Raw genomic sequence first — 57,671 nt, 5'->3', positions numbered from 1 at the left:
CTTTGCTCGTCTCCGCCGCGATCATCCGGCCCCTTTCTCGGCATTTATCAAACGGTCTTATTCAACTGTCATATCCGCCTCACCCGAACGATTCTTCAGTGTTAGAAAACGCGGAAACACGACCGATTGTGGGTTTGCTGATTCATTGTCGATCACTACATCGCCGATAAAAGGTACACGACCGCGAGGAAACGACGATCTTACCGACGATCTGCTTCGACATGAACTCCTTACCAGCCCAAAAGACCTCGCCGAAAACACCATGATCGTCGATCTACTCCGCAACGACCTCGGCCGCGTCTGCGAATATGGCAGCGTCAAGGTCGAAAAACTCTGTGATCTCGAGGAACACCCGACACTTTTTCACCTCGTCTCAACGATCAACGGCGATCTGAGATCGGGCACAACACCGTCGGACATTCTTCGGGCTTTATTCCCCTGCGGCTCGATCACCGGTGCTCCAAAGATTAGTACCATGCGGATCATCGACGAGGTGGAATCAGCGTCCCGCGGTCTCTCAATGGGGGCGATAGGTTACTATTTACCGGCCATCTTCGATGGATCTGACTCCGATCTCCAGTTTCCCGTTCCCTGTCTCGATCTCAGCGTCGCCATTCGCACAATGGTCGTCTGCGGACGGACTTCGACGTTCAACGTCGGCGGCGGTATCGTCATCGATAGCGATCCCGAGAGCGAATACGCCGAGACTCTTACCAAAGCCAAAGCCCTGCTCGACGCGCTCGGCGGCCGCCTAGACGCTCAACGTTAACTTCGTCCCATTTCGAACCCATATCTTGGATCCCAGAACTTGGAACTTGGAACCTGGAACAATTTCTCTCCAACGGTGTCTAAGTCTCCAAATTCAACAAAAGGAGAGTTCCTATGACCAAACCAAATATAAACGTCACGCCGCTGATCGATGTCCTTCTCGTCCTGCTGATCATCTTCATGGTCGTTTCGCCGCTCAAACCTAGCAGTTTTAGGGCCCGCGTTCCGGCTGAGTCGAAGAACGATCCGAATGTCGCCCTAAACATAAATACCTTGGTGGCCGTCGTCGAAAATGATGGCTCGCTTCGCCTTAACAATGAATCGAACCTCGGCACGACGACAGATACTGCAGTTCTAACAAAACGCCTCCAGAACGTCTTCGCCGCGCGTATCGAGAGCGGCCAGATCTCCGAAAGATTCGCTGACGATGCCGACCGGCCAATAGGCGACCGTATCGAACGCACCGTATTTATAAAAGCTCCGCGAACTGTGGGCTACGGTGAGGTCGCTCGCGTCGTCGACGCCGTCAAGTTAGCGGGTGCGTATCCGATCGGCCTGCAGATCGACGATCTGCCTTAATTGCCCGGCATTATGCCAAGATGATCTCGTGTTATAATCGAGTGGTCCGACGGCGGTTGAATTATATATCCGTCCGATCCTCACCCGACATCGCGTCTTGATGGCAAATTATTACGACGTATTAAAAGTTTCGCCCAAGGCATCGAGCGCCGAGATAAAGTCGGCATACCGCCGATTGGCGCAAACTTCATCCTGACCGCAATAACGGTAGCGAAGAAACTGCCTTAAAATTCGCCGCTATCGCCGAGGCTTACGAAGTGCTTGGCAATGCCAAGGAGCGCGTCAAATATGACCGGCGTATTTTGGAAATGCAATTCAGCGGAAGCGTTGATTCCGTCTTCACATCGACCAATCGACATGCAAAACGCTGGCGGCAGATGGTTTACGAAAAGCGTTACAACGACATCATCGACCGCATGATGGCCGAAGAGCGAATGGAGGCCATGGCATTTCAGCGGATCGTCTATCCTACCGTTTCGCTATTTGTCGCAGCCGTTCTGGCGACAGCTCTGAAACCAAAGATCTTCATATCGACCGGCAACATCGGAAAGATCATTATCGTCGTGCTGTTCATAGCCGGAATAATTCACCTTGCCGGACGGATCCGCGATGGATTTGTTCGTTACACCGAGGTCGAAGACGATATCCACGAATCGATCCTCGACGAAAATGAACGCAAAGCGAAGCCCTACTCGCGTGCCGCCGCAGTCGGAGTGCTTTTTGGCGGATTCCTACTTTGTCTCGGAGTCGGGATTTTGATCGGCTCACTGACGTCGTTTTCTTCGCAAATCCTGCCGTCGATGTTCTCAAAAGACTTCGAACCTGAATTCTTTCTCTATCCGCCGATCGTCACGTTCTTCGTCGATATAATGCACTCGCTCGCACTACGTTTTGAAAAATGACTGGAACTAAGCAGAGCAGAGGTAACATTATTATTATTCACTGGATAAGTTCATATTTATCAGGCGATCTTGTTTGAGCATTGAGCGGAGAGTTCCCCACCAGACTCGAACGCCGCCAACTCACTTGCAGGGTTTGACAAATACCAGCGCAATCTATAGAATTTGGAGTTTGTCTTAACTGACTATTAATAAAGATGGCTAATCATAAATCAGCATTAAAGCGCGTTCGTCAGAACGAGAAACGAAAAGAGATCAACCGCAGCAATCGCAGTAAGCTTCGCACCTCGATCAAGAAGGTCCGTGCAGCTGTCACCGCGAATGATAAGGCAGCCGGAGAAGTGCTTTTGTCAACGGTTTCATTGATCGACAAGGCAGTAAATAAAGGCATTATTCACCGGAATACTGCTGCACGCCACAAGTCGCGCTTGACCAAGCACGTCAACGCCATAGCGTAGAAGCCAGTTTTTAGGCCAAGGTTAATTTTGGAAGCAAGCCAGTGAGTTGGTTTGCTTCCTTTTTTTGTTACAATTCTGCGAAGTGGAAACGTCGCGGCAATTCAAATACTCCGACCTCATAATGGCAGCATTCGTTGCTGTCCTGCTCTGCGCCAATCTTATCGGGGTCCATAAGGTATCGTCGGTCAATCTTCCATTCTACGGCGAATATATCTATGGCACCGGTGTTCTTTTCTTCCCGCTGAGTTACCTTTTCGGCGACATCCTGACCGAGGTCTATGGTTACGCACGTTCACGAAAAGTGATCTGGGCCGGTTTCGGTGCCTTGATCTTTGCTTCACTGATGGCATGGGCAGTGACTTCCCTGCCGGCGGCAAAAACGATGTCGCCCGAATCGCAGGCGGCGGTCGATCTAATTTTCGGCCAAACCTGGCGGATCGTCGCAGCTTCTTTGTTGGCATTCTGGGCCGGCGAATTCATTAATTCGCTCGTCCTTGCCAAGATGAAGATCTTGACCGCCGGGAAATATCTGTGGACACGGACGATCGGGTCAACATTCGCCGGCGAGGCTGTCGACAGCATGATCTTCTACCCGATCGCCTTTCTCGGCACGTGGTCCACGGAACAGGTCATCAGCGTCATGATCGGAAATTATTTGATCAAGGTCCTGTGGGAGGTTTTGGCAACACCTTTTACATATAAGATCATCGCTTTTCTTAAAAGGACCGAACACGAAGACTATTTCGACCGCGACACGAACTTCAACCCGTTTATACTGAACTCGTGAGGATCTCGATGAAATTGAGCCTGCAAACCCCGATCATGGAGCTCGACAAACTTGGTGTCGGTAAACTCTCGTCGGCAGCGGCCAAGAAATTAGCGGTTGCCCTCGCCGGAGTTTCCTCAAAGACCGACGTAACGGAAGTAACGGTTGAAGACCTTCTCAACTATTTCCCAACGCGATACGAAGACCGCTCCAATTTTCTACAGATAGACCAACTCGAAGACGGAATGGACGCCGCTGTAGAGATATACGTGCGCAATGCCGATGGGAAACAGGTCGGCCGAAACCGTGACCCGCGAAAACCGCCGCTTTTCATCTTCGAAATAACAGGCGGCGATGCCGGACGGCAAATGAAACCGGTCAAAGTAAAGTGGTTCATCTCCGGCCGGAACGCCGAAGACATTGTCAACTGGTACCGCGACCGCTTTCCTCGCGGAACCCGCCTTGTCGCCTACGGCATGTGGGAAGAGGACGACCGAGGCATATTCTCGCTGAAAGTCACAAAACCTGACGAGATCGAGATCCTGCCTCCAAATGCCGACGATCCTGGGCTGTTCGCTTTGCGATCGCCAGTGTCAGAACCGGGAGCGATAGCGACTGCGTCAACTGTCGGGAATGATGACTTGACCGACGACGAAGAAAACACGTCCGACCCATCGCTCGCCACTATTCATACCGGAAAAGTCCCGATCTATCGCAAACTCGGCCCTTTTCAGACAAAACGCCTTCGTGAGATCGTGCACAGCGTCATGGCGGCCCTCGATTTAGGCTCGATACCGGACTTATTGCCCGCAGACCTGCTCGAACGCAACGAGCTGATCACACGCGGCCGGGCGATCGCCGAATTGCACTTTCCGCCCGAGGGAACTTCGATCGCCGATTACGAAATGTTTCGCAGCCCCGCGCAGCATCGGTTGATTTTCGACGAGTTCTTCTGGCTCTCGTTCTCAATGCAGTTGCTCCGCGGCGAACGGCAAAAAGAACCCAAAGGAACGGTCATCGAGATCAGCGACTCGACCAAAGAACGCCTCAAACAATTTCTACCATTCACGCTCACAAATGCCCAGAAAAAGGTCATCGGCGAGATCTTTTCAGATCTAAGGTCCGATGCTCCGATGAACCGTCTCATCCAGGGCGATGTCGGCAGCGGCAAGACTATCGTCGCCTTTCTCGCGATCTATGCCGCAATGGAAAATGGCTATCAGGCCGCCTTAATGGCACCGACCGAGATCCTCGCCGACCAGCACGCACGCAACGCCAAAAGGCTGTTCGAAGGCACCGGCTATCGTGTCGAACTCCTCATCGGCAGCACCAAAGCCCCCGAAAAACGAAAGATCCATGAGGCTCTCGCAAACGGCGAGATCGACCTCATCATCGGTACGCATGCGATCATTCAGGACGCCGTCAAATTCGCCAAACTCGGCCTCGCCGTCATCGACGAACAGCACCGCTTCGGCGTAATGCAGCGTGCTCAATTAAAAGCGGGAGGCCACAATCCCGACATTCTCGTCATGACCGCGACCCCGATTCCCAGAAGTTTAGCGATGACCGTTTACGGTGATCTCGACGTTTCGATAATCGACGAAATGCCGCCGGGCCGAACGCCCGTTAAAACCGTTGTCGTCGGCGAAGACAAACGCCAGGGCGTCTATCACGGCATCGAACGCGAGATAAAACTCGGCCGTCAGGTCTATGTCGTCTATCCGCTGATCGAGGAATCCGAAAAATCCGACCTCAAAGCCGCGACCGTCATGTACAACGACATTCGCACAAACCATTTCCCGCAATACACCGTCGGCCTGCTTCACGGCAAAATGAAACCGGCGGAAAAGGAAGAGATCATGAAAGAGTTTGTCGCCGGACGTCTTGACATCCTTGTCTCGACGACCGTCATTGAGGTCGGCGTGGATGTGCCTAACGCGTCGCTGATGGTCATCGAACACGCCGAGCGTTTCGGCCTGTCGCAATTGCATCAGCTTCGCGGTCGTGTCGGACGCGGTGCCGATCAGAGCTATTGCGTCCTGCTCGCCGATTATAAACAGACCGCCGTCGCCAAAGAACGACTCAGAATAATGGAACAGACCTCCGATGGATTTAAGATCGCCGAAAAGGACCTCGAACTTCGCGGTCAGGGCGAGATCCTCGGCACACGCCAATCGGGCATTCAGAATTTTAAACTAGGCAATATAGTTCGCGACCTCGACATCTTGATCAACGCACGCAGCGAAGCTGAAGATTATCTCACCAACCGCCGCCTCTCGCCCGAAACATCGGCGATGGTAAAGATCGCACGTTCCGACAAAAATGTGAGGTTCGGCAGCATTGGCTGATCCAATTCGAAATCACTTTTGCCCGCGTCTCTCTGATTTCCTACACTGTAGCTTATGCGAGTCATCTCCGGCCTATATCGCGGCCGCGTGCTCAAGAGCCCGCCGGACAACCGAACACGGCCGACCTCTGACCGCCTGCGCGAAACGTTATTCAACGTCCTCGCACCGCGGATAGATGAAGAAACCCGTTTCCTCGACCTATGTGCGGGAACTGGTGCTATCGGCATTGAGGCATTGTCTCGTGGTGCGGCATTTGTGACCTTTGTCGACAGATCAAAAAAGTCGTGCGCACTGATCGAAGAGAACCTCGACAGGCTCGAAATTCCCGAATCAAATACGGAGATCGTCGGTCACGACACCGAGAATTTCACGGGTCGTGAGCACAAACTAGGCTGGGACATCGCCTATTATGATCCTCCATACGATGCCGATTATTCGCTTGTTTTTCACGAATTCGGCTACAACAAAACGCTGCTGAACGTCGGCGGGATCCTCGTTGTCGAGCATCACTCGAAAACGCATGTACCTGACGAGATAGGCTCTCTTCGGCGATGGCGCGTTTTGAAACAAGGCGAATCTAGCCTGAGCTTTTACGAACGCTCGTAACCTATGAAGATACTCGTCTGGCTCATTCTGGCCCTTATCTGGGGCACAACATGGATCTTTATCAAGATCGGCCTCGACGATCTGCCGCCAATTGCGTTCGCGGCAGCACGGTTTTTACTCGGCGTTGTAATACTCTTTTTTGTAATAAGGATCCAGAAGATCCCGCTGCCAAATTCTGCGAAAGAGTGGCGTCTGATCGCACTGACGGGTGTGCTGCAATTTTCGGTGAATTACAGCATGGTCTTTTGGAGCGAGCAATATATTACGTCGGGCCTTGCTGCGGTCTTGCAGGCAATGATCACGGTATTTGGGCTTATCCTGGCATGGTTTTTCCTCCCTAACGAGCGGATCACTAAACTTAAGATCATTGCCGTAACACTCGGAATTATTGGCGTCGGTGTAATATTTTACGACCAACTGCAAGTGCAGAGCCTGATGGCATTTCTCGGATGCGTCGGTGTCGTTATTGGCTCGTATGCCGCCGCTCAGGCGTCGATACTCGTAAAATCCAAAGGCGGAGCGATACACCCGGCGGCTCTTGTATTTTGCCAAATGCTCTGCGGTCTGCCGGCGATAATTATTTACAGCCTGATCGCCGAAGGTAATCCGCTTACGTTCAATTGGACTTGGAAAGCCGTCGGCTGCATTCTTTACCTGACGATCGCAGGCACGATCGCTGCGTTTTGGCTGTATTACTGGCTGCTCGGTAGGATAGAATCTACCAAAGCGATGATGATATCGCTCGTCACGCCGCTGCTCGCCGTCGTCATCGGTTGGCTCGTATTAGGCGAAAAACTCCCGCCCCAAACCGGCATTGGCGGCCTCCTAATAATCGCCAGCATCGGCCTGATCGTTTTCAGACGAAAACCATCCGCAAGTGTAGCCACGAATGACACGAATGTCACAAATGAATTGAAATAATTCATTCTTTATTTGTGCCATTCGTGTCATTCGTGGCTAAAATCTCTTATGCACTTCAAATTCACAACAGCAGGGGAATCCCACGGCAAGGCCCTAGTCGCCATTGTCGAAGGCGTACCATCCGGTTTGCCGATCGATATCGCTGCGATCGATCACGAACTCTGGCGTCGCCAACAAGGCTACGGCCGAGGCGGACGGATGAAGATCGAGACCGACACCGTCGAGATATTGTCCGGCGTCCGCCACGGAAAAACGTTGGGTTCGCCGATCGCACTGATGATCAAAAACGACGACTTCGTCCATTGGGAGAGAGGTAATGTCTGTCGAGCAGTTGAACGAGCCGCCCAAAAATCCGCGCGAAATGAAACGCCCACGCCCGGGTCACGCCGATCTTCCCGGTGGCCAAAAGTATCAAACCCGTGACCTCCGCGACATCCTCGAACGTGCCTCCGCCAGAGAAACTGCGGCCAGGGTCGCCTGCGGAGCCATCGCCAAACAGATCCTCGCCGCGTTCGGCATCGAGATCAAAAGCCACGTCATCAAACTCGGACACGTACAGATCGTCCCGCTCCACCAGAGTTGGGAAGCGATCTCGACCATTCCGGTCGATTCCCCATTGAGCTGTGCCGACGACGATATTCAGCGGGAAATGATCAAGCTGATAGATCAGGCCAAGACTGACGGTGACACCCTCGGCGGTATTTTTGAGGTCGTAGCCAAGGAACTGCCGGTCGGCCTCGGCTCGCACATCTCATGGGAAAACAAGCTCGACGGACGCATCGCCCGGGCCATAATGTCGATTCACGCCATCAAAGCCGTTGAGATCGGCGAAGGCGTTGCAAACGCGGGAAGACGAGGCTCTGAGGTGCACGACGAGATCTTCGTGTCCGAACCGGGAGAGATAGCGACTGGGTTTACTCGAAAAACAAACCGAGCCGGCGGCCTCGAGGGCGGCATAACCAATGGCGAAGAGCTGCGCGTTCGCGCCTACATGAAACCGATCTCAACCTTGCGCAACCCGCTCCACAGCGTCGATATCGATACAAAAGAACAGAGCGATGCCGCATTTGAACGATCGGATATCACTGCTGTTCCGGCGGCGTCCGTTATCGGCGAAGCTATGATGGCGATCGTTCTTGCAAACGAGTTCCGCGAAAAATTCGGCGGTGATTCGTTTTCCGAAATGAAACGTAATTACGACAGCTACACGAGGTCGGTCGAAGAATATTAACAAAAGATCTCGTGCTCTCGGGAACTTTCCCATGATTTTGGCATCAAACATTCCAAACCGCAGAATTCCGCACAACTGAGGACATTATGAACAAATTCGCCGGCATTTCTCTTATCGTATTGGCTTTGGCAATTTCCGCTTTCTCGCAGAAACTTGGAAAACCCACTCTTACTCCCAGCCCATTGACGCCTTCTCAGCAAAAGACGCTTCAGGAAGGCGTCAAGCTTCACGACGAAAAGAAATACGAAGAGGCAGTAGCAAAGTACAAGTCGATCCTCGTCGAGAATCCGGAATGCGTCGCCGCAATGTACGAACTTGCCTTGACGCTCGAACATAAGGGCGAAAAGCTCGCGTCGATGGAACTGGCAAATAAAGGGACCAAGTACCTTTCAGATGAATTGCCTCTTTTTTATGTTCTGATCGCCAATAATCTCGACGATCTCGGCAAACCGGATGATGCCGTAAAGATCTATCTGGACGGGATCAAACTGCTCGAAGGAAACAAGGATCTTGGCTCGTACCGTGCGAGTCTCGAATTTAATCTAGGCGTGACCTACATTCGTCAGAAAAAATTTGCCGAAGCCCGTAAGATCCTCAAAGACGCTGTCGAAGACAACTATGCATACCCAAGCCCGCATTTTCTACTCTCCTACGTCTATCACGGTACCAAGTACAAGATCCCGGCCTTTCTAGCCGCCGCACGGTTCGTTTCGCTCGAATATTCGACCCAGCGGACCGGCACGGCTGTGGGTATCATTACTGATGTCCTTAAACCGGCCGCAAAAGATCCGAAGACGGGCAATATCAACATCTTCATGGATCTGAACGCTCCAAAAGACGAGGGCGATTTCGGTATGTTTGACCTTCTGCTCGGCACTTTGACGACCGTCCGTGGTGATGATGACAAGGGCAAATCCGACAATCAGATGTTTATCGAGGCGATCGGTTCGATCATCGCTATTCTCAGTGAAGACAAGAAAATGCGTTCGACCTTTATCGGCAAAAATTACCTTCCATTTATGACCGAGCTGAAAAAGAACGGTCACCTTGATGCCCTCGGCAACATGATCTTGTATATCCGCGATACTAAAAATGCCGATGCCGCCAGATGGGTCGCCGACAATGATGCCAAACTCTCGGCATTTCTAAACTGGGCCAAAGCTTATCAACTGCCCGCTAAATAACGTCACTACCGCATACGGCCGAATAGCTCGGATATGATCACAAATATTTTGCCCACGAAAACCACGAAACTGTCGAAAAATAAAGTCTTTTCCCAACTTCTTTATTTCGTCCTTTTCGTGTCTTTCGTGGGCATACTCTTTTCCGCTTGTTCAAAGTCCTACACCAAACCCGCATCGAACATGACCGCTGCCCGGGACGCCAAGAAGGAACGTGCCGAATTAAGGGCAAACATCAAGAAGATCGAGCCGTTCTTTAAACCTATGGGCAAGCCCGGAACGTCGGACTGGCTGGCTTCGCACAATGAGCCCGGGCAGACGTTCGAGGAATATCTTGACGCCGATCCGACAAAGCCGACCAAGGAACGCCAAAAGATATATGTGCTGCCGCTCGGGACGTTTAACGCAAAGCAGCAGAAACTGGTCGAGGTCGCGGCCGGATATCTTGAGGTATTTTACGACCTTGGCGTTGTTCAGTTGCCGTCAAGACCCTTGAATGCCCCGATCGCAAGCATCCGCGTCAACAAAGCCACAAAGGTTCGCCAGATCAAGACCGGTTATATTCTTAACGATATTCTAAAACCCGCCATCCCGACAGACGCAGCCGCTCTGATAGCATTTACAACTGAAGACCTGTTTCCCGACGAGTCCCTGAACTACGTCTTCGGCCAGGCAAGCCTTGAAAACCGCGTCGGCGTCTGGTCGCTGTCGCGGCTTGATGATAATACCGATGAAATGGGTTTGATGCGGCGTACGTTGAAGATCGCAGCCCATGAGACCGGCCATATGTTTTCAATGCGCCATTGTACAAAGTGGGAATGCCTCATGAGCGGTACAAACCACCTCGCGGAAACCGACCGACGCCCCGGCGATGCCTGTCCCGAATGTACGGCGAAGATATGCTGGCTGACCGATGCCGATCAGAAGGAGCGATACGATAAGCTTGCTAACTACTGCCGAAAGTTCGGCCTGACCAAAGAAGCAGATGATTTCTCCCGTAAATCCGCCGCTTTAGCCCCAAACACGCTGCGAAAGTAAGAACTCTGGCGACACACTCTATTTCCCGATGTCTCGGCGATACTGCATTCCGTTAAACGATATTCTCGATGCACTTTCGTATGCGGCCGCAAGGGCATCAGTAAGGTCGCTGCCCGTCGCCGTCACACCAAGAACACGGCCGCCCGCAGTGAAATATTCACCGTCAGTGAGCGCTGACGTGCCGGCATGAAATATCTCAATTCCAGGGACACTCTTAGCTTCGTCGACCCCCTTGATCAAATCCCCGGTCTTCGGCTTTGCCGGATAACCCTGAGACGCAAGTACTACACAAGCGGAACTTCCCTCTCGCCAATTGATCGTCAGATCGCTTAGCTTTCCTTCCAACATCGCTTCACAAATATCAACGAGGTCGGTCTCAAGCCGAACAAGGATCGATTGAGTTTCCGGATCGCCGAAGCGAACATTGTATTCGAGGAGCTTCGGGCCGTTTGCGGTCATCATTACTCCTAGGAACAAAATGCCGCGAAACCGAAATCCTTCGCTCTGACAACCGTTAAGTGTGGGGCGAACGATAGTGCCCACTATCTCTTCCAATTGAGCGTCAGAAAGCAGTGACGCGTCCGTAAACGTCCCCATTCCGCCCGTATTGGGCCCCGTGTCGCCTTCACCGATGCGTTTATGGTCCCGAACAGCCGGCATCAATGCAAAATCGTCGCCATCTGCGAACATCAGAAGCGAGACCTCTTTGCCGAACAGACACTCTTCGAGCACGATCTTTTCAGCAGCATCAGCACCGACCAGATCGGCCATCTCACTGATAGCCGAAACTGCTTCAGCCCGGTTCGCCGCAACTACAACTCCTTTGCCGGCCGCAAGCCCATCCGCCTTGACCACGACCGGTGAATACTCGCCGCCGAATGTACCGCTTTCTAGCGAAGCGATCGCCGACGCCGGAGAATGTGCCGTGACGTACTTTGCGGTCGGAACGCTGTGGCGGGCCATGAAGTCCTTGGCGAAAGATTTGCTGGCCTCGAGTTGTGACGCAGCTTTACAAGGGCCAACGATCTTCAGTCCTCTTGACTCAAATTCGTCAACGACGCCTAGTGCCAGTGGAGTCTCTCCGCCGACGAACGTCAGGTCGATCGACTTCCGTGACGCAAAATCCGCAAGCCGTTCGATCTCGTCATGTTTTATTGGGACGCATTGGGCAATTTCAGTAATGCCGGCATTGCCGTTCGCACAGAATAGTTCGGTCAAACGCTGGCTTTTTTTGAACGCGTAACAGATCGCATGTTCGCGGCCACCCGACCCAATGACAACAACTTTCATATAGGCTATTTTACGATTTCGTCAGTGATAGCGCACGGGCTTGACAGCAATTTGCGTTAGATGTAATGTCAGGACATTCGCATGCCATTTGACCCAAGCAATAATGTGGTCATTTCCGGTCTTGATGGCAATTGACTGCCAATCTGCGATCCTGTCGGATGCGATGCCAAGGGGAACTATTGATTATGCCGGTCCCTGACGAAACTGCTGCCCAACAACTCCCGTCGGCTATCAAGGCGTTAGAAGACGTCGAAATACTTTGCGTAGATTGTCGACAGACATTTGTCTGGTCGGCTGGCGAGCAATGTTTCTTTCGCGACAAGTGCCTGGAAAATCCGCCAAAACGCTGCAAGGAGTGCAAGAAAGCTAAGAACAAGCGGCTTGCTGCGATCGAATTAGCCGCCTTGATCGGAAAACGCCAGCATATCGAGGTTCAGGCACAGTGTGCAAAATGCGAGTGCATTACCACCGTTCCCTTTTATCCTTCACAGGGGCGTCCTGTTTACTGCCGGGCATGCTATCTCGAAGCAAATCTTCCACGATCGAACGGGACAACCGGAAGAGTCTAACCTCCAACATGCACACTCGGCCTGAGTTCCGGATCCGGCTCTGCCTGTCGAAGTATCTCTCGTGTTACCGGTGCCGTATCTCCCTCGCCGAATAAAATGTACCGGGCGAGGTACATGATGGGGTTTCCTTCGGACCAGCCAAAATATACATGAGGGATCTTGCCTTTGTTATCTCTTAAATAGAGCAACAACGCCGCGATAGCATTTGGAACAGCCGGAGCCTGTGTACGCAAGATCTTATAGCCATCTACGTCAATTCCGCGAATGAAAAGTCTGCCCTTAAATTCAGACGCGTCGCCCGTCTCGATCTCGTAAAACAAAACCGGATCCGAAGATGGAATGTGATTGTCCACACGCTTTTCGTGCTCTTTGAAACGGTATTCAGTGACATCACCTGTTTCACGACGATTCGTCACGATCCTAAACTCGCCTTCTTCATCGATCTCATCCAGGAAAGCCAGGGCCGTCTCATCAAATTCGATCCGGTCGATACGGATCTCGGTAGAACGCATCGCACGCGAAATGAAAGAGGTTGCGATGATCGCAAAAATGAAAAAGGATGCTATCTTTATGCCACTTGGCTGTTCGATTATCCCTACGATGACCGTGTATACAAAAACCAGCGTGATCATCGCGAACGCCATCCAGACTTTGTTGGACCGCCGCCACTCATTGATCGCGACCGCAACCGCGGCGGACGTCATCAGAACCAGAACTCCCGTCGCATAGGCTCCGCCCTGCGCCGTGACATCCGCCTCAAAAAGCACTGTCACGACTCCGCAAATGAATGTAAAAACAAGAACCAGCGGACGAGTCGCTCTTGCCCAGTCAGGAGCCATTCCGTATCGCGGCAAATAGCGCGGAACTATGTTCAGCAAGCCGGCCATGGCGGACGCACCGGCAAACCAAAGGATCAGAATCGTCGAGATATCGTAAGCTGTTCCAAAGACCTCACCCATCATTGTGTGGGCCAAATAAGATATCGCTCTCCCTGACGCCTCACCGCCCGGCTGAAATTTCTCCGCCGGAATTAGCATAGAGGTGATGATGCTGCTGCCTATGAGCAGGAAACTCATGATAATGGCCGCACCGCTCAACAATTTCTTGCCGTTTCTTATGCGCCCATCCAGGACTTTTCGTTCGTCGTCCGTCAGGTCTTCGTCCGTATATTCTGTTCGCTGGACCTCAGCATGTGAACCATCTGAACCTGTGACATCACTCTTCACAAGCGGCATCACAACAACGCCGGTCTCAAACCCGGAAAGTCCAAGTGCCAATTTTGGAAAGAACCAAAGTGAGCCGATAATAAGCCAGAAAACGCTGCCTTCAACGTTTTTGTCCGACCAAACCAGTTGCTGCCAATTAGTGAAAACTTCCGGCCTTAACCAAAAAATATCATAGAGTCCCAAGGATATAACGATTACGTTGAGAACCAGGTAGGCTGCCACGATCCCGACTGCGATGCCGATCGCTTCATTGAAGCCTTTAAGGAACACGGCCCCGAGGAGAATGATCAATACCAATGTGACAATGATCTCGTGGTTTAAGAACTTGAGATGCTCGTGGACGAATGGGTTCTCGACGATATGGGCCGTTGCATCCGCCGCCGACAGTGTAATGGTTATAATAAAACTGGTGGCAACGAACCCAAGCAAGATGAGGACAAACATCTTGCCCTTCCACCTTGAAAGCAGCTTTTCGAGCATTGAGATCGAGCCGTCTCCATGGGGGCTTTCTTCGGCGACCCGTTTGTACATCGGCAGAGCACCGAAGAGGGTCAGCAGCACAAGCACAAACGTTGCGAACGGCGAAAGGACTCCGGCGGCGAGAAACGCGATACCAGGCTGATAGCCTAGTGTCGAAAAATAATCGACACCGGTGAGGCACATTACCTTCCACCAAGAATGCTGATGATGGCGGCCCTCGGGCTCATGCGGGCCTTCGATCTCAGGAACCCCGCGATAAAGCCACTTCTTTAACCAGCCTTTTTCACCTGATCTCATATCGCAAAAACTAAAAACACCGTGAAGCAATCGTCACCTACGGTGTCTGTGGGGCATCTATTCAAACTTCTTCGTCCCGCACAAATACGAAACTGCTGCTCATCATCCTTAAAGTCTGTTCAGAACATTCTACGCCGACGAGAGGTCGAGTCGATCAAATATTCGATCAGTAAAAAATATTTGAGGGCGACGTCTCCCACACCGTCGCCCTCGGAGCTGCGGTTCCTCACAGACCGCAGCAAATGTTCACCGGGGTGGTGAACAAGCTAAATTATGCACAAAGAATTCGCGATTGCAACCCGCAAAATCGCGATGAACCATCGATATTCAAATTAATCTTTGGAGAGATACTTGTATGAAGTACCGCTTATCTTACCGTGATCGCCCCGATCCGGATGTCAGAACTTCCATCGGCGGCGACCGCCAAAATATTGTACTGTCCGGGCGGAGTATCATCTGCCACGTTCATTTCAAAAACGACCCCGGTCACATCTGACTCGAACAGAATATTTTGGATCGAATCAGAATTCACGGTCACAAATGGGGAATCGCTTTCAATTCGAATTCGTTCAGCCGTTACGTTCGTGCCTCCGGCATAAATAAGCTGCTCGCTGCCGCGATCCACAATGATCGGCGAATCAGACAATATGCCGTTCATTCCCATCAACTCCAGCGAAAAATCAATTTGCCGGCGTGCATAATTGGCCGACAGTCTTGCTGTCGAGCCCTTTTTCACTTCGACGAGATCTAGGAGTTGGACTGAAGATTTGGTCTTACGTCCGGAAACCGCAGCATAGACCGCATATTCGCCGACACCTAAACCGTCGATCCTAAAACTGCGGTTACGTTCCGACGTGGTTGAAGCAACAACCCTGCCGGAAGCGGCATCTTTGACCCAGACATTGAACACGGTTCCGCTGCGGCCAATCCCTGTTATCGTGCCCGCGATACTACCACAGCAATCTTCGCCACTTTCAACGGGACCATAAAGTGACCGCAGGGCCGCAATATCGGTGTCGACGGGGCCAGCCAGAGCATTTCCGCCCCCGAATAAACCATTCTTGATAGCCGAACCATACATCACCGCACCAACCACCTTGGAGTGTCTAAGTCCCAGCAGGTGCCCAATTTCATGACGAAGTGTAGATTCGAGGTCAACAGTTCCGAAGGAACCGTCGGTAGAAAATAGTTGGAACGGATTCAGCACAATATCCGCTTCGGTAATGAAACCGCGTTTTGAATAGAATATCCTCGATCTCGCCGAAGCCGAAAACGGATCTTTTCCAAAGAAATTAATATTTTCAGGGTTCGCCGCGATAGTGATGAGATTGACGCCGTCGCCCGCAATGCCGGCAGGGCTCACATCCTGGCGAGACGAATCGACAGTCACTAGTTCGATCGGCAAAACATTTTGCCAGGCATTAATACTCCGTCGAATCGCTCCTTCAACGTCGCTGCCGGATTTTATACTAGGTGAGGATTCGAGCAGTGATCTGGAGATCGCAATTTCGATCCTTTTTTCTTTCCAACGCATCCTTGAATTTTCCTCTTTCGCGAACAGCATTGTACTCGTCGAGCCGACTGCTATTCCGGAAGCTGCCAGCAAAACGCACAATGCTGAGATCGATCGAAGAAAATTACTCATTTGCAGTTTATGAAAATGATCTATGTGCTCTCATCAGAACCATCAAGACTTACCTTCTCAAGGTCAGCAAACCCGACCGTCAATAACAAGATCACCAGCGAGAGAGTCACCAGAACGTAAAGTATCGATATCTGCTCAATTCGAATGAGCACCGCAACAATGACGGCGACAAGCAGCGTCCAAAAGAACGCGATCGTCCGTCGACTAAATTTTTTACCAGTATTTGCCATAACGGGTTATTATATGGTTCGAATTCCCACAGTGACAAACATAGTTCGCAACTTTAAAAGATCGTCGGTCCAAAGACCATTCAAATTTAGTCCACGATCCTAATCGGGATCGATGTGTTGGCAGGGTACTGATTTGAGATCATCGGCGGGATCGATCTCTTCGCCGCCCCTTTGATCGGAACTTCAATAATATCAAATGCTTTGAGCGGCGGGTCTTCGACCTCGCCGGCCGCGACCTTTACAAGGTCAATTTCGAGACGTTTGGACTCATTTTGCTCACGCCGATATATCGTAGCCGTTCGACCGTCCGCGTTCTTTGCCAACCCTCCCGCTGATGCGATCGCACGAGAAAGAGTCAGCGATGTACGCGATGAGACTTGCCGTGGGTTAGTGACTCCCCCAATGACGTATATCTCGTCGGCACGCCGCACTGTGATAAGATCACCGCTCCGGATCACCGGATTCGCTGCCGAACTCCCTGAGATCATGTCTTTGATTGTGATGTTCAATACTGTTAGTGAGTTGCTCTCGGCACTTGTGCTCTTAGTACCAGAAACTGTGCAATCCAAATTGGCCGGCCGAAACACCTGGATCTCACCGCTTGCATCATCACGAATGCCGCCGGCGATTATCAACAATTCGAGCAATTTCGCCGGCCGATTCAATTGAAATTTTTGAGACATTTTGACCGCACCGTCAAGAAGTACTAGAGGCCTTCCGGCTCGATCAATTACCTTAACGACTACTATCGGATCCCTGAGGTATTTGGCATACGCATTCTTAACATCGGCGGAGATCGCCTCTTCGGTTCGGCATAGCCCCCGTATCGGATCGCCAAAACTATTGAGCCCGTCCAAAAAGCCCTCCGGTGTTAATCGGCCGCCCAATCGAATTCGGAACTTCCAACAACGTCGACATCGACGAGGTCGCCATAATGGACCAATTCAAATTCTTGGGACCTTACATTAGCGGCGAGACCGGTCAAACACATCAGCGCAAACAGAACAATTGGCGAATTACGAGAGGCGATCGACGAAGCGAAACAGGTTGTAAAGGTTGGTCGGATCTTAGGGAATTTGAGGAAGGTCACCAGGTCGTCGTAAAACATAACGCAAAAGCGGCCGCCTTATTTGCTTGTTGGCGCCTTTTTCTTCCTATCAGGACGCGAGTCTACGGTTCCGGGAACGGCGAACCCCCAGAATTCCCAATTACACGAATCGCACAGAAGGCAATATCGGAAAACGAGTTTAGAGAGGAATGGCGTTGGGCGGTACCCACGCCTGATGCGGCTGCTATGACATTTTGGACATTTCTGCGAGATCATTAATGCAATATTACAACAAAATGAATTTTTTTGATCAGATCGATTCACTTTCGATCTGTCGGAGACGCTCTATCTCGAAGGTAATACGCTGCGCGGCAGCATCCCGTTTCGCACTTTTGATATTATCGCGTCCTAGATAGAACAGTGCATCCCGATAAAGATTCAATGCTGTTTTGTGGTCGCCATCAAATTCGGATCTTTCGGCCTTTTCAACAAAATGCGTCACTCTGATCGACGCGAGCATTTCGGTCAAAACCTCTCTAGATTCGATCAATGAAAGTTCGTCCGGATAGTACTCCAAAGCTGAATCGATCACGGCCAGAGCATTCTGGAGCACGGACGCCTTCTCAGACGAGTCAACAAGACCTGCGACCTCATGGGTCAGATTCCGTGTTTCGATCTGGGCCCAGGCAAGCAAATGAAACCGATGATACCGCGAGACCGACGATCGGCCCTTTCTTAACGCCCTTATTCTAGGCGAGCCCGAGCCGACTCGCCTTAATTCACGTTCGTTTACCAACAAATACTGGTGGCACAACTCGAAAACTTCCCGATGTGCGTCAGCAAATTTATTCAGCACCTTCGCCGCATCGGACTTGAGCCTTATATCGGCGACTATCTTTTCGTTCTTCTCGATCGTTAACTTTTCCGGCCGGCCTTCGTCCGAACCGATACGGCTCACGGCACTGGAAAGATGACGGTCGAATTGGCGCTCTAACGCCAGGTATCTGTTACGTGCCCGCCGAAGCACCAATTCCCGTAGGATCACGGCACCGATCATCAATATTCCAAAACCGATACCTGCCGTGATCCACGGCGTTTCGTCGCCGCCATCATGCAAAATGCCCCAGGCAAGTAAAAACAGGGAAAGCCCGATCACGACCGTTATTGAATAGTAGTTCGACGCCGGCAGCCAAAAAGGCCGACGCTTTGATACAAATCCCGGCCGGTTTCGAGGATTTGAATATTGATTTCCTATTGGTCCAGTCAAATCTTTCTCTGCCGTATATTCTGCGAAGCCGCGGAGCGTTATTGACCTATAGTGAGATCTTCACTAATGATTGTCAATACGTTCATCTTAACAGAAACAGGACACCAACCGACAGATTTGCTATCATTCTGCCATGGCACGTCGGCGAAAAACGGAAAAGAACGCCCGTCCGGTTTTCGATTCAATTCGCAAGCCGACCGCTCCGCCTACGAAAAAGATATCGCCGGAAAAACCCGAAGATAAACAACATCCGGCGATGAGAAAAGCTAAACACAAACCGAAGGACGAACTCGAATAGATCAATGGGAATCTTAGATCGTAAAAATGGAAAAGCTGTAAACAATGATGTTTGGGCTCGTCCGGAAATGAATGTGACCTTTCGTGCTGAGATCATGCCGGGCAGATCACGTGAGGAGCGAACATTCCGCATCGCCGAGGTCATGCCTAATGGCCGCGTTATCCTTCATAATTTTCTCGGTGAACACCGTCAGGGTGCGTTCGAAAAGATCAACTTCCTGCGTTCCAAACAGTCCGACGATCAAAACTCATAGATCTTGCCAACTTCCACGATCTTCAAATTCGCAATGGCTAATTCACCTAGCTGTTCTACGACCTTTTCCCGATACATGGCCTTAATATTACCTGCATAGACCTCACAACGGTTTTTCTTGAACTTATTCAACTCTTCCGCCAATCTATTCGGCGTGAGATGGTGCGACGCCAACGCTAATTTGTCCTTTTCATTTGGGAAAGCACATTCGACAAATATTGCTCTGAGGTCCTCGCATTTTGAAAAGGCCTCCCAGATATCTTCCGTTTCCGCCGTGTCACCGGTTATGCCGATCGAGTTGCTGCCGTCAGAAATAATGAATCCGGCGCTTGGATTGTTGTGATTTACCAGGATAGCGGTGATCTCGAGGCCGCCGGCCGCGAACTTCTCGCCCGGTTCAAAATAACGGTATTCCATCACAGTTCCATGATCGTTTTTCAACTCGGAAAATCTTGGATAGATGTCCCAATTGAACACATATTTTTCAAGCGAATCCGCCATTTTCCTGGTCACATGAACGCGAAGCGGCTCAGTCAGCCCGGCAAACAGGTCATCGATGAAGATCGGCAGTCCGGCAAGGTGATCCAAATGCGTATGTGAAATAATGACATCCCTTACCTGTTCTCTTTGCTTTGGAGAGCACGAAAATGCCAAACTTCCGGCGTCGATCGCGACCGTATCATTGACGACGAAACAGGTCAGCCGCTGATGCTGTGACACCTTTCCGGTTTCATCAAAACTGCTTGGAAGTAACTGGATTCTCATTCAACAGATAGTCTCTCGTGCACATGTCTGGCCTCGGCCGCCGTCGATCGCGTAGGTTGCTCCGGTGATCCATCCGGCCTTGTCCGAAGCAAGAAAATAGATCAGCTCCGCCACCTCAGCCGGTGATCCGGGCCGGCCGATCGGGTGCGTTTCTTTGGCGCGTTCAAGAAACGCTTCGTAACTTTCCGCGTCCATTCCGCCGCGAGAATGCAGATTGGTAACGACGACGCCCGGATTCACCGCATTCACTCGAATTCCTTTCGATGCGAGCTCCAACGCCGAACATCGCGTCAACTGATCGACCGCTGCCTTTGAAACGGCATAAGACAGTACATTGGGAAACGACCTGGTCCCTGCCACGCTGGAAACGTTTACGATATTCCCCTTCGTCTCGATCATGTGCGGTATGCACCTCTGCATCAAGTAAAAAACGGATCTCAAATTGATGTTCATCATCTTGTCCCAATCATCGAGTGTTGTGTCCTCGATATTTCCGTTCTTGATGATGCCGGCCGAATTGACGAGCACGTCGATCTGACCGTAAGCCTGCACGGTTTCAGAAACCATACGGTCGATCTGCGAATATTCTGTCACATCGGAAAGGTGGATCTTGATCGAACCTCGTTTTGATTCGAAGCTTTCGCGCAGAGCTATCAACTCCTTTTCATTCCGGCCGATAGCCACAACAGTCGCTCCTTTCTGAGCAAACAGTGCCGCCGTGGCCTTTCCTATTCCGCTGCTGGCGCCGGTTACAATTACGATCTTTCCTGACATAGATTTTTTTAGGTTGTCGACGTTTAGCATATCAGCGACCGACCGGAACTTTCAAATCAGCACCTTCGCGGACCCGTTCCATCAATGAATTAAACAGCTCCTGTCGCACGCAAAGATCATCGCGTCTAAATTTGAAAACTTTCTCATCATATAGGCAGGCGGAGAATTCTAAAAAAGATAACCTGATTCATGGCCGTATCAAAGGAAACACCCCGACGACGCCTCACGCAAAAAAGAAGAGGACGTTAAAAACGCCCTCTGCAAATTTGTCGGAACATGTTTCCCCGGAAAGTTGGGTTTGTATCGTTTACCTGACAGCCAAGTGAATACGGCTGTTGTGATGTTTGATTACAATTCGTTGGTCTTCGGCTGTCTCGGAAGAAATTTATCGATAGCGGCTTTTGTCTCTTCGCTTTTGCGTTGTTTGAATTCAGTGACCCAATCGGTTACGGTAGACACCATTTCGCGTGCAGCGAGACGAGCAGTGTTTCCCTTTACTTTTTTGCCTAAAACGGGCCTGATCTCTTCTTTCTTAACTACTTTTATCTTTATCTTGCTTTCCATTAAAATGCTCCTGCTTGTTCATTGGGTCATCATGACCGATTTCGGCTTTCGTACTAATACGCACTGCAATCCTTGTGCCAGTACATAGACGCTCAAACTTTGTACGTTTTGCGACGACACCAACTTCGGGCGTTCAGTTTTGCATAATGCAAAAACCCGGACTCATTATTTGCGAATTGCCAACAGTGAGATTACGACGGACAAGTTTGAGTTGTTCCCAAAATTTTCAGCTATCGGCTTAATTATCGGGCTTTCGTGTTAATTCGAAGTTACGGTTGTGTCGGTAACCGGCCGTGGAACGCATCTTGCCGTGAAAATGTCTTATGACGTCTTTTGACCTTGCGATAATCTATCTTGCATGCGGTGCACCTCTGAGTATGCACTATTTTTTTGCCGCAAGCGGCAAACCTAAACTCTATTTCGCCATGCGGATCGTTTTGGTTGCACTTTTTTGGCCGATAGCGGCTTTTTCGTTGATAATGTCGCTACGAAGGCCGATCGCCGGCGCCAATAGATCGGGCGGCGGCGAGATCGAACGCAAACTCGATTCATTGAGGGTCGAGATCGAACACTCCGCCTTTACCGATGACACAGCTGCCTCCGTGTTTGAGTTTCGCGAACTTTTTGCAAGATATACAGGCCTCATACAGGCATCGACCGCTAAAGCTGAGCATGCTTCAGCGAATGAGTTGTTTTTGCTCTCGGGACATAAGAACGCCGAACTTGCAACTCGTTGCCTCGACCGTAAGGCGTCGAATCAGCTCAAGGTTCACGCAAATGCGTCTCGCGAAGATTTTGTCGAATCGATAGCTGCAATGACCATTGCTGCGGACGGCGTCCTCGTTCGATCGGCGTCAGCCGTTGCCGAATTGGTCGGAGACAGCCGAACGGCAGAAATGCTCCTAAAATTAGCGTTGGTTCACGATCAAACTGACCTCAGATCGATTCCGGCTGACACGCTGGATTCGGCAGAACGTCTTCATACCGCGATCGGTTGATTCCCTCTCATCGGTCAACCTGTAAGAACCTCGTTCACTTTGTAATCACGGGCAGTAGATTTAATATCTAGCCAATGCTCGTGTTTCTGCACATGTTCGCGTTGTTTCTGCTCGTCACGCTCGGGTTCTATGTGTTCGTGTCGAACCCGCGCAGCCGTGCCCACCAAACATTTGCGGCTTTTATCGCATTTCTGGCGATCTGGACGACCAAAGATCTCATATTCTGGAATTTCTACCCGCGAGATGTCGCCGCCGGCTGGTGGGCGGCCTCCAGTTTTATTACGGCATTGATGATGCAATATGCACTTGTCGTTTTTGCTTGGGTCTTTCCGGAGAATGCACGGACTCCGCGAAAGAAGGCGGCAATTTTATTTGCTCCGGGGGCTGTGCTGATACCCGCAGCGATGCTTGGTCTGCTGTGGCAGCGCAGCGGTTTTGACGGCGAACGATTTGTGATCGAGTTGACGCCGCTGGCGTATGCATTCGTCGCATACGTCTATTTCGTATTTGGATACGGCGCCGTTGTGTTGTTTCAGAAGTACCGCAAATACAGCGGCACGCAGGAAGGCCAGCAGGTCGGAGCATTGATCTCGGGCCTTGCGATCACTGGCTTGCTTAAGACCCTTGCCAATATCGCATTCCCTTTCTTCGGCTATTACGAACTGTTGCCGTTGAGCTCGATCTTTGTCCTGCCGGGCGTATTGATCTACGCATACGCCATTTTCAATTTTAAGCTCTTCTCTCTTGAGACCGCCCTTAAACAGTTTCGCCTGTTTCCGATCACTTATAAGGTGGCACTAAGTATCGCGTCGGTGGCGATCGCTAGTTTTGTGTTGTTTCAGATCCCGATCGTGTGGTGGGCGTTTCATAATGGGATGGATGCCGAGGGCTGGCGGCGGTATCTCGTGTTTAGCGTGATCTCGGCCTTGGTGCCGAATCTTCTGCTTGTCTTGCTCGTGCTACGGACGATCTCGCGGCCGCTGCAGCGGATCACATTGGCCGCAGTGGAGGTGACAAAAGGAGCTTACGGAACCGAGGTCGACCTGCGAAAAAGCAACGATGAGATCGGCCTGTTGGCGGATTCGTTCAATGAGATGAGTAGAAAAATGCGGGCCGACATCGATGAACTTGGCCGCCTCAACGAGCAACTCGTTCGCACCGAAAAGCTCGCGGCGATGGGCACACTTGCAGCCGGCGTTGCTCACGAGGTGAACAACCCGCTCGCCTCTATATCTTCACTTGTCCAGATCATGCGTGCCGCTGAGGGGCATTCTGACGAAACTCGCGAACGTTTGAACTTGATCTCCGCACAGATCGAACGCATCGGCCAGGTAACACGGGATATGACCAATTTTGCCCGATCCAGGCCGGCGGCCCGCGGTGAGATCGAAATTAATACCGTCATCGATACGGCTCTCCGGCTCGCGAGCTTTGACAAGGCGTTCGCGACACTCGATATCGAACGCCGAACCGCCGAAGACCTGCCCGCGATCCATGCTGATGAGGATCAATTGCAGCAGGTGTTTCTCAATCTATTTCTAAATGCCCGCGACGCGATGCCAGACGGAGGCACTCTCACGATAAATGTGACCGGAACGGAGACAGAGGTGACCGTCGAGGTTGCCGATGATGGGACCGGCATCGACAGCGACGACGTAAATCAGGTCTTTGATCCCTTTTTCACGACCAAACCGACCGGCAAAGGAACAGGCCTCGGCCTGGCGGTCTGTTATGGGATCGTTACAGCTCACGGCGGCCGTATTGAGCATCGGAATAACATCCCGACCGGCTCGATATTTACCGTTTCCCTTCCCGTTGCGGACAAAAACCGGCCAAATCATTCCACTCCCGTTGACACCGGGCTGAATAAGTAGCAACTTATCAATACAAACCGCTCTAATTTCAACACAATTGAGGATATTTGAATGAAGAAACTACTTCTCGCGACAATTGCCGCAAGTGTGTTTGCCGTCGCGGCAAATGCTCAGGACCGGCCTATCGCCTACGTCAACGCCAGGATCATCCCGATCGTCGGTCCGGTGATCGAAAACGGAACGATAGTCGTCCAAAATGGCAAGATCCTTGCCATCGGTGACAGTAAAAAGATACCGGTCACGATGATCACGGATATGATCGACGCAAAAGGCAAGACGATCATGCCGGGCCTTGTCGATTCTCACAGCCATATCGGCGAGGGCAGCGGTGCGGACGGCAGTGCTCCCATTCAGCCTGATGTCAGGCTGCTGGACGGGATCAATGTACGCTCCTCGAGCCTCCAAAGGGCCCAGAGCGGCGGATTGACGACCGTCAATGTAATGCCGGGCTCCGGTCATCTCGACAGCGGACAGACCTTGTATATCAAGCTCCGGGATAATGCCGTCAAGGTTGACGATATTCTGATCTTTGACGCCGACGGCAAGATGATGGGCGGCATTAAGTTTGCCAACGGCACCAATCCGATCCGTCCCGGCGGCGGGAATTTTCCCGGCACACGCGCTAAAAGTGCGGCTCTCGTCCGTGAGCAATTTATCAAGGCTCAGGAATATCGCGACAAGGTCAGAAAGGCTGCGGGCGATGCGACGAAGATGCCGCCGCGAGACCTAGCCATGGAGGCTCTCGTCGAGGCTCTCGACGGGAAACGCATGGTCCATTTCCACACTCACCGTCACGACGATATTATGACCGCTCTGCGTTTGTCGAAGGAATTTGGCTTCCGCATCGTACTCCAGCACGTCAGCGAGGCCTGGAAAGTCGCAGACGAGATCGCAAAGGCAAAGGCTCCGGCGTCGATCATCTTTATCGATTCGCCCGGCGGAAAGCTCGAAACAATGGATCTCATGGCCGAGAACGGTGCCGCCCTCGAAAAGGCAGGTGCCCTTACCGGTTTTCACACCGATGACGGCATTACTGATTCGCGTTGGTTCCTCCGCAGTGCCGGAATGGCCGTTCGGGCTGGCATGTCGCGTGAAAAGGCACTATATGCTCTAACGATGGCGAACGCGATAATGCTCGATCTCGACAAACGCATCGGCTCGCTCGAGGTCGGGAAGGATGCTGATTTCATCGTACTCAGCGGCGATCCGGTGAGCGTTTATACACACGTCCTCGAGACATGGGTCGAGGGCAAAAAGGTCTTTGACCGCTCACACCCAAAAGATCGCCTCCTTCAGGTCGGCGGCTACGGAGCCTCAAACGACCGCACCGTCCACATCGACTGCTTCGACGGAGACATCGGAGGTGACAACTAAATGCAGAATATAGAATTTCGAATAATGAATATAAAACGTCTATTCACCATATCGGCCTTTGCCTTCAGTCTTCTAGTCACTTGTCACTTTTCACTCGTCACTGCTTACGCACAGATCGCGATCCAGGGCGAGACGGTCTGGACGATGTCTGGTGAGCCGATAACAAACGGCATCGTGCTCGTCAATAACGGCAAGATCGAGGCAGTCGGTACTGCTGCGGCGGTCAAGATCCCCGCAGGCTACCAAATTATCTCCGCCAAGGTCGTCACGCCGGGCCTGATCGACGCCCATACTGTAATTGGCCTTAACGGTGCCGCAAATCAGCCTCACGATCAGATGGCTCTGGATGGCAGCGGCCCGGTTCAGCCCGAATTGCGTGCCACGGACGCCTACAATGCCGACGAAAGATTGATCCAATGGGTTCGCGAATTCGGCGTAACCACCATTCACACCGGCCATCAGCCGAGTGCGTTGATCTCGGGGCAGACGATGGTCGCCAAAACCTGGGGAAAAACGGTGGATGATGCCGCTATAGTTCCGACGGCGATGATAATGGTGACTATCGGTACCAATGCCAACGCCGGTGCGGGTCGTTCGCCCGGTAATCGCTCAAAACAGGTCGCGATGCTCCGAGCGGAACTTATCAAGGCTCAGGAGAACGCCAAAAAGCCCGACGCCCCCAAGGATCTCAAATCCGTCGCGATGGCCGCGGTCATCAAACGCGAAACCCCGCTGCTGATCAACGCCAACAAGGCTCAAGACATCATCACCGCTCTCCGAATAGCAAAGGAGTTTAACATCCGCATCGTGCTCGACGGTGCCGCTGATGCTCCGCTGGTCATGAACGACATCAAGGCAGCGGGTGTCGCGGTGATCATTCACCCAACGATGGCACGAGCCGGCGGCGATATGGAGAATTTGTCGTTCGAGACTGCCGGAAAGCTCAAGGCTGCCGGCATTCCCGTCGCTCTGCAGAGCGGTTATGAGGGCTATGTGCCGAAAACCCGCGTCGTCCTTTTCGAAGCGGGCATGGCCGCGCAAAATGGCCTGTCCAGAGCCGACGCACTCGCACTGATCACCATCGATGCTGCGAAGATCCTCGGCCTCGACGGCCGCATCGGCTCGCTCGCCGTCGGCAAAGACGCAGACATTGCACTCTATGACGGCGACCCGCTTGAATGGACAACACATTGTGTTGGAACGATCATCAACGGCGTCCTTGTCAACAAAGTTACCCGCTGATTCGATCGATCAAGGGCCGCAGGAGATCTCGCGGCCCTTTTTGATCACCTAATCCGCGAATCACTTTATCTGTATGCTGAACTTTTTAGCATACTCACTTTCGCTTTTAACACACGAACAAACTCTATGATCGCAGCCATTTTTCTGCCCGTCCTGTTGCTTTTTCAGGTAAATCCTCCGGCTCAGCCCGTGACGCAGAAACCGCCCGAAACGCCTGCCGTCAGGCCCGCCGGCGACACGCGTGATGAACCGCCCGTCGTGACAAAACGCAGCGTCCGCGTTGGTGCGAAAACGCTCAGCTATACCGTGACCACCGGCTATATGCCTCTCAAAAACACCGCTACGGGCGAAACCGAGGCTCGCATTTTTTACATGGCGTACACGCTCGACAACGCCCCTGCGAACAGGCCGCTGATGTTTTCGTTCAATGGCGGTCCCGGTTCTGCCAGCGTCTGGCTCCATCTCGGCACGCTCGGCCCGCGTCGCGTCAAAATGCTCGATGACGGCATGCTGCCCCCGCCGCCGTATGAGATGGAAGACAATCAGCATACTTGGCTGACCGAGACCGACATGGTCTTCATCGATCCGGTTGGCACCGGCTATTCGCGTGCCGCCAAGGCCGAGTTTGCAAGCCGATATTTTGGCGTCAACGGCGACATCGATTCGGTCGGCGAGTTCATTCGCCTCTATCTCGGCCGCAATGAACGCTGGCTCTCGCCGCTTTTTCTGGTCGGCGAAAGCTACGGGACGACGCGTGCGGCCGGCCTATCGAATTATCTTTTTGACAAAGGCATCGCACTAAACGGAATTCTGCTCGTATCTGCCGTTCTTAACTTTCAGACCATCAGATTTGCTGATAATAATGACCTTCCGCTCGTCCTTATCCTTCCGTCCTACACCGCGACCGCCTGGTATCACAAGCGTTTGTCCCCAGCGATGCAGTCGAAGTCTATTGAGCAAATTACTGCCGAGGCGAGGAGTTTCGCTGCCGGTGAATTCATGCCCGCGATGCTCCGGCTCGACAGCCTTTCGGGCGCGGAACGCTCCGCTCTTGCCGAAAAATACAGCTCGTACACCGGCCTCAGCCGCGATTTTGTCGAGCGTGCCAATTTTCGCGTCGATCTGAGTAAATTCCAAAAGGAACTGCTTCGCTCGGAACGAAGGACCGCCGGCCGTCTCGACAGCCGATTCAAGGGGATTGACCGCGACTCCGCCGGCGTCTCGCCGGACAGCGACCCGTCGATGAACGCCATTCGTCCGCCCTACACGGCGGCTTTCAATGCGTACGTTCGCGGCGAACTTGGCTTCAAGACCGACACCGAGTACTACATTCTCGGCGGCGGCATCACCAGCCCCTGGAATTGGAACGTCGATAACGCCTATGCCGACACCAGTATCCGCATGAAGGATGCCATGGCGAAAAATCCGTACATGAAGATCTTTGTCGCTCAGGGTTATTACGACATGGCGACGCCCTTTTACGCAGCCGAGTACACCGTTTCCGCAATGAACCTCGACCCGACGCTGCGCCGGAATATCAATTTCGCCTATTACGAAGCCGGCCACATGATGTATATCGAGAAAAATTCACTCGCGAAACTCAAGACCGACGCGGTTGCGTTCATCGCAAATTCGCTTCGCCGTTAAATATATATTTAGCAGCGAACGCGCGGACAGATTTTGGGCTCAAATGCCCGTTAGAGATAAATTTAGCTGGAGATTCAATTCAATATGAGATCAATTGTTCGCATCGCTTCTATCGTCGCCGTGGTTTTCACCATCGGCATGACCGCAACCTTTGCCCAAAAGGTCAAACCGAAGGCACCGGTTTCCAATACTGCCGATTACGTCATCGCTGACCTCAAAGTCATGGCGTACAGCTCGTCGACCGGAAAACTTGAGGACACTAACCCCGCCGAGGGCGAGCCGATGAGCTTTTTTAATGACCTCGACACTTCGCTTTTCGTTTGGGTTTTCGTGCAGGGCGAGAAAGGCACATTCGAAGCCGGCAGGATGGCGAATGTCGTCGTAACTGAGGGCAAAAAGGTGGTCGCGTCCCGCAACGTTCAGATCGGTATCCCGAATGAGGATGGATTTTACATCGTCCCCGTATTCGTATACGGCCCGCTCTGCGATCAAGTTAAGATCACTGCCAAACTGACCGGCCAGAAAACGGCTTCGCCAAAAACGGTCTCGATCCCGTTCATGTGCGGCGAATAAAAGATCATTGCCCGCGAAACACACAAAGGCACGAAAGGACGATCACGTATGATCGTCCTTTTTTGTCTGTTTCCCGTGTTTCGTGGGCAAACGTCCTAATGTCCTGTGTCTCCTGATATGAGATCTACTGCGTGCCGCAGCACCGGCCGTATCACCTCAAAACACTCTTCGACGCCTTTCGGTGAACCGGGCAGATTGATGATCAGGGTCTTGCCGCGTATTCCGCAAACCCCGCGTGAAAGCATCGCGTTTCGGTGCTTCGAAGCCGTTTCACGCCGCATCGCCTCAGCCATCCCCGGGGCTTCCCGTTCGATCACCGCACTTGTCGCTTCAGGAGTATTGTCACGCGGCCCAAATCCCGTTCCGCCGGTTGTGATGATCAGATTGATATCTTCGCGTTCGGTCAATGTGTGGAGAGTATTTCGTATGTTTTGCAGATCATCGGTGACGATCAAACGCTCAACGACTTCACCGCCAATGGACGCGATCATTTCCGCCAGACGATCGCCCGACAAGTCCTGCTCGATCGTACGCGTATCGCTAATGGTAATGACGCCGGCCTTGATCTCCATCTATCCTCTCCCTTTCTACCTCAACCCGCCGTCGCCTCGATCTCTTCCAGTCTCGCCTGCCTGCGGCCGTAAAGAACGCTCAACAGCACGCCGATAACGACCAGCAGCATCCCGGCGAGTGCCATGATGCCTTGCGATTCACCAAAAAATATCCACCCGACAGACAACGCATACACAAGCCCCGTGTAATTGACGATCGCGACCCCGGCAATCCGTTCGCGTTGTAGGGCGTTCGTTAGGAACATTTGTCCGAGCTGTGAAAACACACCGATCAGGAACAGATAAAGCCAATCCCAGCCTTGCGGCGTCTCCCAATAGAAAAACAAACTGATAGCCCCAACGACCGCTCCGACAAGCTGAAAATGCAGCACTACTGTGAGCGGATGCTCCTTTCCCCGCAGGCTTCGAACAAGATTATACGCGACTCCTGAGCAAAACGCTGAGATGATACCGAGGATCAGATAGAACGGTGAGATCCGCGGATCGAATTGTTCGATCATCAAAACGCCCGCAAACGCGATCGCATAAAAGAACCACTGTGTCGGACGCACACTCTCTTTCAGCACAAAGATCGCGATCGTCGCAGTAAATATCGGCGAAAGATACTGTATCGTCTGTGCCGACGCGATCGGCATCTGCTGGAGCGTGACGAAGAACAGATAAAGAGCCGTCGTCCCAAACACGCCGCGAAGCAAAAGCATAAAATGATTCTCACCAATGAGACTCGCTTTCGCCCGCTTCAGGCCATAGACACAAAATGCTCCTGCAACGATGCACCGGAAAAATACGGTTTCCATCGCCGGGATATGCGCGACCTGTTTGACGAAAACATTCGCCAGAAAAAACGCGAGTGTCGATAAGAACATCGCACGCACGCCGGGTGTCAGGAATTTTGTGTTGCTTTCCAAACTAAGAGGTTAATTTTTTTGAACCGTCACCGCAACCGCAATCGGTGCCGCATCCTTCCTTTGTCGAGAACGCACGCCGTTTACGGATCAGTGTGACCGCCGCAAATACAAGAGCGGCGGCAATGACGATGAGGACGATGATGAATTGAAGCGACATGGTTTTGGACTTTTGGGTTTTAGCTTTTTCGAAGATCTAAAAATTAAAACACTCATTGCTCACTCAAACCCCAGAGCTTTCCCTGCCTGATATGTTATCAATGCCGCAACATACGCAAATCCCGTCATATACGCGAGCATAAAGAGCGGCCAGGTCCACGAATTCGTCTCGCGGCGCACTACGGCGAGTGTGGACATACATTGCATTGCCAGCACAAAGAAGACCATCAGAGTGAGAGCTACCAAAGGCGTCCATGTTGGGCTGCCGTCGTCCTTTTTGGCATCACGGACGGCGGCGATCAGGGTTTCCGATTCCTCGTTCTCGTCTTTGCCGACATTGTAAATGATGCTGAGCGTCGAGACCAGCACTTCGCGGGCAGCAAAACTCGCGATCAGGGCGACGCCTATCTTCCAGTCAAATCCGAGCGGTCGTATCACCGGCTCGATCGCATGACCGAGCATTCCGGCGTAGCTATGCTTGAGCTGTTCGCTCTCAGGCAATGGCACGATTTCTGCGCCTGAAACCTCCTGGCCTGCCTGCTGACTGACGGCCGTTGGCTGTTCACTACTCCTTGGGAAATACATCAATGCCCACAGGATGATCGAGATCGCCAGGATCACCGTTCCCGCTCGCTTCAAAAATAACCACGCCCGCGTGATCATGTTCTGAAAAACGGTACGAAGATTCGGCAAACGGTAAGGCGGCAGTTCCATCAGGAACGGCGGCGGCGGAGCTTTTAGGACGGTGCGTTTCAGGACAAATGCGGTCCCGACCGCGGCAATGATACCTATCGCGTACATGATCAGCATCAGCAGAGCCCCGATCGAAACAAATCCGAAAACGTATTGACCGCCGAAAAAAGCTCCGATCATCAGCGTGTAAACAGGCAACCGCGCGGAACAGCTCATGAACGGCGCGATCATGATCGTTGCAAACCTGTCGCGCCGGCTTTCGATCGTTCGTGTCGCCATTATGCCCGGAATTGCACACGCAAAGCTGCTGATAAGCGGCAAAAACGCTTTACCATGCAAACCGACTCGTGACATCAGCTTGTCCAGCAAAAACGCCGCCCGCGACATGTAGCCGCTATCCTCAAGCAGAGATATGAACAGGAACAGAAGTAATATCTGAGGCAGAAAAACGACCACGCCTCCGACGCCGGCGATGATGCCATCCGCGATGAGATCGGTCAATATTCCCGGCGGCATTTCAGCCTTTACAAAATCACCGACGCCCCCAAAGCCCTTTTCCAGCAGGTCCATCGGCAAGCTCGCCCACGAAAAGATCGTCTGAAATACAACCAGCAGAATCAGGACCAAGATTATCAGGCCAAAGAATTTGTGCGTCAACACGCGGTCGATCTTATCCGAGATGCGGTGTTTCTTTTGGTCGCTGTGCCATGTCGATTCCTGAACGGCGTTCGAGATGAAATTGTATCGGGCAAAGATCTTGCCGTGCGGTCCGTCTTCGTTGGTCGCCGCGTCGAAAACGTACGGAACCTCGGGCACCGTACCGAGAACCTCGGCGACCTTTGCGGCAAGCTGCTCTTTGCCGCGTCCGGTCTTGGCGTTGACCGCGACGACCGGCGCTTTCATGAGAGCGGCGAGCATGTCGACATCGATCTCGTGTTCCTGCTTTTCAAATACGTCGATCATCGTCAACGCAATGACGACCGGAACACCAAATTCGAATATTTGTGTTACGAGATATAGATTGCGTTCGAGATTGGTCGCGTCGACAACGGCGACGATGACGTCGGGCTTTGGCACGCCGGCCTGCTGGCCGGTGATGATGTCGCGGGCGATCTGTTCGTCGAGCGATGTTGCGTCGAGGCTGTAGAGTCCCGGCAGGTCGATCAGCGTCGCTTCCTTATCGGCGACGCTCCAAACGCCTTCCTTGCGTTCGACCGTCACGCCCGGATAATTTGCGACCTTTTGTTTGAGCCCTGTAAGCGAATTAAATAGCGTGGTCTTTCCGGCATTCGGATTACCGGCGAGAGCGATCGTGAGATTTGCGTTTTTGTCGTGTCCGTCCATTCGTGCTTTGATCGCACGCGTCTAGAGGCTGACCTCGATCGCGTCGGCCTCCGTCTTTCGCATTGCGAGGCTGTAGCCGCGCACGCGTACTTCGATCGGATCACCGAACGGTGCGGCCTTTATTACGCTTATCGTCACGCCGGGAACGACTCCCATTTCCATAATGCGGCGAGCCGTTCCGTTGGTCGCATTGACCGAAACGACGCGGGCCTCGCTGCCGACCGGAAGATTTGAAAGTGTGCTAGTGGTGGACATAATATCCGGCATCTTTGCTGCCAGAACTAAGCATAACGTAATTGAAAATAGATTTCAATTGTAACAGCTGAAAACCTTGAGGCTTTATTGCCAAGTCTTTTTTGCCGCTGCCTTTTGGCAACGGATCAAGAATGCAAAATAGTCCCGGGCTTTAGCCCAAGCAGTCGCCCGAAATGTTGGGATAGATCCCCGGAGGCCAATGTCCTCCTAAAGAAGACCAAAGATAATTGCTATTGAAAGATATTTGTGGTCGAAATAAGGTCAGCCTGATATGCACCCGCAGAAATTCGCAGCGGGACACGGCTGTCGTCGATCGATAGCCAGACCTTGATCGATAGTGCGTCGAGTTGCGGATTCCCGGTTTTCACAGCGATCATCTGTGCAGCGATCTTTTTCGCCGTTGAGTGTTGTGGTCTCGACGTCATTCGGCCGCAAAACGAATATGTAGGTCTTGTCTCCCCAAAACACAGCAACACGCGTGTCATTAACCGGATTTGTTGTGTTCTTGCTTGGCTTTAGATTGAACGAACGCATCGCGTAGACCAGCGACAGCAGGCTGTGCGTACCGACCGGCGAATCCGCCTTCGCTGCACCTGCAGTGATCGCACCGGTTCGGGCATCGAACACCGCCGTTTGATTGAACGACGCCAACTGGCCGTTGAATTTCACCTCGAAGCCAAACGGCGCCAGCGTCTCAGGATTGACGCGGGCCGTCACCGCATCGCCCAAGACGAACGGCTTATTGCTCGCGGAAATATTGGTCGCCTTCGCCGTCAGCACCAGCGTATCGATATTCTGGATCAGCTTTCGCTCTTTAGCCTGGAGCATAACTTTGCCGGTCTCTTGGCCGGCGGATGTTATTTTATATTCGAGCGTTTCGCCAAGAGCAAATGCCAACTCACGCAGCAGCGGTTGATTATCGAGATACGGCTCGGGCGTTGGCCTCGGCTTCGGCGTTGCTGCCGGGACCGGCGTTCCCGCCGGCGTCGGCGTCGGGTCGGCGGATCTGACCTCTTCGACCGTGAGGCCCGACAATTTGCAGACAAACTGGCCCTTGACCGTCTTGAATCGAATAAGTACCGGGATCCTGAATTCGTCCGAACTCAAATTGACCTGCAGCTCCTTGATGCCGCGAACGTCGAAGTAGGTGCTCTGTACGGTCGAAACGACCGTATCGAATTCGCCGGCGTCGGTCTTTACCTTTTCCGCGAGTCCGCCCGCAAACGTCGCGACGAACGATTCGCCGTCTTCGTCGAACGAAAACGTGCCATTTCCGCCCGCCTCGCGGACCTTAAAGACCATCGTGAGCAGATCAAAGTTTGACGTCGGAGCCGTCAGAAAATTGTATTTCGTCTCTTTCGGGATCGCTTCCGAATTGATCGTGCGGGATATGTATAGCGGCAGGCCCGTGTCAGGTGCGGCATAGACCGTCCGCGTTTCGTCGATCAGCGAAAAAGCGGCACTTACGATATCAAATGTCTTCATGCGGCCGCGCAGCTCGACAGCATCGCGTCCGCTGAATTTGCCTCGCGAAACGACCGCTGTCTCAAAAAACGCGACATTCGGGAAACTCTCGAACGCGACATTATACGAGAGCTTCTCGCCGATCCGTAAAAACGTCGGAGCATCTCCTTTCGCCTGGCCGAAATTGACGGCGGCCAGAAAAACAAGCATCGCGAAAGCCGCGACGACCGGCTTGATATTGTGTGTGAGACGACGAAGTTTCATCAATTTTTGTTTCCGGCCTCAGCGACGATCGCGGCAACCGCGGCACGCATATCGGCGGCTTGCGTGATAGGCCGGCCGATAACGGCAAAATCGCTGCCGGCGGCGACCGCTCGGCCAAATGTCATTACACGCTTTTGGTCATCAATTGTTGCGTCCACAGGCCTTATGCCCGGCGTAACGATCACAAAATTTGGATCAGCGACTGCCGATCTGATCGCTGCGGCCTCATTTGCCGAAGCAACGACGCCGTCCAATCCCGACTCACATGCGAGTTTTGCGAGCCGCACGACCTGATCCTCGACCGGCGTTTCGATGCCCGTTTCGCTGAGAGCGTTGCCGTCCGAACTAGTCAGGACGGTCACGGCGATGATCTTCGGCACCGCTATGGCTTCGCTTTCGCAAGCCTTTCTCACCTCGGTCGCAGTTTGCCGCATCATCTCGCTGCCGCCTGATGCGTGAACGTTGAACATCCACACGCCCAGCCTAGCCGCCTCGACCGCCGCCATGGCGACCGTATTCGGAATATCGTGGAATTTGAGATCGAGGAAGATCTTCGCCCCGGACTCGACCAGTTCGCGAACGAACGACGGCCCTTCGGCGGTAAACAGCTGCAGCCCGACCTTATACGCACCGACCGAATCTCCGAGTTCCGCGACTATTCCCCGAGCGGCCGCGGCGTCCGGCACGTCGAGGGCAACGATTATCCTGTCTTTTGCTTGTGTCGTGGTGTCGATAGCTGCGGAGGCTTGTGTCATATCAAACAGGGCCAAACTAGTCCATATCAAGCGGGTTGCGGAACGGCACACCGGTGGTCTTGTCCGCCTTTTTGAGTGCTTCCTGGAATTTTTCTTCGAGCAGCCGCTCGCGGTCCTTCATCGACGACATTTCCTGTGCGAACAGCTGTTCGCGCATCTCTTTCTGCTTGCTCAATTCACCTTGCAGATCTTCGAACGAACCGGTGATCTTTTTTTTCTCCACGTGCCCGATGATCGCACCCGTATGGGCGTCGACGGTGATGTTCGTATCGCAGCACGGGCAAATTACGCTGAACTTATCCATAACAAAACGAAATTATACTACACAATCCGACTATTTCGCTCCGGTATCGCCGGGAGCGGCCGTCTTGATACCGGCGAGGGCGAGCAGCGACGCGACGGGTGCTTCCGCCAGATTAGGTATGTTGTCGCCCGAGACCGTTACTTCCTTGCCGTTCTTGAGCCAGATCTTGAGCGTCGATTTGCCGGGCCCGAGCCACGTTCGCTGAACCTTTACAAGCTTCGGATCGGACTTGAAATAGCGCGTCTCAACAAAGTTTCCGGCTTTGTCCATCGTCGTTGCCATCTCCGAATTCTCTGACGCAGGCAAACGCTGGCTTTCGGGGATCGGGCCGCCCGGATCTGCATCGACCGCGAGCTTGCGTTTCGCGTCGATCCCGTTTGCCGCGACCGTGCCCTGTTCAGGGCCGACCGGCACTGACGCAAGGGTTCCGGTCTGTACATCGGTGTTCGTCACGGTAGTTTCCGTTACAGTATTGGATGGATTTGCCGAGCGGTTTGCTGTATTCCCGGCCCCCGCATTTGAGTTCGTCGCTGCCCCCGAAGAGCAGCCTGATACCGTCATCGCGATCAATAAGATTCCAAACAACAAAATTCTCTTCATCGTGATGTTAACCTCTTCTCCAGATCTTCTTTCACCGTCGGCCATTCTGTGTCAATGATACTGAAATAAACCGAATCGCGAAACCGGCCCGTGTCGCAGATCATATGTTTGCGAAATATTCCCTCTTCCGTAGCACCGAGACGCTTAATTGCGGCTCGGGAACGTTCGTTCAAGGCATCCGTCTTTAGCTCAACGCGGATGCATTTCCACGTCTCAAAAGCATGCGTCAGCATCAGCAGCTTCGCCTCGGTATTTACCGCCGTCCGCTGAAACGCCGGCGTGATCCACGTCCAACCGATCTCCGCCCTCAAATTCGCCGCATCAATATTCCCAAACCGCGTCGCCCCGATCACCTTCCCCGATGCCCTCTCAACCGTCACAAACGGCAATGCCACCCCGCGATCCCGGTCCGCGATCGCCGATTCGACATACTTCCGCATATCATCGATCGAAGCAACATTCGTCGGGATCAGCCGCCAAAGCGATTCATCCCGCCCCGCTTCCCACAGCCCGTCCAGATGCCCCACCGCCATCGGCTCCAGCCGCACAACCTCGCCCTCTAAAACAACCGGTTCAACGATCATATTTAATATATTCCCAAAAAAGTGGGCAGATATAAACTCTTCCCACTGACCGCCGATTAGATACAAAGGAAGAACGAGATCCCAGGTCGGTTCGCGATTTGCTGTGCCCGTTTATTATGGATTTTCTCAACAGGATTCCTTGCAGATGAGAGAGGAATCGCTCGGAATAGGATAGTAGATCAACTGATGAATAAGATCATTTTGAACGGATATGCTCAGACCAATATTTCCACAGGCATATGTGAAAGAATTTGGGATATCGGACATCCATTTGGATAGCTCACAGCCTTTAAGATCAATTCCGGCTTGATTCAGGGGAAAAGGTTTTTTAGGTATTCGAACTACACTTATCACCGTACCTAACGGAATATCCCAGAGCTTCTTATAGGCAGATTGGCATCTCTGTGTCGAAAAATCTACGATTATTTTTTCGGTTTTCAGGTCGTAGACTTCATGACTTGTTTTACACGTTGGCATGCCAACAATCATTTCTACGTCAGAGCAGGTCGACTGCATCGGAACTATCGTGTGCTGAATCTGTCCTTTTGCAGAACTGACGCCCAATATACATAAAGTGGCCAAAACCACTGCAAAGGTGATCACTTTCATAGCGCTACGTTTACCTCGGAGCTGTCCATTTTGGTGCAGGCTGTGGTGATTTTAGCATTAAGCGGGTGGAGATCGATATGTTTTTTGCGCTTGGCTATCTAATAAGATACGGGCATGATGGACGGCGTTGGGGGGGTTGATGGGTTTTGGAAAAAGCGGTGGGCTTGCGGGTTGAAAACAGTCGTTCGGGATTGTCGCTAGCCCCCTTTTTTATTGTCGCCACACCCATTTTCGACTGTCGCAAGCACCAAAATAATTGTCGCAACCACCCTTTTTTACTGTCGCAAACACGCATTTTTACTCATTTTTCGCAAAAATGCTGATCAAAATGTGGTATGTACCACAATTTAAGCCCAACACATAAAAAAACACGATCGGTCATTTCAAAAAAGGTTCTGGATGGTCGCAAAAAAGGCTGTCCGGAACTCGCGTTCCGGACAGCCTATTTTCCTTTCTCACTTTTTTCCTGTTCGCTCTTTAGATGTCGTAGTACATCGAGAATTCCATCGGATGCGGACGCAGACGTAGCGGCGTGATCTCGTTTTCGCGTTTGTAGGTGATCCAGCGTTCAATGAGCGATTCGGTGAAGACGTCGCCTTTAAGCAGGAACTCGTGGTCCTTTTCCAGAGCGTCTAGCGCTTCGTCGAGGCTGCCCGGCAGCGAAGGGACATTCGCCAGCTCTTCGGGCGGCAGATCGTAGATGTCCTTGTCGAGCGGCTCGCCGGGATCGATGCGGTTCTGGATGCCGTCAAGTCCGGCCATCAGCAACGCCGCGAACGTCAGATACGGATTGCACGACGGATCGGGCGGACGAAATTCGAGGCGTTTGGCCTTCGGCGAAGACGAGAACATCGGAATTCTGACCGCCGCGGAGCGGTTGCGGGCCGAATATGCCAGATTGACCGGAGCTTCGAATCCCGGGACGAGGCGCTTGTAGCTATTGGTCGTCGGAGCCGCAAATCCTACGAGAGCCGGAGCGTGTTTCAGCAGTCCGCCGATGTAGAACTTGGCCATTTCCGACAGGCCTGCGTATTGATCGCCTGCAAACAGCGGACTGCCGTCCTTCCACAGCGACTGGTGGCAATGCATGCCCGAGCCATTGTCACCGTAGATCGGCTTCGGCATGAACGTCGCCGATTTGCCCGCAGCGTGGCACGTGTTTTTGACGACGTATTTGAACAACATCAGATTGTCGGCAGTATGCAGCAGGTTTGAGAATCTGAAATCGATCTCGCACTGTCCGGCAGTTGCGACCTCATGGTGATGACACTCCACAATGATGCCGACTTCGCCGAGGATCGACGAGATCGTGTTTCGCAGATCGATCGAAGTGTCCAGCGGCGCGACCGGAACGTAACCTTCCTTAGGGCGAATGTGATAGCCATTGTTCGGATTGTCGAATGTGCCTTCGCGGCCCGAATTCCAGTGGCCTTCGTCCGAATTGACATAAAACCCTGCCGAGTGCTGGTTGTTGTGATATCGGGCTTCGTCGAAGATAAAGAACTCGGCCTCGGGACCAACATTGATCGTGTCGGCGATGCCCGTGAATTTGAGATAGCTCTCGGCACGCTGTGCGACCGATCGAGGATCGAGCCAGTATCCTTCTTTGGTGATCGGATCGACGGCATTTGCGATCAGACAGAGAGTAGTATCTTCGGTAAACGGATCGATCCAAAACCGCGTCGGATCAGGCACGAGCAGCATGTCCGATTCGTGGATCGCCGCCCAGCCGCGAAGACTGGATGCATCGAATCCGAAACCGTCCTCAAAGCTGTCTTCCGACAACATATCGATCGGAAAAGTAAGGTGATGCCACGACCCGATCAGATCGGTAAACCGGACCGAGACGAATCTCGCTTCTTGGTCCGCGGCATATGTCAGCACATTTTTTGCGTTCATTATATCTCCTGAGTAAGCGTGTTTTATAAGTACTTGATGTTGCCAATTCTCAAATCTCCGGGCGATTCAAAAATGAGATTCTATAACACGCAATCGCAGGGGCAAAGGAGAATTCGCGCAGTTTCGCAATGTTCTCTTTTTCTTACAGATTTGTAGTATTTGGCGAAATGCGGTTTTCAGTTTATGTTTCTTGGTATGAAGATAGCCGCGAACCTCATCGCTTCACTCGTCGCAATTGAGCATTTGGGAATACTAGTGCTGGAGATGTTCTTTTGGGATCATCCGGTCGGCTATCGAATATTCGGAACGACACCCGACATCGCTTCGTCCTCGGCAGTTCTTGCCATGAATCAGGGACTTTATAACGGCTTTCTGGCCGCCGGCCTGATATGGGGGCTCATCGCCGGCCGCCGAGATGTGAAGATCTTTTTTCTGCTGTGCATCGTCGCAGCCGGTATTTTCGGCGGCCTGACAGCGAAGACATCGATCATTTATACGCAAGCAATGCCGGCTCTGATCGGACTTGTGTTGGTGCTCTTCATTTCAGAAGAAAATTAGCGGCAAACGATTGGACGTTCGGCCACTTCTCATTATTGGTATTTTCCAATGCTATTATCTAGAAAAATATGAAGTTATTTCTAAGATCCTCGTGCTTGCTTTCGCTGCTGCTCATCGTCGCATATTCGAACAGCGCACAGGCTCTGAATTCCGACGAAAAAAAGATCGTCGAATACATAGACAAGAACAATACGCAGGCCGTCTCTTTGATCGAGAAAATGGTCAATATGGAGAGCCCGACCGAAGACCTCGCGGGAGTAAAGAGCGTCGGAGCTCTGTTTGCAAAGGAATTCGAATCGCTCGGGATGACCGTCAAATGGCTGGATATGCCGGCAGAGATGAAACGTGCCGGACATCTGGTCGCGGAGTCAAACGGCTCGCAGGGGAAACGCATATTGTTGCTTGGCCACATCGATACCGTTTTGAAAGGCGAACGATTTCGGATCGAAGGCAAAAAAGCCTACGGTACCGGCATCGCAGATATGGTCGGCGGTAACGTAATACTGCTCCAGGCTCTGAAAGCCTTAAACGCTTCGGGCTTGTTAAAAGATCGACAGATAATGGTGATGCTGACCGGCGACGAAGAATCGACCGGCGAGCCCGAGAGTGTTAGCCGCGGGCCGATGCGGGACCTTGCGAAACGAAGCGACGCTGCACTGAGTTTCGAAGCCGCCGTATTGAACACCGCAACCGTCGGCCGCCGAGGCTGGAGCAGTTGGACGCTTGAGGTCGAGGCGAAAACAGGACATTCGGGTCAAATATTCAAGCCCGGAATGGGCGACGGTGCGATATTCGAGACATCCCGTATCCTCAACGAATTTCGGGAAAAGCTCAGTAAGGAAAAATATTTGTCATTCAATCCGTCGATGATCGTCGGTGGTACGACTGCGGCGACGACGGATGTTTCGGGCACAGCGACAGGCAAGCTCAACGTCGTTCCGGCAAAGGTCATCGTCAACGGCGACCTCCGATTCATCAGCAACGAACAGCGTGCCGCCGCTCGAAAGACAATGAGCGAGATCGTCGCAAGAAACCTGCCGGGAACCACCGCTAAGATCACTTTCAAAGACGGCAACCCAGCGATGGCGCCGGTCGAAGGCAATTATGCGCTGCTCAAACAGCTCGATCAGGTCAGCCGCGATCTCGGATTCGGCGAGATGGTGGCTCTTGATCCGGGCGAACGCGGCGCCGGCGATATCGGATACATTTCTGATCTGGTGCCGAGCCTGGACGGTATCGGGATCGGCGGCCCTGAAAGATCACATGCGAAGGGCGAAGCAGCGGCTCTCGATACGATCCCGGTTCAAACAAAGCGTGCTGCTTTGTTGATCTATCGACTAACTCGCTGATGCGAGTTCCTCTAGGAAACCGTTGTTCGTGTATAATTTCGGCACTGGAGAATGCCGATGATAAATAACTATGCCCGAATTTTGTTCGCGAGATCATTGACCCTCGCGATCCTGCTTTCGATTGCACTAACCAGCTTTGCTCAGGAACTGCCGAGGGCAAAGCCCGAATCAGTCGGAATGTCATCGCAGAGGCTCGGCCAGTTGAGTCAGATACTCGACGGCTATGCCAAAGACGGCCGCATCGCAGGCGGTGTGGCGATGGTCGTTCGACGCGGCAAGGTCGTATACGTCCACACGTACGGAAAGCGCGACCGCGAGGCAAATTCGCCGATGTCCGAGGACACGATCTTTCGAATAGCTTCGCAGAGCAAAGCCCTGACGAGCGTTGCCGTGATGATCCTTCAGGAGGAAGGAAAACTGGTCATCTCCGACCCCGTGAGCAAATACCTGCCCGAATTTGCCAATACGACGGTCGCGGTGCCTAAAGACGGCGGTGGTTACGACATTGTCAAAGCCAAACGGCCGATCACGATCCGCAGCCTGCTGACTCACACGTCGGGTGTGAGTTATGGTACCGGCCCGGCAAAAGACAAATGGGAAGCCGCGAAGGTCACGGGCTGGTATTTTGCCGACCGCGAAGAGCCGATCGGTGAGACCGTCAAACGCATTGCCGCGTTGCCGATGGACGCTCATCCCGGCGAAAGATTCATTTACGGCTATTCAACGGACATCCTAGGTGCGGTGATCGAAAAGGTCAGCGGACAACCCCTGGACCAATTTCTATCCAGCCGAATTCTCGAGCCGCTCGGTATGCGTGACACCAGCTTTTACCTTCCGCAGTCGAAAGCATCGCGGCTGGCGGCGGTGTATTCTGCGAAGGACGGCAAGATCGAGCGTGCTCCCGATCCGGGGCTCGGTGTTGGGCAAGGTGCATATTTAACGGGCCCTCGAAAGAGCCTTTCAGGTGGTGCCGGGCTGCTCTCGACGGCTCGTGATTATGCCAGATTCCTCCAGATGATGGCAAATGGCGGCGAGCTTGACGGAAAACGTATCATCAGCCGAAAAACGGTCGAGCTGATGACATCGGATCATCTGGGCAGCATCAAATATGATCGCGACGGACAGGGTTTTGGCCTCGGATTTTCGATCGTGAAAGACGTCGGTGCTTATGGTTCACCGTCGTCTGCCGGAGAGTTTGGCTGGGGCGGTGCCTACCATTCGTCATATTGGGTCGATCCCAAGGAACAGCTCGTTGTCGTATACATGACGCAGCTTATTCCGGCGACCGGCATCGACGATTACGGCAAGCTCCGAGCGATGATCTACGCTTCGATCGTTGACTAGTTTCCGGAGGTCATCATGATACGTCAGATTCCCGTCCTTTGTCATAATCCTAACTGCTCATTCGAGACGTTCGAAATGATCCACAAATGTCCGAAGTGCGGACGGCCGTTGTGGACCAACCGCGACTTCAAATTGATCGCCGGTCTTCCTCTTCTATTGCTTGGCGGAATTCTGGCAGCGGGGGGCATCGGGATCGCAGGCATATTCTTGCTCAAACCAAACGAACTTCCGCTAATTGGTATCGCTCTCGGTGCCGCGATCGGGTCCGCCGGAATCGGCGTAATTGCGATGGGCCTGCATCATTTGATCCTTGGTCGAGGCAACATGCGTCTCGTGTATTTCTCCGGAGGTATGGCCATGTTAGCCTTTGCCATTGGAACACTCATTAAGGTTGTTATTCGATTCCAATAGCAGAAACAACAACTGGCTGACCGAAATGGGATCGAACCTTTGGCCGTAACCATACGTTAATCTTAGCAATGGCTGAAGATCTATATTGTCCCAGATGCGGAAAAGGGTTCGCGAGCGAAACGAGTTTTTGCCGTACCTGCGGCCTGTCGCTAGACGGCGTTAGTGAGATCGTGAATGGCGAAGCGGAATCCGCTCCCGAAATGGTCTCGCGTCCAAATTTTAAGCTGATGCGTTTCGGCATCGGCTTGTTTATTTTCGGAACGGTGATCGGGCTCGCCACTGCCGCCGTACGGGACTTTGATCTTTTCCCGCAAGCTTATGGAAAATTGGTCTTTATGGCGATCGTTGCGCCGGGATTGCTGCTATTGGCGACCGGATTTCTATTTCCGAAAAAGCAATACAAGAAACGGAAACCGTCGCCCAGAGGCAACCGAAACTGACACCGCACCGCTCGACGAACAGCTGAATCCGCAAGCGTCGACGATATTATCTTCCCGATCGATACCCGCGAACTCGAACCCGTCCCGTCGGCAGTGTTACCGAAAACACTACGCGAAATCTCAAGAATGCGAACTAAACGATCGCACCGACGAGGTCATATTCATGAGCCTCGGTGATCTGGACGTTGTAGATCTCGCCGATCTTTGGGTCGAGGTCTTCGGGCATGTCGTTTATCAGGATGTAGCCGTCGATCTCTTGGGCCTGGCCTTCGAGGCGGCCTTGGAATAGGAGGTCGGATTCCTGCGAGAGGCCTTCGAACAGCACGCGGTAGGTGTTGCCGATCTTGGCTTTGTTTAGCTGTTTGCTGATCTTGGCCTGTTCTTTCATCAGGCGGTTGCGGCGTTGTTTGGCGACCTTTGGATCGACCTTGTTCGGCAGGTCGTAGGCGGCGGTTCCTTCTTCGTCGGAGTATGTGAACACGCCGACGTTATCAAACCTGCAGTTCTGCACGAACTTTATCAGCTCTTCAAAATCCTCGTCCGTCTCGCCCGGAAAGCCCGTAATAAAAGTCGTCCGTATCGCGATCCCCGGAACAGCGGCGCGAACTCTACCTATCAAACGCTCCAACGATTCCCGCGTGCCGCCGCGTTTCATCAGCTTGAGCACATTCCGCGAAGCGTGCTGCAGAGGCATATCTAAATACTTTACCGCTTTGTCCGTTTCGCGGATCGCCGAGAGAAAAGCGTCGGAGATGTGCGTCGGGAAAGCGTACATCGGGCGGATCCATTCGACGCCGTCGATCTCGCCGAGGGCACGGATGAGGGCCGCGAGGGCGTCCACTTCGCCGAGGTCTTCGCCGTATCGCGACGAATCCTGTGCGATCAGCACCAGTTCCTTGACGCCGTCCGCCGCGAGCTGTCTCGCTTCCTCAATGATCGAACCAAACCGCCGCGACCTAAACGAACCTCGCATTCCCGGTATCGAACAAAACGCGCACGGCCTGTCGCAGCCTTCGGCGATCTTGATGAACGCCGTGTGGGCGTCGGTCGCACGCATTCGCGGGGTGTATTCGTCGTAAAGGTATGTCGCCGACTTGTTGCCGATCGGCGAAATGGTCAGTTCCGCCGCGTCAAAAGTCTCGTCTGCCGCCTTGAGAATATCCCCGACCTGCGACGTCCCGATAAAGGCATCGACGTCGGGCAGTTCTTTCATCAGGTCGTCGCGATAACGCTCGACCAGACAGCCGGCGACGATCACGCGGTTCGCCTTGCCCTCGGTCTTCCAACGCATCGCCTCGAGTATCGCATCGACCGATTCCTGCTTCGCCGACTCGATAAACCCGCACGTATTCACGACCACCGTATCCGCCTCACCGGCGTCATTAGTGATCTCATACCCCGAAGCGGCAAGCTGCCCCATCATAACCTCGCTATCAACAAGATTCTTCGGACACCCAAGACTGACAAATCCAACTTTCTTCATAACCGTCTGCTACAATCATACCACCTCCGACCCATGACGGCTGGAATCGAAATCGGAAGCGAGGATGTAGAATGACGTGGATGTGAATTAGTCGAATTATGGAACAACCGGTACCAAAGGTGTCCGAAGCAGATGTCGAACGCATCGTCGATCGCGACTTTGGAAAAGACAAAGCAGCGGAAGTACTCTCTTCCCTTCGAGGCTTTGATACAGGTCCTCGCGTTCGTTTAGCAATATTGAAGGTTGCAAATGGTGATCTCGAGAGACTTCAGGAAGCCGGAAAGGTCGCCATTCAAGATTATAGAGACATACTATCCGAGGCCGAGTATCCAAGATATATGGATGAGATCGGATTTGAGGATACCTCAGAAACGCTGAGGCAAGCCGTTATCCAAGCTGATTGGTTGCAGTATCAGGAATGGCTCCAACGGAAGTGAAATTGGTGCGTTTAGCACGCCGGCCGCGTCGCCATCTCGCGAGCACCATTGAAGCAGTAACCACGATGATCAAATATTGGCAACAACTTGCGGTTTCGGCTCCAGCAATCCTGCTTCTGGTATTGGCAATACTGCGGCATCTCGTTGGGCTTGATGTCTCTTTCATTGGTGTAGAGTGGCTGATAGGAGCGAATGTACTTTCGTTTGCTGCGTGTTTAGCCTTGGCATTGCTGCAGCGGGAAAATAAGGCGTGGCGTTATGCAGCACTTTTTAACGCTTGGCTATTTATCTTGGCTCTGACCGCCAGCATCCTTCGCTTGGGCGCATAGAAGCACATACAATCGTTCACCAAGATAAATGTCGTTGACAGTATCCCACATTCGGGTACTGTCAACGACATTTTTCTGACTACTGACTACGCCGGCCGCGTCGCCATCTCGCGGAGCCGTTGGGCTTTATGAGTTGCCACTAGCTTCAGCTAGTGGACAGCCTGACAAAAATGTTCCGGGCTTTAGCCCAAAGAGTTTCAGCTAAAGCCCGGAATCTGTTGTGAACCTGTCCAAAACTCCACAGCCTCCGTAGAAAACTCTACAACCTCTGTAGAAAACTCTACAACCTCTGTAGAAAACTCTACAACCTCCGTAGAAATCTATACAGCCTCTGTAGAAAACTCTACGGCCTCTGTAGAGAACGCGGCCGAGGCACAAGCCCGCACGAAGTAAGGGCGTAACATCCAAGTCCAGGCTATGGCGGAGCTTGATCGGATGCGGCGTGTTCTCGTTATTGTGAGTGCGCGAAACGCCCTTACTATCGTGCGGGCTTGTGCCAAGACGCCTCGATCTCCCCGCAAAACGCTCTTACTAACGTGCGGGCTTGCGCAAAGACGCCCCGATCTCCCCACAACGCAACCACGCCCAGCGGCTTTGATACTGGCGGAACCGTGATCCGGCGAGGCCATTTGCCCTGCGGGGAAACCCTCGGATCCGCAGTTCGGCGAATTTGCCTGCTCCGCGTTATAGTGGGAATAGGTAGAGATGAGCAGTTTCTGGTGGATCGTGGTGGTGGTATTGGCTTTGACCCTGTTGGGGAGCGGGGCTTTGTTTGCCGTGACGGTGAAATATTATTGGGGCGAGCGTGGTGCCCCGCCGCTGACGGGCGAAGAACGAAAGCGGCAGCATCAGGCCGAGCTCGAATTGCGTGCAAAACAGCTCGAATACAGCGAACGCAACCCGATAAAAACGCGCAAACCTGATTTCTGGGACAATACCAAACCGAAATAGCTGAACAGATTTGCGGCACAGTCAGTTATTTATTACACTTTCGACAACCTCACAAAACCTTTGACCAAATTTTTGCTAACTAAGGAGAACTGAATGAAGAAGACGACTTTTATTTTGGGGCTGGCACTGTTGATGATGGTATCACTGGGCTGGGAATGCAGCATGACGACGGCAGATATGAGCGATATCAAGTTTGCCAAGGACAAGGAAGGCAAACAGCCGGCCGCGTCCTTTGACACAGGCAAAGATATTTACGGCATCGTCGAGGCGACGGGTATCCCGAGCGGCAAACACAAGATCGCGTGGAAAGTGACGTACGAAAACGTCGCCGGAAAGACCAAGGGCGAAGAGTTTGCCGGTGGTAAGCCGATGGAATTTGAAGGCTCATCGCAGCTCTGGACGCAGTTCTCGTCGCCGCTGCCCGGCGATTACAAGGTCGAAGCTACACTGACCGATTCGACCGGCAAGACGATCTCGACAAAATCGGCCGTAGTAAAGGTGACCGGTTCCGCTCCGTCTGCTCCGGCAAGCTACGATGACAAATCGAAAGACGACGACAACTAGTCGTTGATAGGTATCGAACACCAAACTCCGCGAGATGGCTCAAGCCTCTCGCGGAGTTTTTCATATCTTCGCAAGTTATCTGTCCTTGTTTTCAAGTCGTGACAACATCAGATCTATCTCGGATGCCTCTTCCGCCGAAAGATCCTGTTCGCCAAATCGAACGCGATTATATTTCTCCGTTATCTTCACAGCCTCGGGTATATCGACCGCATAGGCGAATTCGAGCGGTGTTTGATATGGTTCGCGCGTGAAGCCTTTCTCGGCAAGCAACGCCAGCATTCGTTCATAAAATTCAATGATCGACGCGTGCGGTTTGGCAAAGATACGCTGCCAGATGCGACGCCAAAACGCGAGTGCATAGATCCGCCGGACGAGCCATCGCAGCAAGACGAACAAAATCGCTACGCCGGCGACGGCAGCGATCGCATAGCCGATCGCCGCCATACGGGCCTCAGCCCCATTATCGCCGCGGGCTTCGGCCCACCATTCGGCGACGATGGCCTGTATATGTCCAAGATACGACGCGGTCTTGTCTTGATAATCGGCAAAGCTGTTTTTCACCGATCGGGCGAGTGTGCTCTGTTCCTGATCGTCGAACGCAACGAAATACTGTATCCAGAGCGCGTCGAGTGCCTCGAGGTATTTGCCGATCGTTGCGGTAAATCCTGATGCCGCCCCGCCGCTTCCGTCGCTCGAGAATGGCGTCGGATCAAATGTCACCCACGTGTTCTCTTTAGGAAAATAGACCTCGACCCACGAGTGGGCATTCTTCTGACGGACGACCGTCATATCTGCCGCGTCGTTGTAATCGCCGCCGTGAAAGCCGTTGACGATACGCGTCGCGATGCCCTGCGTGCGGAGCATGATCACCATCGCGGTCGCAAAATACTCGCAGTGGCCCTCGCGGACGTTGAAAAGGAAATCGGACAGCGGTTTGGTGCCGCCGGCCTTTTGTTCGAGCGTGTAGCCGTAATTCGTCTGCAAATGCTGCTCGATCGCTTTGGCCTTGTCGTAGCGGTTCGCGTGTTTCGATGCGATCGAATATGCAAGGTCAAATATCCGCTTATCTTCGTTCGGCGGCACCTGCAGGTAATTTTTGCTTTCCTCGCCATACGACATGCTGTCCTGACGCAAGCGTTCGATGCTCGGCTGACTGCGGTCGGACAGGACCTTGTAGCTGCTGCGTTCGGTGCTCCATTGATTGGTGACCGACCCGTATGTATCCTTCGTCAAAACTGCAAAATTACCCTGGAACGCGATCGCGCGCGGGAGTGCGAACAGCACGCTTGTGTCGAGCGGTTCGAGATAGATCGTCTGCATCGTCAGATCCTGACGGCCCGAAGGCACATCGACCTTGATGACCTCGCTGTTACCTTTGATAAACGGCTCTTTCGAATTCGGTTTCGAACGCGTCCACGTTTGGTCGTCGAACGTATCAAGGGCCACGCCTCGGAAATATTTGTCGGTGAAATGGTCGGCCTTGTTCTCCATCTTGACGCGCATAACGACCGCGTCATTTTCGGTTATCCGGCCGAACCCGCCAAGTGTGACACGGTCGGAGAATCCCGAACGCGTGCCGAGTTTCGATTGATTGCCGCCAAGCCCCGCACCGCCGACACGCGGCAGCATAAAGAAAAGCGGCGTCGCCAGCAATACAATGAACGTGATCAGAGCAAACGCCGCGACCGGCAGCTTTCGCAAACGCATTGTGAGCGGCATCTTTGGAGCGGCGTCTTGTTTGTCAGGTTTGGTACCGGCGATCTTGTGCTCGACCTCGCGGGCCGTCTTTCGCATCTCATACGCAATGATCGCACAGACCATCACCAGCAAATACACAAGAAAGGTCGCCAGATACAATGCACTAATGCTCAAACCTGCCGCCAGCAGCACTTCGAAAAACGCCATCAGATACAAGAATATCCAATCACGATCGCCCTTTCGCTGCAGCAGCTTGATCGCCGAAAGCGATAAGATCATACTCGCCAAAATACCCACGATGACCGTATCGGCCCCGGCAAAAGAGATCAACTGAAACTTGAACGCCAGATAAAACGCCGGCAATGCCAACACGATCAACGCCGTCCCCAACCGCTCAGAGATCTGCCATCGCGAATCCTCAAGGAACCATGCCGCGACCATTATCGCAATGAATACCGCCGTCCCGACGAACCCAAAAGTCCCCGAAACCCACAACGCCAAAAACCCGCAAAAAACTGCGGCATAAGATATGGCTCTGAAGAAGGTTTCGAAATTCATTGTGGCGAAGCATACTGACAGGTAATTATATCGCTTTTGGATGCAAAGGTTGCAAGAATTACTAACCCTGCATTTACGGGAATATTAAGATGTAGTTCGCAACGAAAAAAAGCCCGCTCAAGCGAACGGGCTATCGAGGGAGATCTGTAACGGCTCATTGGACAATAACGCAGACCGCGTAAGGCGTCACGGTCAGGCTTTTGTTTTGATTACCGTTCCCATTCTTAAGGTTTGTTACGGTAACCTTCCATGACATTGTCGCAATATCAAAATAGGAACTCGAAACGAGGATAAAGTCCACCGAAGCCGAACTTCCCAGCGTGACGTCAGTATCATATCCGCCGGATATAACGCTCTTTCCGATCGGGCAGCCGGTCGTTAAGGTGACGGTAGTTCCTTTGGTGACAACGATTGGGGTCCCCGTAACGTAACTTAAACCCGACATGCCCGGAACTCCTTGCGGCCCCTGGGCTCCCATTAGACCCATCGGACCTTGTGGTCCTGCAGGGCCGGCGGCGCCAGTCGCACCCTGAGGTCCTACCGGCCCCATGTTTCCCTGCGGGCCCGCGGGCCCGGTCGCGCCCTGTGCTCCGGGATCGCCTTGAATTCCCTGAGTCCCCGCAGGCCCTTGAGGTCCCGTCGCTCCGGGTGCTCCGGGATCACCTTGAGTTCCCTGAGGTCCAGCCGGGCCCTGAGGTCCCGTTGCTCCGGTAGCACCCTGTGGACCCTGCTGTCCATTTGCCCCCGGATCGCCTTGAGTTCCCTGCGGCCCAGCCGGGCCTTGAGGTCCGGTTGCTCCGGGCGTGCCGGGATCGCCCTGAGTTCCCTGAGGTCCGGCCGGGCCTTGTGGTCCGGTCGGGCCCTGCGGTCCGGTAGCACCGGGAGTTCCCGGATCGCCTTGGATTCCCTGTGGCCCCGCCGGGCCCTGAGGGCCGGTTGCTCCGGGCATGCCGGGATCGCCCTGAGTTCCCTGAGGTCCGGCTGGGCCTTGCGGTCCTGTTGCTCCTGGAGCGCCTTGAGGTCCAGTTGGGCCTTGCGGGCCGGGGTCGGAAATATTGTAGGATCGAACGGCCGTAGTACCGTATTCGGAAGGCGTGACACCACTTACTATAAACAAACGTGTTCCTATCACAGCCGCATCCGTGATATGGATTCCAATCGGAGCATCCGGACCCGGACTCCAAAGCTTTGTGTTCGCGTCGTAGAAATAGCTTGAGGTCGCCCAAGACGACGTGGTATATCCGACGCTTACAAAGATCTTCCCGCCGAATGTTCCGGCCTTGTGAAGTTGGCGGGGGCTCGGAAATGGCGTCCCTGCAGACCATGAGTTGGTTGCCGGATCATAGACTTGAATCTCGGGCCTTAAGACGTTCGAAATTGAATCGAGACCGCTGATCACATAGAGCTTCTTATTTAGGACGGCGGACGCCGCATTTCGCACGGCCTGAGGAAGCGGTGCGACGCTCGTCCAGGTGTTTGTCACCGGATCGTATACTACGGTCGTCGAGTTCATTCCCGGATAGGAATTTCCGCCCGAGGTCACGTATATTTTTCCGTCGATCGCCTCCGCGACCGCATCGCCCCTGGAAGAAGGCATCGGAGCGCCGAGGCTCCAGCTGTTTGTCGCAGGGTTGTAGATCGACGTTAGGTTTAGCGGCGAGTTCGAGTCGCAGCCGGCCCAACCGCCGAGGACGTAGATCAATCCGTTCAGCGTCACTGCCCGAGCCGAACACCGTCTGGTGACCGAGTCCGCGGCACGCGTTGACCAGGTATTCGCAACCGGATCGTAAACCAGAGGCGTCGCCGTCGATGCCGCGGTACCGTCAACATTTCCGCCGAAAACATAGACCAAACCGCCATGCGAAGTGACGGCCGCATATAGCCTTGTTTCGGGTATGGGCGCATGGCTCTGCCACGATCCCTGAGCCAGAGTGCTCGTTATCGATACATACAACGTGAGGACGATGAGAAGAAAGAGGGAAAAGTGTTTACTCGTTGTTCGAGTCATTTTCGTGAACCTCCGATCTAGATTTTGACGCGATCCTGGACGGCATAAACCGAAACGGTCGGCCGAGCAGCTCCCGACTTTTTATTGTGTTCACCCCCATATAGCGAAAAAAATCGACGCATGGTATCATCGTTGGAAAAAAAAACTTCGCACGATCTCTAATGAGCCTGCCTCAGCATGAAATTACTTACTTGCTTTCAAAATGGAGCCAAGGCGACAGCACCGCGTTTGACCAGCTCGTCCCGATCGTCTATCCGGAACTCCGTCGAATCGCTCGACGGTACATGAAAAAGGAGAGTTCCGGACACACACTGCAGACTTCGGCCCTTATCAATGAGGCATATTTGCGGCTTGTCGATGACCGATCTGTCAGATGGCAGGATCGGTCTCATTTTTTTGCAGTTTCTTCGCAGATCATGCGGCACATCCTCGTCGATCACGCCCGCAAACATCGGTCCGGCAAACGCGGTGCCGGCGTGATGCATGTCGCATTTGACGAAGGAACAGTCGGTATTCAGAAAAAAGCTGAAGAATTCATCGCACTTGACGCGGCGCTTAGCGACTTGGGTAAGATCGATGCCCGCAAGAGCCGGATCGTCGAATTAAGGTTCTTTGGCGGCCTGACGGTCGATGAAACGGCAGAAGCCCTGGGGCTTTCGCCCATAACGATCAAGCGTGAGTGGCGCACCGCACGGGCGTGGCTTCTACGTGAGATCGGAAACTTTGACGAGAAATGAACCAACGGTGATACGATTCGGATCGATTTAACGCTATGTCTCTATGAAGTAACAAATTCGGAAAGTCTGAGAAATGGGGTTGGTTTATGAACGCTGCGGATTGGCAGCAGGTCGATGAGTACTTCCAAGTTGCCGTAGAGCTTGGCGGAGAAGATCGGTCCGCGTTTCTAAACGAGGCCTGTGCCGCTAATCTTGCACTACGACGTGAAGTTGAATCGCTCCTGACGGCTGACTCATTTGAGTGGAAGTTGATAGACGGCCCCGCGATGGAGTCAGCGGCTGTCTTCTTCGAAGCCGAAGAACTTCGGCTCCGGTCGGGACAGGACCTTGGGCATTACGAGATTTTAAGGCTTGTGGGTAAAGGCGGAATGGGTGAGGTCTATCTGGCACGCGACCGCATTCTAAACCGTCAGGTCGCTCTCAAACTTCTGCCATTCGATCACACATCGGACTGGGGCCGACTCCAACGCTTTCGGCGCGAGGCGGAAAGCGTTTCGGCCCTTAACCATCCGAACATCCTAACGATATACGAGCTTGGCGATGCTGAAGGCCAACAGTTCATCGCAACCGAGTTCGTGGAAGGCGAAACTCTTCGCAGCCGCATCGAGGGCGGTAAGTTACAGTTGCCGGACGCATTGGATATTGCGATCCAAACCGCAAAGGCTCTCGCGGCAGCACATCGTGCCGGCATAGTCCACCGCGACATAAAGCCAGAAAATATAATGCTGCGGCCTGATGGCCTCGTGAAGGTCCTCGATTTCGGGCTAGCGAAACTCGCTGAGCAGTCCGAGGAAACCACAGAAGGTCCCGACGGCGATCGGGTCGATGTATCTTCAGGACTTCTCCTGGGTACCGTGCGATATATGTCACCGGAACAGGTAAGCGGAAACACGGCTGACTTGCGAAGCGACCTCTTCAGCCTTGGAACGGTATTGTACGAGATGTTATCAGGGCGGCCGGCGTTTAGCGAAAAAGATCCGTTTAGGATAACGGAGTCGATCTTGAAGGAAGATCCTCAACCGTTGCCTGCCGAGGTCAAGGAGATCTCCGGCCTCGCGGAAATCATCGGTAAAACAATCGAGAAAGATCCGCTTCTTAGGTACCAGAATTCGGAAGAATTGATAGCGGATCTTACTCCTCTAAAAGAAGCCGCCATCGTGATCCGCGGATCGACCCGATCCTCGCGACGCGCCTCAGTTAGCCGATTCGCCGTCGGGTCGATCCTTTCGATCGTTTTAGTCCTGGTCATCGGGTCGGTTTCTTACAGATTGCTGCGTGCAGATCCTCAAGTTCCGATCGTAAAGAACTCGTCCGCAACTCGGGGCGTCTGGACACAAAAGGCCCCGATCTCAGAACCGCGTTGGCAAGCCTCGCCCGCAGTGGCGAACGATACGCTTTACGTTGTCGGTGGGTGGCTCGAGTGCAAGCCATTTGGAAATGTACAGGCGTATGATCCCGCAACAAATACATGGAAAGATCGGTCTCTGATGCTGACTCCACGGGGCGGCCACGGAACAGCGGTAGTTGAGGAAAAGATCTACGCTGTCGGTGGAAATACCGACTGCGGCACCGCAATTCGGGACGTTGAGGCGTACGATCCGGCAAGCGATTCCTGGACGCGGAAATCTCCACTTCCATCTAAGCGAACGGCCCACACCGTCGCAGCCGCAAACAACAAGATCTATGCGATCGGAGGTGAGGCGACCACGCGGGGCGGAACACTTCGATCGAACACGGAATACGACCCTCGGTCTGACTCCTGGAGAGAGCGGGCACCAATGCCGACCGCACGCCAAGGTGCGGCCACGGCCGTCGTGAACGGGATCATTTACGTGTTGGGCGGCCGCGATGAAACCTCCACGCAGGCGTCGGTCGAAGCATATGACCCGACGACCGACACTTGGACCTCCCGTCGGCCAATGATGGCTCCGCGTATGCAGCTTGCCGCTGCTGTCGTCGGCGGCACTATTTACGTCTTTGGCGGGACGCCATTTCGGCTTGAGGTAGAAGCCTACGACACCGCGACAGATAGCTGGTCGATCGTTGGTTCAATGCCCGACCGCCGAACCTGGTCTAGCGCGGCGACACTTGGCCAAACAATATATCTTCCGGGCGGCTACGATGGCGTAAACACGATCGCGGACGTGATCGCATTCACCCCGGAAACCGATAGAGTGGCAGCCGTTCCTGCATGCCCGACGTTACAAGAGGCCGTTTGGGCCGAACTACCAACCGCCCGTAAGAACATGACGGTCGGTGAAATAAACGGCAACATTTATGCTGTCGGCGGGTACGACTCGAAGACAGGGTTTCGCTCGGTCAACGAGGCCTATAACCCAGCAACTGACACTTGGAAGAAGCGAGCACCTATGCCTACGGCTCGAGAGACCAGGGCAACCAACAACGCCGTCGTTGACGGGAAGCTCTACGTGATCGGCGGAAATGCCGGGGGCCATTGCTCGGATCGGAACGAAATGTATGATCCTGCGAAAGATATCTGGTCGGCTAAAGCCCAAATGCCAACTCCGAGGTGCCACCTCGCCGTGGTCGCTCATAACGGCCTGATATTTGCCATCGGAGGAACAAATACCAGCGGCTCTATCAAATACTCCGCGTTGGAGATCTATGATCCCGTTCAAGATGTGTGGACGATCGCACCTCCCATGCCGACCGGCCGGCAGGACCTCGGTGCGGTCGCGATCGATGACGTTATCTACGCCGTGGGGGGCGGAAACCCGGCATTTAGTCTAGACGGCGAATTAGATACTCTCGAGGCGTACGATCCTTTAACCATGACCTGGTCAACCAGATCACCAATGGTCAGCCGCCGCATAGGATTTTCGGCCGGTGTATTGAATGGAATGCTGGTCGTTGTCGGCGGAAGCAGTGAAAACGCGATAGAGACCGCCGAAGCCTATGATCCAATGAACAATAGATGGGAACCGCTGAAATTGATGCGGAAGCCACGGACGTTCCTGTCAAGCGTCGTGCTGGACAACACTCTCTACCTTTTAGGCGGCGACGCTAAAAGCAATCAAGATCAGGCTCCGACAAACTCAGCATTGAAACTGGCACCATGTTTAGAATAATGAACGGTGTGGAAAAATACGAAAAAGCCCGCTCAAATTGAGCGGGCTTTTCTTTAATATAGATCCGGCGACTTCCTACTTTCCCACAATTGAAAACTGCAGTATCATCGGCTCTAACAGGCTTAACTTCCGTGTTCGGGATGGGAACGGGTGTGACCCTGTCGACAAAATCACCGGAAAACTTATGATATCAAATCCTGATATCTAATAACTGAATACATGTAAAATTCCACTACGAGCTGCTTTACATTAAATTTGCTAGTCAACAAATTTTATGGTCAAGCCTTGGGACAATTAGTAATGGTAAACTAAATACATTGCTGCACTTACATATCCATCCTATCAACGTGGTGGTCTTCCACGAGTCTCACTGGCAAAATTAATCTTAGGTCTGGCTTCACGCTTAGATGCATTCAGCGTTTATCCATGCTCGACATAGCTACCGTGCGATACCGCTGGCGTGATAACACGTACACTAGAGGTCAACCCAACCCGGTCCTCTCGTACTAAGGTCAGATTCCTTCAATTTTGCTGCGCCCACACCAGATAGGGACCGAACTGTCTCGCGACGTTCTGAACCCAGCTCACGTACCATTTTAATCGGCGAACAGCCGAACCCTTGGGACCTTCTTCAGCCCCAGGATATGATGAGCCGACATCGAGGTGCCAAACCCTGCCGTCGATGTGAACTCTTGGGCAGGATCAGCCTGTTATCCCCGGCGTACCTTTTATCCGTTGAGCGACGGCACTTCCATAAGCGACCGCCGGATCACTAACTCCTACTTTCGTACCTGCTCGACGTGTATGTCTCGCAGTTAAGCTGGCTTATGCGTTTACACTCTGCGGCTGATTTCCAAACAGCCTGAGCCAACCTTCGAGCGCCTCCGTTACTCTTTAGGAGGCGACCGCCCCAGTCAAACTACCCGCCTGATAATGTCCCTGATCCGGATTACGGAACGAGGTTAGAGTCCAAATAAATAAAGGGTGGTATCTCACATTGCGGCTCCACCGAACCCAAAAGTCCGATATCAAAGCCTCCCACCTATACTGCGCATTATTTACCCGAAATCACTATCAAGTTGTAGTCAAGGTGCACGGGGTCTTTCCGTCTTGATGCGGGAAACCGGCATCTTCACCGGTACTACAAGTTCGCTGTGTCCCTCGTTAAGACAGCTTTCAGATCGTTACGCCATTCGTGCAGGTCGGAACTTACCCGACAAGGAATTTCGCTACCTTAGGACCGTTATAGTTACGGCCGCCATTCACTGGGGCTTCGATTCGCAGCTTCGCCTTACGACTAACCGCTCCTCTTAACCTTCCAGCATTGGGCAGGCGTCAGCCCCCATACGTTGTCTTTACAACTTTGCGGAGACCTGTGTTTTTGTTAAACAGTCGCCTGAAACATTTCTCTGCGACCGCGCTCTTGGTGAACGCGGCTAACCTTCTCCCGAAGTTACGGTTACATTTTGCCGAGTTCCTGAACGAGGGTTCTCACAAGCACCTTAGAATTCTCATCCCACCTACCTGTGTCGGTTTGCGGTACTGCCAGTGGAGTTTGTATAGATGAACGGGAATTTTCTTGGCAACTGGGGTCAGCAACTTGTTCCGGACCCGAGGGTCCGTACTTTCGTCCGTATATTTAGCCTTGTGCAGCCCGGATTTTCCTAAGCTACGGCCTATTTACTTCAACAGCATCCATCAGCTGTCTTGCCTACCCTGTTGCGTCAACCCACATCACAAACCCATGGTTCCAGAATATTAACTGGATCTCCATCGACTACGCCTCTCGGCCTCGCCTTAGGTACAGACTAACCCTACGCAGATTAACTTGACGTAGGAAACCTTAGGTTTTCGGTGCGTATGGTTCTCACATACGTTATCGCTACTAATGCCGACAAAGTCTTTTCTGATTGCTCCAACGGACCTTACGGAACCGCTTCACAGCTACAGAATGCTCGTCTACCATGAATAAATTCATCCAAAGCTTCGGTGGATAGTTTAAGCCCCGTTATATTGTCGGTGCAGGGCTACTTGACCAGTGAGCTATTACGCTTTCTTTAAAGGATTGCTGCTTCTAAGCAAACCTCCTGGCTGTCAGTG

55 protein-coding genes, 2 rRNA genes and 2 pseudogenes (2 of these 59 running past the window's edge) are annotated in these 57,671 nt (G+C 52.9%); 32 read left to right on the top strand and 27 right to left on the bottom strand.

The features are described 5' to 3' along the window. The 12 genes and pseudogenes from IPK01_12275 to IPK01_12220 all read left to right on the top strand — a co-directional run. Positions 1-769 carry the 3' portion of an anthranilate synthase component I family protein gene (locus tag IPK01_12275; protein ID MBK7934244.1) on the top strand. The gene continues 605 nt to the left of window position 1, outside the view, so the window shows 769 of its 1,374 coding nt (coding positions 606-1,374); the start codon falls outside the window, past its left edge; its stop codon occupies positions 767-769. Between the two features lie 113 nt (positions 770-882). Next, the gene (locus IPK01_12270) at positions 883-1,347 is read left to right on the top strand and encodes a biopolymer transporter ExbD (protein ID MBK7934243.1); all 465 of its coding nucleotides are present in this window, start codon (positions 883-885) and stop codon (positions 1,345-1,347) included. Positions 1,348-1,447: 100 nt separating this feature from the next. Further along, complete coding sequence (locus IPK01_12265) at positions 1,448-1,543, top strand: DnaJ domain-containing protein (GenBank protein MBK7934242.1); 96 nt, start codon at positions 1,448-1,450, stop codon at positions 1,541-1,543. Continuing rightward, positions 1,527-2,249 (top strand): annotated as a pseudogene (locus IPK01_12260) (DnaJ domain-containing protein). Before IPK01_12265 ends, IPK01_12260 begins: the two are co-directional and overlap by 17 nt. Before the next feature lie 194 nt (positions 2,250-2,443). After that, a complete protein-coding gene (rpsT, locus tag IPK01_12255; protein MBK7934241.1) occupies positions 2,444-2,704 on the top strand; it encodes a 30S ribosomal protein S20 in 261 nt (86 codons plus the stop codon). 121 nt (positions 2,705-2,825) lie between these two features. Further along, positions 2,826-3,491 (top strand): queuosine precursor transporter, encoded by a 666-nt coding sequence (locus tag IPK01_12250; GenBank protein MBK7934240.1) that lies wholly within the window; start codon positions 2,826-2,828, stop codon positions 3,489-3,491. An 8-nt stretch (positions 3,492-3,499) separates the two neighbouring features. Beyond that, entirely contained in the window at positions 3,500-5,818 is a 2,319-nt protein-coding gene (recG, locus tag IPK01_12245; GenBank protein MBK7934239.1) for an ATP-dependent DNA helicase RecG, read from the top strand. A 54-nt stretch (positions 5,819-5,872) separates the two neighbouring features. Continuing rightward, complete coding sequence (gene rsmD, locus IPK01_12240; GenBank protein MBK7934238.1) at positions 5,873-6,424, top strand: 16S rRNA (guanine(966)-N(2))-methyltransferase RsmD; 552 nt, start codon at positions 5,873-5,875, stop codon at positions 6,422-6,424. Positions 6,425-6,427: 3 nt separating this feature from the next. After that, positions 6,428-7,345: an EamA family transporter gene (locus IPK01_12235; protein ID MBK7934237.1), complete on the top strand. Its 918-nt coding sequence runs from the start codon at positions 6,428-6,430 to the stop codon at positions 7,343-7,345. A gap of 48 nt (positions 7,346-7,393) precedes the next feature. Continuing rightward, positions 7,394-8,576 (top strand): annotated as a pseudogene (gene aroC / locus IPK01_12230) (chorismate synthase). Positions 8,577-8,662: 86 nt separating this feature from the next. Then, positions 8,663-9,760: a tetratricopeptide repeat protein gene (locus IPK01_12225; GenBank protein ID MBK7934236.1), complete on the top strand. Its 1,098-nt coding sequence runs from the start codon at positions 8,663-8,665 to the stop codon at positions 9,758-9,760. 180 nt (positions 9,761-9,940) lie between these two features. Then, positions 9,941-10,795, top strand: a complete 855-nt coding sequence (locus IPK01_12220; GenBank protein ID MBK7934235.1) for a hypothetical protein — start codon at positions 9,941-9,943, stop codon at positions 10,793-10,795. Between the two features lie 18 nt (positions 10,796-10,813). Here IPK01_12220 and purD read toward each other — a convergent pair whose 3' ends face one another. Continuing rightward, positions 10,814-12,085, bottom strand: coding sequence for a phosphoribosylamine--glycine ligase (gene purD / locus IPK01_12215; GenBank protein ID MBK7934234.1), 1,272 nt, complete (start codon positions 12,083-12,085; stop codon positions 10,814-10,816). A gap of 185 nt (positions 12,086-12,270) precedes the next feature. Here purD and IPK01_12210 point away from each other — a divergent pair, with 185 nt between their 5' ends. After that, positions 12,271-12,654, top strand: coding sequence for a zinc-ribbon domain containing protein (locus IPK01_12210; protein ID MBK7934233.1), 384 nt, complete (start codon positions 12,271-12,273; stop codon positions 12,652-12,654). On the opposite strand, the gene IPK01_12205 is transcribed toward IPK01_12210, so the two are convergent. The 6 genes from IPK01_12205 to IPK01_12180 form a co-directional block, all read right to left on the bottom strand. Beyond that, entirely contained in the window at positions 12,651-14,657 is a 2,007-nt protein-coding gene (locus IPK01_12205; GenBank protein MBK7934232.1) for an amino acid transporter, read from the bottom strand. The genes IPK01_12210 and IPK01_12205 overlap by 4 nt on opposite strands. A 367-nt stretch (positions 14,658-15,024) precedes the next feature. After that, entirely contained in the window at positions 15,025-16,302 is a 1,278-nt protein-coding gene (locus IPK01_12200) for a matrixin family metalloprotease (protein MBK7934231.1), read from the bottom strand. Between the two features lie 20 nt (positions 16,303-16,322). Further along, positions 16,323-16,532, bottom strand: coding sequence for a hypothetical protein (locus IPK01_12195; GenBank protein ID MBK7934230.1), 210 nt, complete (start codon positions 16,530-16,532; stop codon positions 16,323-16,325). 86 nt (positions 16,533-16,618) lie between these two features. Further along, positions 16,619-17,389: an SLBB domain-containing protein gene (locus IPK01_12190; protein MBK7934229.1), complete on the bottom strand. Its 771-nt coding sequence runs from the start codon at positions 17,387-17,389 to the stop codon at positions 16,619-16,621. 14 nt (positions 17,390-17,403) lie between these two features. Beyond that, on the bottom strand, positions 17,404-17,640 hold the full coding sequence (locus IPK01_12185) for a hypothetical protein (GenBank protein ID MBK7934228.1): 237 nt from the start codon (positions 17,638-17,640) through the stop codon (positions 17,404-17,406). A gap of 250 nt (positions 17,641-17,890) precedes the next feature. Then, positions 17,891-18,847 carry a hypothetical protein gene (locus IPK01_12180; GenBank protein MBK7934227.1) on the bottom strand — a complete coding sequence of 319 codons (957 nt, stop codon included), beginning with the start codon at positions 18,845-18,847 and terminating at the stop codon, positions 17,891-17,893. A 133-nt stretch (positions 18,848-18,980) separates the two neighbouring features. Between IPK01_12180 and IPK01_12175 the strand changes: the two genes are divergently transcribed. Together IPK01_12175 and IPK01_12170 are read left to right on the top strand one after the other, a co-directional pair. Continuing rightward, a complete protein-coding gene (locus tag IPK01_12175) occupies positions 18,981-19,145 on the top strand; it encodes a hypothetical protein (protein MBK7934226.1) in 165 nt (54 codons plus the stop codon). Positions 19,146-19,149: 4 nt separating this feature from the next. Continuing rightward, positions 19,150-19,398 (top strand): hypothetical protein, encoded by a 249-nt coding sequence (locus tag IPK01_12170; GenBank protein MBK7934225.1) that lies wholly within the window; start codon positions 19,150-19,152, stop codon positions 19,396-19,398. Here the strand turns inward: IPK01_12170 and IPK01_12165 are convergent. The 3 genes from IPK01_12165 to IPK01_12155 all read right to left on the bottom strand — a co-directional run bounded on the left by IPK01_12165 (position 19,386) and on the right by IPK01_12155 (position 21,500). Continuing rightward, on the bottom strand, positions 19,386-20,162 hold the full coding sequence (locus tag IPK01_12165; protein MBK7934224.1) for a 3',5'-cyclic-nucleotide phosphodiesterase: 777 nt from the start codon (positions 20,160-20,162) through the stop codon (positions 19,386-19,388). The genes IPK01_12170 and IPK01_12165 overlap by 13 nt on opposite strands. Continuing rightward, positions 20,163-20,936, bottom strand: coding sequence for an SDR family oxidoreductase (locus IPK01_12160; protein ID MBK7934223.1), 774 nt, complete (start codon positions 20,934-20,936; stop codon positions 20,163-20,165). A gap of 348 nt (positions 20,937-21,284) precedes the next feature. Then, positions 21,285-21,500: a hypothetical protein gene (locus IPK01_12155; protein ID MBK7934222.1), complete on the bottom strand. Its 216-nt coding sequence runs from the start codon at positions 21,498-21,500 to the stop codon at positions 21,285-21,287. Positions 21,501-21,823: 323 nt separating this feature from the next. Between IPK01_12155 and IPK01_12150 the strand changes: the two genes are divergently transcribed. The 6 genes from IPK01_12150 (at position 21,824) to IPK01_12125 (ending at position 29,208) form a co-directional block, all read left to right on the top strand. Then, positions 21,824-22,498 carry a hypothetical protein gene (locus IPK01_12150; GenBank protein ID MBK7934221.1) on the top strand — a complete coding sequence of 225 codons (675 nt, stop codon included), beginning with the start codon at positions 21,824-21,826 and terminating at the stop codon, positions 22,496-22,498. A 74-nt stretch (positions 22,499-22,572) separates the two neighbouring features. Next, a complete protein-coding gene (locus IPK01_12145) occupies positions 22,573-24,372 on the top strand; it encodes a HAMP domain-containing protein (GenBank protein MBK7934220.1) in 1,800 nt (599 codons plus the stop codon). Positions 24,373-24,423: 51 nt separating this feature from the next. Next, positions 24,424-25,746, top strand: coding sequence for an amidohydrolase family protein (locus tag IPK01_12140; GenBank protein ID MBK7934219.1), 1,323 nt, complete (start codon positions 24,424-24,426; stop codon positions 25,744-25,746). Beyond that, positions 25,747-26,988 (top strand): amidohydrolase family protein, encoded by a 1,242-nt coding sequence (locus IPK01_12135; protein MBK7934218.1) that lies wholly within the window; start codon positions 25,747-25,749, stop codon positions 26,986-26,988. A 126-nt stretch (positions 26,989-27,114) separates the two neighbouring features. Then, positions 27,115-28,635 carry a peptidase S10 gene (locus IPK01_12130; protein MBK7934217.1) on the top strand — a complete coding sequence of 507 codons (1,521 nt, stop codon included), beginning with the start codon at positions 27,115-27,117 and terminating at the stop codon, positions 28,633-28,635. A gap of 84 nt (positions 28,636-28,719) precedes the next feature. Continuing rightward, positions 28,720-29,208 carry a hypothetical protein gene (locus IPK01_12125; GenBank protein MBK7934216.1) on the top strand — a complete coding sequence of 163 codons (489 nt, stop codon included), beginning with the start codon at positions 28,720-28,722 and terminating at the stop codon, positions 29,206-29,208. Positions 29,209-29,303: 95 nt separating this feature from the next. Here IPK01_12125 and IPK01_12120 read toward each other — a convergent pair whose 3' ends face one another. From IPK01_12120 to glnA, 12 genes are all read right to left on the bottom strand, one after another. After that, the gene (locus tag IPK01_12120) at positions 29,304-29,780 is read right to left on the bottom strand and encodes a MogA/MoaB family molybdenum cofactor biosynthesis protein (protein MBK7934215.1); all 477 of its coding nucleotides are present in this window, start codon (positions 29,778-29,780) and stop codon (positions 29,304-29,306) included. Between the two features lie 20 nt (positions 29,781-29,800). Beyond that, positions 29,801-30,688, bottom strand: a complete 888-nt coding sequence (locus IPK01_12115) for a DMT family transporter (protein MBK7934214.1) — start codon at positions 30,686-30,688, stop codon at positions 29,801-29,803. 1 nt (position 30,689) lies between these two features. After that, positions 30,690-30,845 (bottom strand): FeoB-associated Cys-rich membrane protein, encoded by a 156-nt coding sequence (locus IPK01_12110; protein ID MBK7934213.1) that lies wholly within the window; start codon positions 30,843-30,845, stop codon positions 30,690-30,692. A 59-nt stretch (positions 30,846-30,904) separates the two neighbouring features. Then, the gene (gene feoB / locus IPK01_12105) at positions 30,905-32,881 is read right to left on the bottom strand and encodes a ferrous iron transport protein B (GenBank protein ID MBK7934212.1); all 1,977 of its coding nucleotides are present in this window, start codon (positions 32,879-32,881) and stop codon (positions 30,905-30,907) included. Positions 32,882-32,902: 21 nt separating this feature from the next. After that, positions 32,903-33,148 (bottom strand): ferrous iron transport protein A, encoded by a 246-nt coding sequence (locus tag IPK01_12100; protein ID MBK7934211.1) that lies wholly within the window; start codon positions 33,146-33,148, stop codon positions 32,903-32,905. Between the two features lie 249 nt (positions 33,149-33,397). Then, a complete protein-coding gene (locus IPK01_12095; protein MBK7934210.1) occupies positions 33,398-34,864 on the bottom strand; it encodes a DUF3108 domain-containing protein in 1,467 nt (488 codons plus the stop codon). After that, positions 34,864-35,619 (bottom strand): orotidine-5'-phosphate decarboxylase, encoded by a 756-nt coding sequence (gene pyrF, locus IPK01_12090; protein MBK7934209.1) that lies wholly within the window; start codon positions 35,617-35,619, stop codon positions 34,864-34,866. Before pyrF ends, IPK01_12095 begins: the two co-directional genes overlap by 1 nt. A 16-nt stretch (positions 35,620-35,635) precedes the next feature. After that, complete coding sequence (locus IPK01_12085) at positions 35,636-35,923, bottom strand: 2-nitropropane dioxygenase (protein ID MBK7934208.1); 288 nt, start codon at positions 35,921-35,923, stop codon at positions 35,636-35,638. A gap of 30 nt (positions 35,924-35,953) precedes the next feature. Continuing rightward, positions 35,954-36,523 carry a hypothetical protein gene (locus IPK01_12080; GenBank protein ID MBK7934207.1) on the bottom strand — a complete coding sequence of 190 codons (570 nt, stop codon included), beginning with the start codon at positions 36,521-36,523 and terminating at the stop codon, positions 35,954-35,956. Next, positions 36,520-37,107, bottom strand: a complete 588-nt coding sequence (locus tag IPK01_12075; GenBank protein ID MBK7934206.1) for a GNAT family N-acetyltransferase — start codon at positions 37,105-37,107, stop codon at positions 36,520-36,522. Before IPK01_12075 ends, IPK01_12080 begins: the two co-directional genes overlap by 4 nt. A 126-nt stretch (positions 37,108-37,233) precedes the next feature. After that, positions 37,234-37,716 (bottom strand): hypothetical protein, encoded by a 483-nt coding sequence (locus IPK01_12070; GenBank protein ID MBK7934205.1) that lies wholly within the window; start codon positions 37,714-37,716, stop codon positions 37,234-37,236. Positions 37,717-38,193: 477 nt separating this feature from the next. After that, positions 38,194-39,615: a type I glutamate--ammonia ligase gene (gene glnA / locus IPK01_12065; GenBank protein MBK7934204.1), complete on the bottom strand. Its 1,422-nt coding sequence runs from the start codon at positions 39,613-39,615 to the stop codon at positions 38,194-38,196. A 195-nt stretch (positions 39,616-39,810) separates the two neighbouring features. Here glnA and IPK01_12060 point away from each other — a divergent pair, with 195 nt between their 5' ends. The 5 genes from IPK01_12060 to IPK01_12040 all read left to right on the top strand — a co-directional run bounded on the left by IPK01_12060 (position 39,811) and on the right by IPK01_12040 (position 43,717). Then, the gene (locus IPK01_12060) at positions 39,811-40,173 is read left to right on the top strand and encodes a DUF1304 domain-containing protein (GenBank protein MBK7934203.1); all 363 of its coding nucleotides are present in this window, start codon (positions 39,811-39,813) and stop codon (positions 40,171-40,173) included. A gap of 68 nt (positions 40,174-40,241) precedes the next feature. Then, the gene (locus IPK01_12055) at positions 40,242-41,522 is read left to right on the top strand and encodes a M20/M25/M40 family metallo-hydrolase (GenBank protein ID MBK7934202.1); all 1,281 of its coding nucleotides are present in this window, start codon (positions 40,242-40,244) and stop codon (positions 41,520-41,522) included. A 57-nt stretch (positions 41,523-41,579) separates the two neighbouring features. Further along, on the top strand, positions 41,580-42,866 hold the full coding sequence (locus IPK01_12050) for a beta-lactamase family protein (protein MBK7934201.1): 1,287 nt from the start codon (positions 41,580-41,582) through the stop codon (positions 42,864-42,866). A 15-nt stretch (positions 42,867-42,881) separates the two neighbouring features. Continuing rightward, on the top strand, positions 42,882-43,277 hold the full coding sequence (locus tag IPK01_12045; protein MBK7934200.1) for a hypothetical protein: 396 nt from the start codon (positions 42,882-42,884) through the stop codon (positions 43,275-43,277). Between the two features lie 68 nt (positions 43,278-43,345). Then, entirely contained in the window at positions 43,346-43,717 is a 372-nt protein-coding gene (locus IPK01_12040; protein ID MBK7934199.1) for a hypothetical protein, read from the top strand. A gap of 133 nt (positions 43,718-43,850) precedes the next feature. On the opposite strand, the gene rimO is transcribed toward IPK01_12040, so the two are convergent. Next, positions 43,851-45,200 carry a 30S ribosomal protein S12 methylthiotransferase RimO gene (rimO, locus tag IPK01_12035; GenBank protein MBK7934198.1) on the bottom strand — a complete coding sequence of 450 codons (1,350 nt, stop codon included), beginning with the start codon at positions 45,198-45,200 and terminating at the stop codon, positions 43,851-43,853. Positions 45,201-45,298: 98 nt separating this feature from the next. Between rimO and IPK01_12030 the strand changes: the two genes are divergently transcribed. The 4 genes from IPK01_12030 to IPK01_12015 all read left to right on the top strand — a co-directional run bounded on the left by IPK01_12030 (position 45,299) and on the right by IPK01_12015 (position 47,481). Next, positions 45,299-45,637 (top strand): hypothetical protein, encoded by a 339-nt coding sequence (locus IPK01_12030; protein ID MBK7934197.1) that lies wholly within the window; start codon positions 45,299-45,301, stop codon positions 45,635-45,637. Next, a complete protein-coding gene (locus IPK01_12025) occupies positions 45,619-45,966 on the top strand; it encodes a hypothetical protein (GenBank protein MBK7934196.1) in 348 nt (115 codons plus the stop codon). The genes IPK01_12030 and IPK01_12025 overlap by 19 nt, the downstream gene beginning before the upstream one ends. A gap of 705 nt (positions 45,967-46,671) precedes the next feature. Then, positions 46,672-46,917, top strand: coding sequence for a hypothetical protein (locus tag IPK01_12020; GenBank protein MBK7934195.1), 246 nt, complete (start codon positions 46,672-46,674; stop codon positions 46,915-46,917). 93 nt (positions 46,918-47,010) lie between these two features. Further along, positions 47,011-47,481 carry a hypothetical protein gene (locus tag IPK01_12015; protein MBK7934194.1) on the top strand — a complete coding sequence of 157 codons (471 nt, stop codon included), beginning with the start codon at positions 47,011-47,013 and terminating at the stop codon, positions 47,479-47,481. Positions 47,482-47,556: 75 nt separating this feature from the next. On the opposite strand, the gene IPK01_12010 is transcribed toward IPK01_12015, so the two are convergent. Further along, a complete protein-coding gene (locus IPK01_12010) occupies positions 47,557-49,680 on the bottom strand; it encodes a DUF3488 domain-containing protein (GenBank protein MBK7934193.1) in 2,124 nt (707 codons plus the stop codon). A 211-nt stretch (positions 49,681-49,891) separates the two neighbouring features. Continuing rightward, positions 49,892-51,745, bottom strand: coding sequence for a hypothetical protein (locus tag IPK01_12005; GenBank protein MBK7934192.1), 1,854 nt, complete (start codon positions 51,743-51,745; stop codon positions 49,892-49,894). Between the two features lie 161 nt (positions 51,746-51,906). Between IPK01_12005 and IPK01_12000 the strand changes: the two genes are divergently transcribed. Further along, entirely contained in the window at positions 51,907-52,482 is a 576-nt protein-coding gene (locus IPK01_12000) for a sigma-70 family RNA polymerase sigma factor (protein MBK7934191.1), read from the top strand. Between the two features lie 86 nt (positions 52,483-52,568). Next, positions 52,569-55,571 (top strand): protein kinase, encoded by a 3,003-nt coding sequence (locus IPK01_11995; GenBank protein ID MBK7934190.1) that lies wholly within the window; start codon positions 52,569-52,571, stop codon positions 55,569-55,571. Positions 55,572-55,633: 62 nt separating this feature from the next. Here the strand turns inward: IPK01_11995 and rrf are convergent. Beyond that, a 5S ribosomal RNA gene (gene rrf, locus IPK01_11990) occupies positions 55,634-55,749 on the bottom strand. Between the two features lie 96 nt (positions 55,750-55,845). Beyond that, positions 55,846-57,671: ribosomal RNA gene (locus IPK01_11985) — 23S ribosomal RNA — on the bottom strand; it runs 1,062 nt beyond the window's last position.

This window comes from Acidobacteriota bacterium (assembly GCA_016713675.1).
Taxonomy (GTDB): Bacteria; Acidobacteriota; Blastocatellia; order Pyrinomonadales; family Pyrinomonadaceae; genus OLB17.
The sequence above is the reverse complement of the archived record's forward strand: the minus strand, read 5'-3'. Positions and strand labels throughout refer to the sequence as shown.

What these genes read in the sequence shown, in the direction of transcription:
- IPK01_12270 (MBK7934243.1), top strand. Translation starts at nt 883, where the DNA reads ATGACCAAACCAAATATAAACGTCACGCCGCTGATCGATGTCCTTCTC.
- IPK01_12265 (MBK7934242.1), top strand. Translation starts at nt 1,448, where the DNA reads ATGGCAAATTATTACGACGTATTAAAAGTTTCGCCCAAGGCATCGAGC.
- rpsT (MBK7934241.1), top strand. Translation starts at nt 2,444, where the DNA reads ATGGCTAATCATAAATCAGCATTAAAGCGCGTTCGTCAGAACGAGAAA.
- IPK01_12250 (MBK7934240.1), top strand. Translation starts at nt 2,826, where the DNA reads ATGGCAGCATTCGTTGCTGTCCTGCTCTGCGCCAATCTTATCGGGGTC.
- recG (MBK7934239.1), top strand. Translation starts at nt 3,500, where the DNA reads ATGAAATTGAGCCTGCAAACCCCGATCATGGAGCTCGACAAACTTGGT.
- rsmD (MBK7934238.1), top strand. Translation starts at nt 5,873, where the DNA reads ATGCGAGTCATCTCCGGCCTATATCGCGGCCGCGTGCTCAAGAGCCCG.
- IPK01_12235 (MBK7934237.1), top strand. Translation starts at nt 6,428, where the DNA reads ATGAAGATACTCGTCTGGCTCATTCTGGCCCTTATCTGGGGCACAACA.
- IPK01_12225 (MBK7934236.1), top strand. Translation starts at nt 8,663, where the DNA reads ATGAACAAATTCGCCGGCATTTCTCTTATCGTATTGGCTTTGGCAATT.
- IPK01_12220 (MBK7934235.1), top strand. Translation starts at nt 9,941, where the DNA reads ATGACCGCTGCCCGGGACGCCAAGAAGGAACGTGCCGAATTAAGGGCA.
- purD (MBK7934234.1), bottom strand. Translation starts at nt 12,085, where the DNA reads ATGAAAGTTGTTGTCATTGGGTCGGGTGGCCGCGAACATGCGATCTGT.
- IPK01_12210 (MBK7934233.1), top strand. Translation starts at nt 12,271, where the DNA reads ATGCCGGTCCCTGACGAAACTGCTGCCCAACAACTCCCGTCGGCTATC.
- IPK01_12205 (MBK7934232.1), bottom strand. Translation starts at nt 14,657, where the DNA reads ATGAGATCAGGTGAAAAAGGCTGGTTAAAGAAGTGGCTTTATCGCGGG.
- IPK01_12200 (MBK7934231.1), bottom strand. Translation starts at nt 16,302, where the DNA reads ATGAGTAATTTTCTTCGATCGATCTCAGCATTGTGCGTTTTGCTGGCA.
- IPK01_12195 (MBK7934230.1), bottom strand. Translation starts at nt 16,532, where the DNA reads ATGGCAAATACTGGTAAAAAATTTAGTCGACGGACGATCGCGTTCTTT.
- IPK01_12185 (MBK7934228.1), bottom strand. Translation starts at nt 17,640, where the DNA reads ATGTTTTACGACGACCTGGTGACCTTCCTCAAATTCCCTAAGATCCGA.
- IPK01_12175 (MBK7934226.1), top strand. Translation starts at nt 18,981, where the DNA reads ATGGCACGTCGGCGAAAAACGGAAAAGAACGCCCGTCCGGTTTTCGAT.
- IPK01_12170 (MBK7934225.1), top strand. Translation starts at nt 19,150, where the DNA reads ATGGGAATCTTAGATCGTAAAAATGGAAAAGCTGTAAACAATGATGTT.
- IPK01_12165 (MBK7934224.1), bottom strand. Translation starts at nt 20,162, where the DNA reads ATGAGAATCCAGTTACTTCCAAGCAGTTTTGATGAAACCGGAAAGGTG.
- IPK01_12160 (MBK7934223.1), bottom strand. Translation starts at nt 20,936, where the DNA reads ATGTCAGGAAAGATCGTAATTGTAACCGGCGCCAGCAGCGGAATAGGA.
- IPK01_12155 (MBK7934222.1), bottom strand. Translation starts at nt 21,500, where the DNA reads ATGGAAAGCAAGATAAAGATAAAAGTAGTTAAGAAAGAAGAGATCAGG.
- IPK01_12150 (MBK7934221.1), top strand. Translation starts at nt 21,824, where the DNA reads ATGACGTCTTTTGACCTTGCGATAATCTATCTTGCATGCGGTGCACCT.
- IPK01_12145 (MBK7934220.1), top strand. Translation starts at nt 22,573, where the DNA reads ATGCTCGTGTTTCTGCACATGTTCGCGTTGTTTCTGCTCGTCACGCTC.
- IPK01_12140 (MBK7934219.1), top strand. Translation starts at nt 24,424, where the DNA reads ATGAAGAAACTACTTCTCGCGACAATTGCCGCAAGTGTGTTTGCCGTC.
- IPK01_12135 (MBK7934218.1), top strand. Translation starts at nt 25,747, where the DNA reads ATGCAGAATATAGAATTTCGAATAATGAATATAAAACGTCTATTCACC.
- IPK01_12130 (MBK7934217.1), top strand. Translation starts at nt 27,115, where the DNA reads ATGATCGCAGCCATTTTTCTGCCCGTCCTGTTGCTTTTTCAGGTAAAT.
- IPK01_12125 (MBK7934216.1), top strand. Translation starts at nt 28,720, where the DNA reads ATGAGATCAATTGTTCGCATCGCTTCTATCGTCGCCGTGGTTTTCACC.
- IPK01_12120 (MBK7934215.1), bottom strand. Translation starts at nt 29,780, where the DNA reads ATGGAGATCAAGGCCGGCGTCATTACCATTAGCGATACGCGTACGATC.
- IPK01_12110 (MBK7934213.1), bottom strand. Translation starts at nt 30,845, where the DNA reads ATGTCGCTTCAATTCATCATCGTCCTCATCGTCATTGCCGCCGCTCTT.
- feoB (MBK7934212.1), bottom strand. Translation starts at nt 32,881, where the DNA reads ATGGACGGACACGACAAAAACGCAAATCTCACGATCGCTCTCGCCGGT.
- IPK01_12100 (MBK7934211.1), bottom strand. Translation starts at nt 33,148, where the DNA reads ATGCCGGATATTATGTCCACCACTAGCACACTTTCAAATCTTCCGGTC.
- IPK01_12095 (MBK7934210.1), bottom strand. Translation starts at nt 34,864, where the DNA reads ATGAAACTTCGTCGTCTCACACACAATATCAAGCCGGTCGTCGCGGCT.
- pyrF (MBK7934209.1), bottom strand. Translation starts at nt 35,619, where the DNA reads ATGACACAAGCCTCCGCAGCTATCGACACCACGACACAAGCAAAAGAC.
- IPK01_12085 (MBK7934208.1), bottom strand. Translation starts at nt 35,923, where the DNA reads ATGGATAAGTTCAGCGTAATTTGCCCGTGCTGCGATACGAACATCACC.
- IPK01_12080 (MBK7934207.1), bottom strand. Translation starts at nt 36,523, where the DNA reads ATGAAGAGAATTTTGTTGTTTGGAATCTTATTGATCGCGATGACGGTA.
- IPK01_12075 (MBK7934206.1), bottom strand. Translation starts at nt 37,107, where the DNA reads ATGATCGTTGAACCGGTTGTTTTAGAGGGCGAGGTTGTGCGGCTGGAG.
- IPK01_12070 (MBK7934205.1), bottom strand. Translation starts at nt 37,716, where the DNA reads ATGAAAGTGATCACCTTTGCAGTGGTTTTGGCCACTTTATGTATATTG.
- glnA (MBK7934204.1), bottom strand. Translation starts at nt 39,615, where the DNA reads ATGAACGCAAAAAATGTGCTGACATATGCCGCGGACCAAGAAGCGAGA.
- IPK01_12060 (MBK7934203.1), top strand. Translation starts at nt 39,811, where the DNA reads ATGAAGATAGCCGCGAACCTCATCGCTTCACTCGTCGCAATTGAGCAT.
- IPK01_12055 (MBK7934202.1), top strand. Translation starts at nt 40,242, where the DNA reads ATGAAGTTATTTCTAAGATCCTCGTGCTTGCTTTCGCTGCTGCTCATC.
- IPK01_12050 (MBK7934201.1), top strand. Translation starts at nt 41,580, where the DNA reads ATGATAAATAACTATGCCCGAATTTTGTTCGCGAGATCATTGACCCTC.
- IPK01_12045 (MBK7934200.1), top strand. Translation starts at nt 42,882, where the DNA reads ATGATACGTCAGATTCCCGTCCTTTGTCATAATCCTAACTGCTCATTC.
- IPK01_12040 (MBK7934199.1), top strand. Translation starts at nt 43,346, where the DNA reads ATGGCTGAAGATCTATATTGTCCCAGATGCGGAAAAGGGTTCGCGAGC.
- rimO (MBK7934198.1), bottom strand. Translation starts at nt 45,200, where the DNA reads ATGAAGAAAGTTGGATTTGTCAGTCTTGGGTGTCCGAAGAATCTTGTT.
- IPK01_12030 (MBK7934197.1), top strand. Translation starts at nt 45,299, where the DNA reads ATGGAACAACCGGTACCAAAGGTGTCCGAAGCAGATGTCGAACGCATC.
- IPK01_12025 (MBK7934196.1), top strand. Translation starts at nt 45,619, where the DNA reads ATGGCTCCAACGGAAGTGAAATTGGTGCGTTTAGCACGCCGGCCGCGT.
- IPK01_12020 (MBK7934195.1), top strand. Translation starts at nt 46,672, where the DNA reads ATGAGCAGTTTCTGGTGGATCGTGGTGGTGGTATTGGCTTTGACCCTG.
- IPK01_12015 (MBK7934194.1), top strand. Translation starts at nt 47,011, where the DNA reads ATGAAGAAGACGACTTTTATTTTGGGGCTGGCACTGTTGATGATGGTA.
- IPK01_12005 (MBK7934192.1), bottom strand. Translation starts at nt 51,745, where the DNA reads ATGACTCGAACAACGAGTAAACACTTTTCCCTCTTTCTTCTCATCGTC.
- IPK01_12000 (MBK7934191.1), top strand. Translation starts at nt 51,907, where the DNA reads ATGAGCCTGCCTCAGCATGAAATTACTTACTTGCTTTCAAAATGGAGC.
- IPK01_11995 (MBK7934190.1), top strand. Translation starts at nt 52,569, where the DNA reads ATGAACGCTGCGGATTGGCAGCAGGTCGATGAGTACTTCCAAGTTGCC.